Below are 55,289 nucleotides of genomic sequence, written 5' to 3'. Positions count from 1 at the left end.
TCATCAGGCGGGGAAACAGAGATCTTACTATCAGAATCTCAAGCTGCTTTTGCAACATCATCTTTCCGGTTTTGCTCTTCACTTTTAACAGGCAGATTCCCTTCCTCAGAGAGGCTTCAGCCTGAAGGATGTAAAACCGAATTTGTCATCAGCAAAAAGCATCTGCTCAAAGGAGCAGAGCGGGCAGCAATATTTGCTGGCGGGAAAAACAGCCCTCTTGTATCCATTTTTGTACAAGATGAGAGCTCTATTATTCTGTCTTCCCCAATGACCGAAACAGGCAGGATAGAAGAAGTGCAGAAACTGCAAAGCTTCAGCGGAGAAATACAGACTTTGGCCGTCTTAAACGGAAGCTATCTGGCGGATGCCCTGAAAGGCACCGAATCAGAATTTATTAAAATAAGGCTGTACGGCCCGATGAAGCCAATTCTTATTTCTCCGGCCGGGGAGGGAAACTATCTTCATTTCATTTCTCCTGTACGGACTCCTCCCGGCATGTTCATTGCTCCAAAGGGAACAGCAAACCTGTGACAGAAGGAAAAGAGCAGTGCGAATTAAAGTTATGAAAAGGTTCTTTATTGGGCTATCAATAGATGGGTGTATCAGCAGGGGTATTTCCAAGGCCGGATGCCGGAGTTATCTGGAAAGCTGCCTTGAGAACGGCAAAGCGGGGAGGGGGAAGCAGGAGGTCGTTTTTTTCCTCCCATCCAGGCTGTTAGCTGAAAGGAGGCATGCCCCGGCCGATTTCCTTTATGATGCTGGTAATGGATTCTATATCCTGTGCTTCAAGCCCAAACGCATTTTTAATCTTTTTTTCAACATTGTCGGAAACATTTCGTTTTCCTATTTCAATCAGAGCAATCAGCGAAAAGCTGCAGTTGATCATTTTGGCAAATTCGCGCTGTGAAAGATTATAATTCTTTCTGATAAATTTAATAATTTCTTTATCCACAGATAGATCTCCTTTTTTCTTTTATTTTCATATTATAAAAGAAAGTGAAGAACTTCACTAGTGAAATATCAAAATAAAAGAAGGAAGGAGAAGAAAAAAACGGCTTTTTAGCCAACCTGCTGTTTGCCGGATTAATTTTTGAGGGGGATGCGGGTATAAACAAACCATCTGTTCAGAAACTCGACTTTCAGCTTCTCGCCGGGCTTTAATTTTTCACTGTCATTGACTACAACCAGCTTTTGCCCTTCCAATTCTACTGTTTTTTCATCCACCGCATTTGCGATATAAACTTTAAAAATGACTTTATTGAACCAATATGGATTCAGCCTGCCTTTGATATCCAGAATATGCTTCATTTTTCATTCCTCCTTTCTCTCATCATGGATACTTAGAATATATTTTTGAAAATTTAAATATTTATTGCTGAGAAACATCTTATTATATAAATACCCTGATCGAGAACATAAAAACCACAAAACGCTGATCTATTGAATGGAACGCATGTTCTGGAATATACTTATAACTAAGCAGGAAGGAAAGAAATGCGCCTGCCAAAGTAAAATAATGCATAAAGGAAGGGTAAAATGAGAAAATGCCTTTACTGCCAGGCCGCTGGGAATCTTATCCCCCTGAAGGAATGGAACAGAGACCGGACTGCCTACTATTGCAGAAAGCATTATGACCAGGTGCTTATATTCCAGGAAAGGGAACAAAGGGATTTTTTCGACTATTTCAGCCGCCATCCAAAGCTGCTGGAGTATCTTAGCAACAAAAGCCTCCAGCTTTTCGAAAGTCTCGAAAAAAAATACAGTAAGGGGGAACCGCAGTCATAAACATTCTGATTTTATTAAAAATTGCTCTTCACCTCGCAGGATGAATGAGATATAATGCAATATAGTACTAATTACATAACGTAAACCACAAGGGGAGCGAAATGCTGAGAGTGAACTTTTGTTCTGACCCTTTGAACCTGTTAGATAATTCTAGCGCAGGGATGTGGATGGATGGGCCTATGCCCGAATCCTGAACAGTTCTCCCTTGAGGTATGCGTTAATACAGACAAAAGGGGAGAATTTTTTTATGAAAAAGCTAGGGCTTATTGGCTTGATTGAAGCATCCTTTTTTGCGGCATTTGCCGTTATCCTTGATCTGCTTCCTTCTATTAAATTGACGCCGGCCATATCCATTTCCATTGCTATGGTGCCGATCTTCATTCTTTCAATGCGGTGGGGCTGGAAAGCCGGTTTTATCTCTGGTTTTGCATGGGGTATCCTTCAGATCGTCATGGGGGATGCATGGATGGTTAATCCGCTGCAGACATTCATAGAGTATTTCATTGCTTTTGCTTTTATCGGCTGTGCCGGCTTCCTGGCGCTCAGCGTCCAAAAAAACCTGGCGGAAGGAAAGAAGGGAAAAGCTCTGGGCTGGGCAGCAGCCGCGATTTTCCTTGGCAGTGCGGGAAGATATTTCTGGCACTTTCTTGCCGGCATGATCTTCTTCGGCAGCTATGCACCCGATGGCATGTCTCCTTTTGTATATTCCCTGATGGTCAATGGAATTACAATGCTTGGTTCCGCTTTCTTATGTACAGCCGTTTTATGGCTCCTGCTATCTGCTGCCCCGCGACTGGTACAGAGGGAACAGAGCTATTCTGCTTCAGAGTCTCAGAAACTGGCCAACTAGTATCCATGTTGTAAAGCACTCCCTTCCGGCGAATGAGCCTGAAGGGAGTGCTTTTGTTATTGCTGTGCTGAAATGCGAGTGAAACAAAGTTTGAATTGCATGAGTCCAAATCAGCAAGGAACACTAACAGAACGTTGTTTTTTTTAACGGGAAATTGAAGAGAATTGCGGAAAAAAGCTTTCATTCGACAAATTATGGTATATAATAAGTTACGCTATTATACTAAAGTGATAAACTGGCCAATGAGGCATAACAAACTAGACGGTACGTCGACGATAAATATAGTAAAGGAGATTATAATGACAGATAAGTTTATTATCCGCTTTGATAATGTTACAAAACAATATGACAATGACAGTCCGGTACTTGACGGTGTCAGCTTTGACATAGAGAGGGGAAAGTTCTACACGCTTCTCGGCCCTTCAGGCTGCGGAAAAACGACGATCCTGCGTCTTATCGCAGGATTTATTGAGCCATCAGAAGGCACCATTTTCTTCAATGGGCAAAAAATCAATAAAGTGCCTGCCAACAGGAGGCAGGTTAATACCGTATTCCAGGATTATGCGCTATTCCCCCATTTGAACGTATTTGAAAATGTGGCATTCGGATTGCGTATTAAAAAGATGAAAAATCAGGAAATTAATGAGCAAGTGAAAGAAGCGCTCAAATTCGTCAACCTCGAAGGCTATGAGCAGAGGGAAATCAAAGAGATGTCAGGCGGACAGAGGCAGCGTGTAGCAATTGCAAGGGCGATAGTCAACAAGCCTGAGGTCATCCTCCTTGATGAGCCTCTTTCTGCACTAGACCTGAAGCTGCGGACAGAAATGCAGTACGAGCTGCGTGAGCTGCAGAGAAGGCTTGGCATTACCTTTATCTTTGTAACGCACGACCAGGAGGAGGCTCTTGCCCTTTCTGATGAGATTTTCGTCCTGAATAAAGGCAGGATTGAACAGAGCGGAACGCCTACTGATATTTATGATGAGCCTGTCAACCGGTTTGTTGCGGACTTCATCGGTGAATCCAATATTGTCGGGGGAATCATGCTTACCGATTACCAGGTTGAATTTACAGGCAGAAAGTTCGAGTGTGTCGATGCCGGATTTGATCTGAATGAAAAGGTTGAGGTGGTTATCAGGCCGGAAGATATGGAAATCACACCGAGCGAGCAGGGCAAACTGCAGGTCCGGGTTGATTCGCAGCTTTTCAGAGGCGTCCATTACGAAATTTCATGCTTTGATAAGGATGGGAACGAATGGCTCGTCCATTCTACACGCAAGGCGAGGGTAGGGGATGAAATCGGCCTTCACTTTGATCCCGAAGCCATCCATGTCATGAGGCCGGGAGAATCTGAGGAAGAATTTGACCGCAGGCTGGAGGCTTATCAAGAGGAAAGCTATGAGAAATAATCAGACACGCAACCTGTACCTGATCCCATATTTGCTATGGATCGTTTTATTTGTCGTTACCCCTTTGTTTTTGGTGCTGTATTATTCGTTTTTTGATATAGAAGGGCAGTTCACATTCGGGAACTACCAGAAATTCTTCACACCCGTTTACATGAAAATGACTTTGAGCTCTTTCTGGTATGCGTTCCTGATCACCGCCTTTTCTTTATTGATTGCCTATCCGACTGCCTATCTGCTGACAAAGACCAGGCATAAGCAGCTCTGGCTTCTGATGATCATCATTCCTTCCTGGATCAATCTGCTGCTCAAGGCTTATGCTTTTCTCGGCATCTTTGGGACTTACGGGGCAGCCAACAGCTTTCTTGAAGTAATCGGAATAGGTTCAAGGCAAATTCTGTTTACCGACTTCAGCTTTGTTTTTGTATCGGTATACATCTTCCTGCCTTTCATGATATTGCCGATTTTCAATTCGCTTAATGAACTGAATTCGTCACTCATCGATGCTTCCAATGATCTGGGGGCATCTTCTTGGACAACCTTTACCCGGGTCATTTTCCCGTTGACGCTTGATGGCGTTAAATCCGGCTGCCAGGTGGTTTTCATCCCTGCGCTTTCCTTGTTCATGCTTACCCGCCTGATTGCAGGGAACAGGGTCATCACCCTGGGCACAGCCATTGAACAGCATTTCCTCGTCACACAGGATTGGGGGATGGGCTCAACCATCGCTGTATTCCTGATCCTTACGATGGTGATCATCATGCTGCTGACCGGAAATCGCAGGAGGGGGGCTTAGCATGGGTAAATTATCTAAATGGTCATCACTTTATTTGATCCTTGTTTTTTTAGTTCTTTATGCGCCAATATTTTATCTAATGTTTTATTCTTTTAACAGCGGCGGGACGATGTCACATTTTGAAGGCTTTACGCTTGACTGGTATAAAGAGCTTTTTGCTGATGCAAGGCTATTGATCATTGTGCTGAATACCATCATTATCGCTCTCCTGTCGGCTGCCATATCAACGGTCATCGGAGTGGCCGGAGCACTGGCCATTTTTTATGTCAGAAAGCGGCAGGTTAAGAGCACACTTTTGTCTTTGAACAATATTTTGATTGTCAGTCCTGATGTCATCATTGGCGCTTCCTTCCTGATTTTGTTTACGATGATAGGGATTAAGCTGGGATTTACATCGGTCCTGCTTTCGCATATCGCTTTCTGCGTTCCGATCGTCGTTATCATGGTACTGCCGAAAATCCAGGAAATGAGCCCTACGCTGGTGGATGCTGCAAGGGATCTTGGGGCGAGCCGCTACGATGTGCTGTCTAAGGTCGTTCTGCCATATATCACGCCAGGCATTTTTGCCGGCTTTTTCATGGCGCTGACTTATTCACTCGATGATTTTGCAGTCACTTTCTTTGTAACAGGGAATGGCTTCACCACTTTGTCGGTTGAAATCTACTCACTTGCCCGGCGAGGGGTGTCATTGAACATCAATGCACTTTCCACGCTTCTGTTCCTGTTCACACTTATACTTGTGATCGGCTATTATTTCATCACCCAGAAAAATGCGAAGCCGAATGGAATGGGGGTCAAAAAATGAAACAGCTTGGAAAAGCCCTGCTGGTCATTGCTGTCATTTCTGCGCTGCTGCTGTATGCAGTCTCTAAACTTAATTCCTCACAAGGCTATTCGAGCGGAAATACGCTGACGGTCTTTAATTGGGGAGACTATATCGATGCAGAACTTGTGGACCGTTTTGAAAAAGAAACTGGCATCAAGGTGATATATGAAACCTTTGACAGCAATGAAGCCATGATGACCAAAATTGAACAGGGCGGAACAGCTTACGATATAGCAGTCCCGTCAGAATATGCAATTGAAAAAATGAAAGAAGAAGACCTGCTTTTGCCTGTCGATCATTCCAAAATCCCAAACCTGAAATATATCGATCCGAGATTCATGGATTTGGCATTCGATCCGAACAATGAATACTCTATCCCTTATTTCTGGGGTACGGTCGGCATAGCCTATAACATAGATCTGCTCGGCGACAAGGAAATTACGAGCTGGAATGATCTGTGGGATGAAGATCTGCGAAATGAGATACTTCTTATTGATGGTGCAAGGGAAGTAATGGGAATGGGCTTGAATTCCCTCAATTATTCCCTTAATGATCAAAATGAGAAGCACTTGAGGGAAGCAAAGGAAAAGCTTGATACCCTTACACCGAATATCAAAGCCATAGTCGGGGATGAAATCCGGATGCTGCTTGAAAATGATGAAGCAGCCGTCGGTGTTGTCTGGTCAGGGACTGCTTCAGAGCTGATGTGGAAAAAGGACAATATTGAGTATGTACTTCCAGAGGAAGGGACGAACCTCTGGTTTGATAATATGGTCATCCCCAAAACGGCGAAAAATTTGGATGCCGCCCACCAGTTCATGAACTTTATGCTTGATCCTGAGGTTGCAGCACAGAATACCGAATATGTAGGCTATTCGACGCCGAATAAAGAGGCGCTGAAATACCTGCCTGAGGAAATAGTCAGCGACAAGCGCTTCTATCCGGACCCGGACATGACCGGAAAGCTGGAAGTTTACGAAAACCTTGGAAAAAAAATGCTCGCACATTATAATGAATTGTTTCTGGAATTTAAAATGCACAGTAAATAATAGCAGCGGCTGGAGGAATCTCCAGCCGTTTTTCTGCAACTTAGAATCAACTATGCATATATGGGGGAATCTACCTGTAAAAACAGGAGGCGGCAGTGATGTATTATATCAGCGGCAGCATTGTTTCTGGTGAATATGATGACCAGACAGAACAGTTTTCCATCAGCATGATCAAGCATTTCAAAACCCAATCCATTCTGACCAAAAATCAGGCTATCGGGCTCCTTGACTACCTCTACAGGCATAAGGATGAAGAGGGAGGGCAGGTAATCACATTAAATGACCAGATGCCGCTGCGCATTTCCTCCGAAGAAATCAATGCTCTGATACTTGACCTCGAGAGGATTGAATCCCATTTTTAAGGTTCAGCCGAAATATATATCCGTATTTGATAGAATATGATAAAATTTCAGTAATTGAATAAATGCTTTATGGTGCTTTGCAGCATGCTGCAAGCTTAAAAGGGAAGCCGGTTGAATTCCGGCGCGGTCCCGCCACTGTAATGCTGAGGCTCCTCCCTCGATGCCACTGTTCCTTAACGGACGGGAAGGCGGAAGGAGTCTATGATGCTAAGCCAGGAGACCTGCCATAGAGAAGTACACAACCGTCCTACGGGTGATAGGAGAGTGATGCGCTTTAAAAATGGCAAAGTTTTTAATTTGTTATATTTGTAATGTGCAGGCATCCTCTATAAAGGATGCCTTTTATTTTTTGCAGACAAGAAGTCCGAGGAGTGAAAACTATGGAAAAAGCTTACCCTGCAAATCGTTCCCGAACCATTCAGACCAGATTAGTGCTTCCGCCTGATACTAACCACCTGCAGACAATTTTCGGCGGAAAAGTGCTATCCTATATTGACGAAATTGCTGCCATTGCTGCAATGAAGCATTCCAGCAGCATGGTAGTTACAGCTTCGATCGACTCTGTAGATTTTCTGTCTTCAGCATCTATCGGTGATGCACTCACCCTTGAAGCCTTTGTAGCTTCAACAGGAAGAACTTCCATGGAAGTTTATGTGAAAGTGCATGCAGCCAATCTTTTAACAGGGAAAAGGACGTTGACGACCGAATCCTTTTTAACCATGGTTGCCGTAAATGAAAACGGCAAGCCCACCCCTGTAGCAGGGGTGCTGCCTCATTCTGACGAAGAAATCAGGCTTTTTGCTTCAGCAGGAGCACGAAAGGAGAATAGAAGAAACAGAATGTTGATCCGATAAGAGATGAATTTCAGCCACTTCTATATTCATAAGGTAATCCCTTCCGCAGCTATTTCTTACAGGCTGCTTCCAGCCTTTCCAGCTCCTCTGCAATTCTCCCTTCCTCAATGCGCCGGAACAGGGGAGCAACCGTTCCTAGCTTTTTTTCTGTGATCCCAGCCTCTTTCCATTCCAGCGGATCCGCATTCAGCATAGCGTTTACCTTCATGCTGGAAAAAGGGAGGAAGGGGTTCAGGAGCCGGGCCAGATTTTTGATGATATACACACAAGTCAGCAAGGTATCTGCACATCTATGCGGGTCTGTATCAAGCGTTTTCCAGGGCTGTTCACTGTCAAAGTATTTATTGGCAGAGCGTACAAATGTGAAGATCTCCTCAAGCGATTCTTTAAGCTTAGCATCTTCAATCATGTCCCCGGTTTTTTTATAAAGCTGCTTAATATCACCCTGAACTGCTTCACTTATTTTTCCTTCCGGTATGAGGCCGCCATGATATTTTTCAATAAACTTAAAAGTCCGGTTAACCAGATTGCCATATGCCCCGAGAAGCTCACTGTTATGGCTGTAGATGAATTCCCGCCAGGAAAAGTCAGCATCCCTGTTTTCAGGGCCATTGACAGCAAGGAAATACCTGATAGAATCCGGTTCATATCTTTCAAGTATGTCAGGCACCCAGACTGCATAGTTCCTGCTTGTGGAAAGCTTCTTTTTCTCCAAGGTAAGATATTCGCTTGAAACCATGCGTGCAGGTTTGCCGGGCAGTCCCATTCCTAGTTGTATGGCTGGCCAAATGATGGTATGGAAAGGGATATTGTCTTTTCCATGGACATAATGCGAAATAGCATCGGCACCCCAGAACTTGCTGTCATCTTTGTTCTGCTGGCGGGCCCATTCCCTGCTGGCAGAAAGATAGCCGATCACCGCTTCAATCCACACATATATTTTTTTCTTCTCCATTCCTTCAACAGGGACTGGCACCCCGACATCCAAATCCCTTGTTGCAGCCCTGTCCTGAAGTCCCTCAGTTAAATATCTTCTTGTCAGGCTGCTGCTGTTTTCCCTCCATAAATGGCGGGAGCTGGCCTCCTCAGTCAGCTCCTCAAGCTGCTTCTGAAAATGTCTCAGCCTGAAGTAATAATGTTCGGTTTCCTTCATTTCCGGCGGTGTCCCGCAGATTTTACAAGCTTTATCAAGAAGGTCAGCCGGCTCAAGAATGGCCGAGCAGGCATCGCATTGATCTCCGCGTGCATGGCTGCCGCAGGAAGGGCAAGTTCCCTCGACATACCGGTCAGGCAGAAACTGAACACATGTCCGGCAATAAGTCTGTTCAATTGTTCTTGAATCAAGATGGCCATTTTCCAAGAGTGAAAGAAATACCTCCTGAACAGTCTGATGGTGATGGGGGGCATCTGTCCTAGTATAAAGATCGTAAGTAAAACCCATTTTTTCAAAGCACTCTGTAAACTCCTTGTGATACCGGTCAGCAATCTCTTTCGCAGATTTGCATTCATGCTTTGCCCTGATCGCTATGGGAGTGCCATTGCAGTCACTCCCTGATACATACAGTACATCTCTGCCCTTCATCCTGTAATACCTTGCCAGAATATCGCCCGGCAGCAGGCTTGCAATATGCCCTAGATGAAGGGACCCGTTTGCATAGGGCCATGCTCCGCCAATGAATATAGCCATGATCAATCGCCTCCTGATATTTTAGACACCGGCAGAATACTTCAAACAAAGAGCCGCGCTGAAAAGAGTGTGAAACAAGGTTGTAAACGAATGAGCTAGAAATGAACAACGAGGCACTATCAGGGCCAAATAAAAAAGCCCCGTCCTTTCCTATAGAAATATAGAAAAGGACGGGGCTTGCCCGCGGTACCACCTTTGTTCGCCTTTCGGCCTCTGCAAGTACGGGGCATAAATCTTTGCCCTTATACTGTGGGTTTGATAACAAGTACCACTACTTGCCGCAGCCTACTGACGAAAAACGCGTTCAGGACGGGGCTCGGAGACCATTGTTCAAACAGCCGCTTTTGCTTCTTTTCACCTGCCGAAGCTCTCTGGAAAAAAACGGATCTGTTCTACTTTCTCTCTTCATTGCCTTTATATTTTGATAGTTAAAGTCTGCCAGTGAGTTAAGGGTTATTATATGCACTTGCAGCATAAATGTACAGCAGTATTTTCAAAGGGAAGGGGAGAGCCAGGCTATTACAGCAAATGGCAACTGCAAATATTTGACTGTTTAAAAGCAAACCTTTATCATACAAAAGGCAGATATTTATAATGTTCTTACAGAATAGTCCAGATAAAGGGAAGGCTGATTATGCAGAAAAACCAGATGTTATTTGAATATCTTAGTGATAATTCTAAAAGAATTACTGACAAATGGCTGAGCACCAGAGCAAAAGAAAAAGGATCGATTTATTCTGCGGAGGCGGATAAAAAAATTGAAAGAATGCTCCGTGAGCAAAATGCCTTCACTAATAAGACCGTTTCGACCATCCTTTTGAATGACCGGACTATTTTTGAAAAGCTGGTCACAGAGTGGGCGAGCACAGTAGCTGAAAGCAGGGCAGATACCGATACTCCGATCTATGAGGTGATTTCAGCATTAAGCAAAGTGAGAGATACATATTGGAGCTTTGTTGAAGAATTCGCGAGAGAGAAAGATGAAATTGCCAAGGATGATATCCTCCAGTGGAGTCTGATCATTCATTCAGCTTTTGACATTCTCGCGCAGAAGTTTGCCGAACAGTATTATAAAATTACAAGAAACAGGCTGAGAGCACAACAGGATCTCATCCATCAGCTGGGCGCCCCGATCATCCCCATCATCGGGTCCATCGGTGTTCTTCCTTTAATAGGGGATATTGATACAGAAAGAGCAAAAGCAATCCTTGAGAGCGTGCCCCTTCAGTGCACAGAAGCAAAGCTTTCTTATTTGTTTATCGACCTGTCCGGGGTACCGATTGTTGATACAATGGTAGCACAGCAAATCTATCATATTGTGCAGACCCTTGACCTGCTTGGCATCAAGACAACCATCTCAGGCATCCGGCCTGAAGTTGCCATGACATCTATCCAGCTTGGAATAGACTTCAGTAAAATCAGTACACACAGCACACTGAAAAACGCCTTAGCGAAAATGGGGCTAAGCATGAAAACTGAATTATAACAAAAAAATGCATTCCTTGCTTGTAAGCCGGGAATGCATTTTTTTCGATGCAGTGGATATCACGGCTTCTCAGGCGGGCAAGCCGTACCGCGAAACTGAGCCGCTGCAGCATGGGAGTTCACTTTTTCAAGCTGGAGGAATGATGCCTGCAATTAGAAGGACGAAAAAAACCAAGCCAATGATGGCAAGGATGAGAGATGCAAAAAAAACTGGGCCCTTTCTGAAGAAAAATGGTTCATCTTTCTGGATGATCCCCGTTTGGGCGCTCACCATGCTGTTGATATGCCTCTGGGGTGAACCTCCGCTAGTTGAAAAAATAAAAGTGACTGCAGCAAATGCGGCACCAATAAAGAAAAGGACTTCAATAAACCTTACAGAAAAATATGCTGCCACGGCCCATGTGGCTAAAGCTTCAGCCGCCAGGGCAGCTATAAAGACAATAGTATTCTTGCTCATTATTATCACCTCAGCTTCTATACGATGGACGTGGAGAAAATGTTTCATAAAATATCAAAATATTGAAAATTATCCAAAGAATTTTCTGATCATTATGGTAAGATATAAAAAACAATTATGTTTGTAAAAAGGAGATTATCATGATTACACAAGGAGCAGGGAAACTGTCCATAAATGGAGTTGGATCTTCGGACGGCGGGAGCTTTGATCTAATAAGTGTGAACGGAAAAGGCACCGTAAATGGAAACCTTGAATGCCGCATATTTGATTGCAATGGCTCAGGGCAATTCAACGGAGACGTCCTTTCTTCTGAAAAAGCTAAAATCAACGGACATGCTGCTGTCGCCGGAAACTTCACAGGGGTTACGCTGTCAATCGACGGAAACGCCGGCTTTTCAGGTGATGTAGCTGTTTCAGACGAAATTAAGGTAAACGGTAAAGGAAAAATCGGAGGAAGCCTCTTATCCCGAAAAATTTTAATCAATGGAAGGCTTACTGCAGGCGGCGGGGTGGAGACAGATGAGTTCAAATCAGAAGGCCAATTTACAATCGGCAGCCATTTGGCGGCAGTCACCATAGAGGCTTTCATCACCGGGGAATGCAAGGTGCAAGAGATGAGGGGCAGAAACATTCTAATTAAGCAAAAGAAAGACAGTCCGCTTAGAGGGCTTCTTCATTCGATTTTTCCTTCCCGGCTTGAAGCCGATTTGATAGAAGGTGAAAAGATACATATCGAAAATACGAACGTGAAGAAGGCAATCGGAAATCATATTGTCATAGGTGAAAATGCATCTGCTGATTTTGTGGATTATACTGGATCTCTTAAGTTTGAAGGGAATGGTACGGCTGTGGAGAGCAGGCAAATATAAATAATTTCCTTTTATAAAAGCTGACTGGACGCCTGCAGGTAAGGGCGTCTTTTTTGTGCACTCCTTTTTAGTCGCTTTTTGAACCAGAGGATAAAATTGTTTAAATGCAGAAAAAAGCAGGGAAAATAAATAAAAGCATCAGAAAATATTTGAACATCCTTCTTACTTATAGCATAATATATGTACACATACTCATATAAGGAGGGAATGCAATGGGACATCACCATAATCATGGCCACGGTCATTCACACTCTCATACAAGCAACAAAAAAGCGCTTTTTCTTTCATTTATATTAATCGCTTCATTTATGATCGTTGAAGTTATCGGGGGCATCTTAACAAACAGCCTTGCCCTTTTATCTGATGCCGGCCATATGCTCAGCGACGCTGCCGCCCTGGGACTGAGCTTTTTTGCGGTAAAGCTTGGAGAAAAGCAGGCAACCGCCGCAAAATCGTATGGCTTTAAACGATTTGAAATCATTGCAGCTGCACTGAATGGGCTGACATTGATCGCAATCTCCATCTACATCTTTTACGAGGCCGTCCAAAGGATTATGGACCCGCCGGAAGTCCAAAGCATGGGCATGCTGACTATCGCGGTTCTGGGCCTGATTGTCAACATTATTGCCGCCTGGATACTGATGAAGGGCGACAAAGATGAGAACCTGAATGTAAGAAGCGCCTTTTTACATGTACTTGGTGATATGCTTGGATCTGCAGGTGCCATAGCCGCAGCTTTGCTGATCTATTTCTTTGATTGGGGGATCGCTGACCCGATTGCAAGTGTAATTGTTGCCATCCTGATCATTATAAGCGGATGGAGGGTTACAAAGGAATCTTTCCATATATTGATGGAAGGGGCTCCTGAGCAGATTGACGCCTCCAGCATCCGCAGCTCTCTGGAAGGCATCGCTTCTGTAAAAGAAATCCATGATCTCCATATCTGGTCAATCACTTCAGGTGTGCCGATGCTCAGCTGCCATATCGCCATCACAGAGGAAGGACGCCATGATGAAATCCTGAGGGAAGCGCAGGCTGCCCTTCATGACCAGTTCGGAATCGACCACAGCACCATCCAGGTGGAAAGATATGAAAAAGGCTGTCCAAGCGCACATGGCACATGCAATTAATGGTGGCTGGCATGCTCAATGGTTTGTCTGAGGATTCCCATTACATGTTCGTCATCATGTGAGTAAAATAAGGTAGTGCCTTCACGCCTGAACTTAACCAGCCTCAGATTCTTCAGAAACCTCAGCTGATGGGAAACCGTCGATTGCAGCAAAGATAGCTTTTCAGCAATTTCGTTCACTGAATGCTCCCCCTGAAACAGCAGATTCAGGATTCTGAGCCTGGTCGGATCAGATAAAGCTTTAAATGTCTGTGATACGATGAATAAGGTTTCATCGTCCAGTTCCTGCACGATGTGCGGCTGTATTTTTTCATCTTCTGCCATTGATTCAGCCTCCTTTTCTAACTATTATAAAATAAAAATGCACGAAGAAAAATCCCGGAGAACTTTTACCGGAATTTTTTCTTCGTGCTTCTTGCTTTTCAGGCCATATAGGTATAAATTAGTGCTTATCAGCATTTTTCCTTAAACTTATCTCGGCGTCTCCTGATAGGTGATTGCACGGATTTTTTCCGTTTTCTTATCAAACGTAATACGGACAAAAACTCCAAACTCCCGATTGTCCTTGGAAAGCCAAAGCTTGAAGGTTTCTGTACAGTTGGATCCCTGGGTTGTTCTGCCTACATGAAGATAGTCAAGGATTCTTGCTCCAGGATACTTAATTTTCGTATTGGTCATTGCAAGCTTTCCCCATTTAGCATATGCAGGCGTCTGCTGTGCCGCTGCGGCATGCTCGATGTATGCAGCAGAAGGGGAAAACATGGCAGGGAAACTTAACAATAATATGAACAGTATCAACTTTTTCAAAATGCTCACTTCCTTTTTAATTGATTAGCTCGTCACCATATTATGTATTAGTATTGAAAAAACAGGTGCAGTCTATGCCCTGATAAGCTATTTTCTTAATCGTTCCATCAGACATCTAAGTAAAAGGCGGGAGATTGATTGAAACAACCGGAATACGTAAATGTTATGGAAGAAATTGTTGCAGCACTCGTTAAAGTACTTATGCTGAGCCCGGATTATCAAACCTTTTGCCAGTGCATGAAGTGCCGCGCTGATATTATCGCCATCAGCCTCAATAACCTGCCAAATCATTATGTAACAACAGAAGAAGGCAGGAAAATGGTATTTGAACAGCTGAACACCGAGGAAAACCGAAAATGGATCAATAAAAGAATCATCAATGCGATTCATGTGGTTAGTAAATATCCGAAGCATTAGGATCCAGAGAAGCGGAGGAACAATTCGCTTCTCTTCTTAAAATTGAGTTGTGTTTGATTTCTTATCTGGCAGCAGGTCCCAGAACATCTTAATGGAGACATTATCCTCATTTGTCTTTTAAAGATAGTGGTCCCAGTTATTCTGGCTGGAGCCGCTATTTTCTTTTTTCTACAAGATAGTGGTCCCAGCGCTTCTCGCTGGAGCCGCTATTTTCGTTTTTCTACAAGATAGTGGTCCCAGCGCTTCTCGCTGGAGCCGCTATTTTTGTTTTTTTACAAGATAGCGGTCCCAGCTCTCCTGGCTGAAGCCGCTATTTTCTTTTTTCTACAAGATAGTGGTCCCAGCGCTTCTGGCTGGAGCCGCTATTTTCGTTTGTCTTCAAGTTAGCGGTCCCAGCTCTCCTGGCTGGAGCCGCTATTTTCGTTTTTCTACAAGATAGTGGTCCCAGCTCTTCTGGCTGGAGCCGCTATTTTCGTTTTTCTTCAAGATAGTGGTCCCAGGCACATCCTGCTCCCCATTTTAAATCACATTAATTGCACACTAACCTGATCTGAATAATAATAGTAGTAACAAAATGGATGGAAATAGTTAAGGAGGAGTTATATGAGCGATTTTATCAAAGCTGCAGGTGAAGCAGACAGATATGAACTGATGAAAGAGCTGTCCGCAAGCTTCAAAGAGCGGAGCCGACCTAAGGAAAGTAGGGGGAGGTTCCCCCATGATAATATTCAAGAGCTGAAAGCATCCGGTTACACAGCCCTGACTGTTCCGGCAGACCAGGGTGGAAAGGGAATATCATTGCTCGAAATGATCATGCTGCAGGAAAAGCTGGCAGAAGGAGATGGCTCTACTGCTCTGGCGATCGGGTGGCATATGGGGATTACGAAGAATCTGGGAGAGAAAAGGAAGTGGGATGACGAACTTTTTTCTTTTCTTTGCCGCGAAATCCTGGACGGTAAGCTGATAAACAGTGCTGCAACGGAAAGGCAGACGGGCAGCCCGACCCGGGGCGGCCGGCCACAGACTGAAGCAGTGCTAAAGAATGGAAGCTGGGTGATCAACGGCAGAAAGACCTTTACAACGATGGCTCCCGCACTGGACTATTTCATTGTCAGCGCATTTATTCCAAGTGAAGACAAGACAGGGAATTTCCTTGTTCCCAGAAAGTCAGAAGGTTTGTCGATCGAGGAGACATGGGACAGTGTCAGCATGAGAGGGACCGGCAGCCATGATCTTGTGCTTGATGAGGTTTCCATTGATAAGTCCTTTATGGCGGAAACACTGGGACAGGACAAAAAGGCGAATGGCTGGCTTCTTCATATTCCAGCGGTATATCTTGGCATTGCACAGGCGGCCCAGGATTATGCGGCTGGCTTTGCTAAAAGTTATTCGCCAAACAGCATTGAAGGTACCATCAGCGATATTCCTTCTGTCCAGCAGAAAATAGGGGAAATGGAGCTAGAACTGATGCGGGCAAGAGAGTTTCTTTATTCTGCGGCAGGCAGATGGGACAGGGCGGGGGAAAATGAAAGAGAGTCCCTGCAGCCTCTTCTCGGTGCTGTAAAGCTGGCTGTTACCAATGCTGCATTAGCAGTCGCTGACCTTGCAATCAGGGTTGTTGGCGCAAGAAGCCTGTCTGAACAGAATCCTCTGCAGCAATATTATCTGGATATCAGGGCAGGGCTCCATAATCCTCCTATGGATGATATGACCATTTCGCTGCTTGCACGCAATGCCATATCCAGGGTTGACTGAAAAAAAGAATGCAGAAGAGCTTTCCAGGAAAATTTCGCAAAGGATGTCTGATGATGCAAAGGAGATTTTCAGCATTCTTAAAGAAGAAAAAGCAGATCTGCTGGGCCTTGGAACCCGGATATATGGGAAGACGTAAAGGGAAGTGATTATTATGCAAAGGTGGATGTAAAACCGGAAGTCCGCATCCATATTTCCGGTAATGGCATCATCAATTAATGCCTGCCAGCCTTTTATATGAGAGGTTTGGTTTTCGCTCTATCATGGTAAATAAATATTAATACTAAGACTATAAAGATAGAGGGTGATGTCACTGCTTGCATTTTTAAAAAGAGGGAATAAGTCTTCAGGGATTGCCGCTGTAGGGAATACAGCTTTAGCCATCGCCAAAGGAGTGGCAGCAACTATAAGCGGCAGCGGTGCCATGTTTGCTACGACCCTTCATTCGGTTGCGGATGCATTGAACCAGGGATTCGTTTTCTTCGGAAGCGCCATTTCCGAGAAAGAAGCAACAAAAAGATTTCCGAGCGGCTTTGGCCGTGTGGTCAATTTATTCGTCTTGATCGCTGTCATTGTTATATCTATTATGGCATACGAAACCATTCATAAAGGGTGGGACCTTATTGTCCATCCCCATGAGTCTTCAGATTTGTGGCTGAACATCATTATTATGATTCTTGCCATCCTGACAGATGGGGGAGTACTTTTGAAGGCAATGAAAGAGATTGCCCATGAAACAAAAAGCGGGGCAAAGGGATTCAGCGTATTTACGACATCATTTAAGAATGTCCGTCTTGCTGCACCACCTACAAGACTTGTCTTTTATGAAGATATCATTGCGACATTCGGGGCGCTGCTTGCTCTTGCTGCAATCATCCTCGCCCATCTTACAGGTTTCTATTTCCTGGATGGGGTCGGTACGATCCTGATCGGATTCCTGCTGGTTGGAATAGCCATCAAAATCGGCTATGAAAATACGCTTGGACTCATTGGTGTAGCGGCACCCAAGGAAATTGAAGACCGGGTGGCAAATACGATCCTCTCTGATCCGGACGTTGTCGACATTAAAGATATGCGCATCCTCCAGGAAGGAAGGAAGTATCATATTGAAAGCTATATTGAGCTGAAAGCCGGCCTATCACTGGCCATTGCAGATGATATCATCTACAGGGTCCGGGATAATCTTTTCAAAGACCCGGATGTCGGCGATGTCAGGATGGGAATCCTGGAAACCGATAATATCACAACCTGGAAAAGCGAATAAGGAAAACCCAGGCACACTTTTTAATAAAGTGTGCCTTTCTCAATGCAGCGTGCAGGCTGCAAAAGATTGTCTGAACACAGCAAATATTCTGGGCAGAAATGCAAAAAGCCGGTGCTGTCCGGCTTTTATTGCTGTACTGGAAACCGAAGATACCTTGCTGCCAGCTGCTGTTTTGTCATGACGAGATACGCAGGAGCTGATTCCTTTAAATCCTCCCATTTAGCTTTTGGCTGGGACAAAAAATATATAGGCGCCTGCATCAGCTGTTTAAGGAGGATATATCCGCTGTGTGTCAAAGGATGCCGTTCAAAGCCAAGAATCTGGTAGCCTTTATTTATCATGGTGATGCCTATAACGCCCTTGATAGAGTCGCTTTCAGGATGCCGATCCAGATGGTGGGCAAGACAGGGCATGGACTCGCCGACTATCCTGATCAAGGCTCTGCCTCTCGATACAGGGCTTTTAATATGCACCAGCTGTTTGAGCAGCCTTGAATTATGAAGATGGATTTTAATGACGATGTCGTTCTTTTTGAGGGAGGAGCCGTCTGAGAGGATTATTTCGGGCCCTCTATATTTCGTCTTTCTGACGCGGAATATGCTGTACTTGTTTTCCAGCTTCAAGTGTAACAATCTTGTGCAGTGATAATAAACAGGATCAAGGAAATCCCATAAGTAAATCAGCCAGATACGAATGACCATTCCGGACTCCTTTGCCAGTTGAATTTTTAATGTTAGCTTTTTATAAAAAAAGGATTTGTATACTCCTTGTATTTCAACATATGCCACTCACATATGTGAATGTTTACCATCATCATGATCATCATTAAAGAGCACCCTAAGAGAAAACTGACATTCAAGAGGTGCACTTATTATGAAACGAATGACCGCAGCCCTCATCAGTGCTGCAGCACTGTTTGTAACTGTTATGATGTTATTCCAGCTGCCGGGGCACAACCAGAAAAGTACAGATGGAGGGGAGGCCTCCGGGCGTACGCAGCCTCTTCAGCACAGCACAAGCCGGCTGCTGAACATTAATTCGATTGAACAGGGAGAGGAAATTAAAACATTCCTGAACGGGGATGAAGATGTAAAGATCATTCATCATAACCCGAAGGATAAGAGTCATTACAAAGAGCACGAAGCCACTGTTAAATTCTCCAGCCCTCCTGGCGAAGATGAGCTTGACAGTCTTGCAGCAGTGCTGGATGCAGAATTTTTCAGGCATATGGATTCCATATTTGTTTTTCAGTCTGACAGCATGACGACTGCGGATCTTCTGCAATTTTTCAGAGAACGACCTGATGTGGCATATGCAGAGCCTAACTTCATCCTGATGCAGAATGAAGCGGAGCGTCCGAATGACTTGCTATACAGGGAAAATTATCAATGGAACCTGCCTGCTGTCGATATTGAAAGAGCCTGGGACATCTCAAAGGGCGACAAAGATATCATCATTGCGGTTGTCGATACAGGGGTGGACATGGATCATCCCGATCTCAGGAGACGCCTGATGAAAGGCTATAATGTCATGCAGAACAGCAGCGATTTTGACGACGATAATGGCCATGGCACTCACGTTGCTGGCATCATTGCTTCTGAAACGAACAATGCGGAGGGTATTGCAGGAATCACCTGGAACAACCGGATCATGCCTGTAAAGGCGATGGGCAGCAAGGGATACGGCTATACATTCGATATTGCCAAGGGCATCATCTGGGCAGCGGATCATGGCGCGGATGTCATCAATCTCAGCCTTGGCAACTACCAGCCGTCAGCTTTTCTCGAGGAGGCAATCCGCTATGCTTATGATAAAGGAGCAGTCCTCATATCAGCTGCCGGTAATGATAACTCGGAACAGCCTTCATTTCCGGCAGCCTTTCCGGAAGTTCTCAGTGTGTCTGCTGTAAGCTACACAGGGGAAAAAGCAGATTTTTCTAATTATGGTTATTATATTGATGTGACGGCACCTGGTGTGTATATTCCGAGCACCTATTTTAAAAATCAGTATGCCGCCCTTTCAGGCACATCCATGGCAAGCCCCCATGTTGCGGGCCTGGCAGGGCTCATTCTTTCAGTCAATCCAGATCTGTCAAACAGGCAGGTCATGAACATAATAAAAGAAACCGCCAGGGATATCGGAGAAAAGGGCAGGGACGCCTACTTTGGGAATGGTTTGATTGATATAGGAACCGCACTTGCAGCGGCAGCTGATATTTAGAAAAAAGGACCGGGCCGCTGTATGAGCGGGCCAGTCCTTTTCCCTTCGAGGAGAACATTAATCAGGTAAATGCTATATAGTCTTTGCATCTCCTTGATGGTCTCATAAAAAATCCTTGATTCCCTGTGTAAGGTAGTCAGACTAACCATAAATCAGCTTGGTCCAGTAGCCTGCACTCAGCTTTTTACGCCATACAAAATGCAGCCGACCCCGGCAAACACCCACAGCATCTTGGCAAACGATACCTTGTCGGCGAGCCCGATGAGCCCGATGGTGGTTGTTGCAATCAAAATGAGCGGTCCCACCAGGGCGAGCGAACTGTTTAATACGAGCGCTTTTTCAACATCATTATATTTAATGATCAGAAATGCCGCTAAAATTTCAAGGCTTCCAGAAAAAATTCTTAATGAAGCCATCATGATTATGGTCTTTTCCAACAGCTGAAACATAAGTACCTCCCAAAAGCAGTTTGCTACATTATATGCAGCACACCTGCTGATAAGGACAAACATTCTCAAGGCCATGGACAGCAAAAAGATTCCGGCCAACTGGACAGAATCTTCTTGTCTGGTATTTATGCTGACTGCTTCAGCTTGTTGAAGCGGCTGCCCGCCAAGGCATTTCTGTTGAGCCTTAAGGCAAGAAGACCCGCAAGGACGGCAAGGATGATGTCCTTAGGAAGCGGAACAAGCATCCAGGCCCAGGCCAATGCATAGCTGAAGCCTTCCGGGGCAGCAAACCACAGCTTATAGGCAAAATACATATAATTTGTCCCTAATATATAATTGATGGCCAGTCCCACAAGCGCCGCTGTAATATAAGAAGCTTTGCTTGAATTCCATTCAATTATCTTTCCTGTAGCATAAGCTGCCAAAATATATGTAAGGATGAAGCCGAAGGTAGGGCTTATGACAGTTGAAAAGCCGGAGCCAAATTTAGCAAAAACCGGGACACCTGCAATTCCAACCAGGGCATATACAGTCATTGCAATGGCTGAGAGCCTGCTGCCAAGGATGGCGCCGGACAGGATGGCGATAAATGTCTGCAGGGTGATGGGAACACCGCCGATCACCATAAAGGGGACAAAAGATGTGATATTTGCCCCGATTGCCATTAGTGCAGTGAACATTCCGGCCAGAGAAAGATGAAGCGGCGTCAATTTCTTTTTCATGAGATATGCCTCCTAGCAATGTTTTATACTAAAATAAGAATAAGATGGAAAAAGGAGTTATGTCAACTTATTTTTATTTTAGTTTACAAAGGAAGTGTAAATAGACATGGAAAGACCCAGAGCAAATACATTGGGCATTGTCCATAGAGACGGCCGAATTTTGGTGGAAGAACTTTGCGGTAAGCATTCAAAGGGAGAAGGAGTCTTTTATCGCCCGCTCGGCGGTACGATAGAACTCGGGGAAACATCCAAGGATGCGTTAAAACGGGAGTTTATGGAAGAGTTAGGAGCACACATCAGCATAGCGGATTATATCGCATGCCTCGAAAATATCTACACTATTAACGGCAGTATAAAACATGAACTATCACAGCTTTATGAGGTAAAGCTCTTGAAAGAGTCACTGTATGAAGAAGAGTCTATCCCGGTCAACGAAAATGGCAGGAAATCGCTGGCAAAATGGATGCCGGTCAAGTCCTTTGTGGAAAAGCGGGAAATACTTTTTCCGGCCGGCCTTGAACAATATCTTGTACGTTTCTTGTCGTGCAAATAAGTGTAATGATCTGTCTGCACGGGTATATAACCTGTAAAAGAAAGGGTGAGAAATGTGCAGACATATGGTGAATGGTATACCCGCAGACGGCCGGAGTATAAAGAGTGGGAGAACCAGGAAACGAATGAGATCATCCTCAAAAACGCACTCTATTACGGTCTCCCTTCTGTTATAATGGTTGCGCTTTTAATACTTGCCTGATAAGCGAAAGCACCTGCCTTGCCGGCAGGTGCTTTGCTGCGATCTTTTTGAATAATAGTAAAACATCAGGAAATATAGTAAAATAGGGAAAATAAACTGGAAGGAAGAAGGTGTACGCATGTTCGAGCTTTTGCTGACAATGCTTGAGAGACTTGGACTGATTGTAACCATTGCCTTCATTTTGACCAGATTCCGTTTTTTCCGAGAAATGATATACCAGGAGTCATTGACGGCAAAACAGCGGTGGGTCGCTGTTCTTTTTTTTGGATTCTTCGGGATATTCGGCACCTATACAGGCGTCAGCTTCGATACGGACAGCCTGCAGTTCAGCCGCTGGGCCGCAGAGCTTTCTTCAGATGAAGCCATCGCCAATTCAAGGGTGATCGGCGTTGTGCTTGCCGGATTATTTGGCGGCTATCGGGTAGGAATCGGCGCAGGGCTGCTTGCCGGAGTCCACCGTTTTACTATGGGCGGTTTTACAGCGTTTTCCTGCGGCCTGGCTTCCATCATCGCCGGAATCATTGCAAGCTTCTTCCATAAGAAAAACAGGCATGTAAAGCTATCGACAGCGTTTATTATCGGAGCCCTTGCTGAAAGTGTGCAGATGCTTATCATCCTTCTTCTATCGAGGCCCTATAGCAAAGCTTCTGCTCTTGTTGAAACGATCGGACTTCCCATGATTCTTGCAAATGGGGTAGGCTGTGCCATTTTCCTGCTGATCATTAAAAGTGTTGTCAATGAAGAGGAAAAGGCTGCCGCCATCCAGGCGCAGAAATCTTTGCGTCTGGCACGCCAGACATTAAAGCATTTGCGAAAAGGGATGACATCTGAATCGGCAGAAGAAGTATGCCGTATCTTATACCATGAAGTGAATGCAAGTGCCGTATCGATTACAGATGATGAACATATTCTGTCTCATATCGGCCTCGCGGATGACCACCATAAGTCTGGTCACAGAATTCAAACAGATATTACAAAAAAGGTGCTTTCCCAGGGGACGCTGATCATTGCAGGCCGGAATGATATCAGCTGCAGCAGTCCTTCATGCCCGCTTGGCGCTGCTGCAATAGCTCCGTTGAAGGAAAGGGGACAGACAATCGGCACTTTGAAATTTTATTTTAAGTCGGAAAAAGAAATTACTAACGTTGTGATAGAACTGATTTCCGGGCTGAGCATGCTCCTAAGCAATCAATTGGAAGCTGCAAGGGGTGAAAAAGCATTCCAGCTTGCGAAAGAAGCAGAAATCAAAGCACTGCAGGCCCAAATCAGTCCGCACTTCCTGTTTAATACCTTGAATGTAATCGTTTCTCTGATCCGCATTGACCCGAAAAAGGCCCGTAAGCTTCTTTTGTCGCTTTCCCATTTTCTCAGGCAGAATCTCGCCGGGACAACCTTGGAACGGACTAGTCTGAGAGAAGAATTAAAGCATGTACAAGCTTATTTGGAAATAGAGGAGGCAAGGTTTTCTGACAGGCTGAAAACAGAATTCCGGATTGAAGAAGAAGCGCAGGCAGCGGAAATACCGCCGCTGACACTGCAGCCGCTGGTAGAAAATGCGGTCAAACACGGCATAAAAGACAAAGAAGCAGACTGCAGGATCATTATTACCGCAGCTGTAAAAGAAGAAGGGATAACTGTTTCCGTTTTTGACAACGGGGCAGGCATTGAATCAGAACGCCTTCAAGAGCTGGGAAATGGCCATGTTCGATCCAGGACCGGTACAGGACTTGGAATTTACAATGTAAACAGGAGACTGGCAATGCTTTTCGGGGAAAAAGCCGGCTTGAATTTTGACAGCAGGCTGAATGAAGGGACAGCTGTATCGTTTACGCTTCCGGAAAAAGGAGAAGGATAGCATGGAAAGAAAAATCAGTTTATTGATTGCGGACGACGAGCCGTACAGCAGACAGGAACTTGTTCACCTGCTGAGTGAATATGAAGACCTGCAGGTAATAGGGGAAGCAGAATCCGGTGAACAGGCTGTCATCCAGTGCCTGCAGCTGCAGCCCGATGCTGTATTCTTGGATATTGAGATGCCAAAAATGAACGGCATGGAGACCGCCAGATCACTGAACGACCTAAAAAAGGTGCCAAAAATCATCTTCGCGACTGCTTATCCCCAGTTTGCTGCAGAAGCTTTCCGTTATGAAGCGGTAGATTATTTATTGAAGCCTTTTGACGAAGAGCTGCTTAAGGAAACAGTATCAAGGCTCAGGAAGTTTTTTTCAGAAGAAGGTGAATCACAGTCATCCTCCATGAAGCCGGTGAAGCTTGCAGTAGAGGAAGACGGCAATATTTCTTATATCAACCCTTCTTCCATTCTGTATATATCCCGGGAAGACAAGGTTTCAAGAATTGTCTCCAAAAATGGAAGTTACTGTGTGAAAACACCTCTAAAGGAGCTTGAAAGCAGGCTGCAGCATTTCCCTTTTTTCCGTATACATAAAAGCACAATTGTCCATCTGCCATATGTAGCACGGCTGACACCCTGGTTTAACGGAGCCTATCAGCTGGAGGTGGAGGGATCTGAAGAGATACTATCGGTCAGCCGGAATTACGCAAAAGCATTAAGAAATCGTCTGGAAATCTGAAGTGCTGGCAGCTGCTCTTTTCGTGCATTTCAAATTTCAATTTCTGCATCTTAAGACAGGTTATTGACATGTTGGCCACAATTCCGCCACATTTTCCTGCTCATGCCTTATACTTTCTGTAAGCGATTACAAAAAGGAGGCATTTCACTTGTATTCTTTTATAGCAGGCATCATTTTACTTATAGTTGGCTATTTCACTTATGGGAAATTTGTAGAAAAGGTATTCGGCGTTAAAAAGGAAAGGAAGACTCCGGCTTATACGCACAAAGATGGCGTGGATTATGTGCCGATGAACACGAAGAAAAATTCCCTTATCCAGCTGCTGAATATAGCAGGGGTAGGGCCGATCTTCGGACCAATCATGGGTGCATTATATGGCCCGGTCGCTTTTCTGTGGATTGTGCTCGGCTGTATTTTTGCCGGCGCCGTCCATGATTATCTGACAGGGATGATTTCCATCCGCAACAGGGGCGCACACTTGCCGGAACTGGCCGGGAAATTTCTCGGCAGCTTTATGAAGCATGTTGTAAATGCGTTTGCCATCCTGCTGCTGCTTCTCGTGGGAACTGTGTTTGTCACTTCCCCGGCAGAGCTTCTTCACAATTTGATGAACGGGTGGATGAGCATGGGCCTGATTCTTGGTGCCATCTTTATCTACTATATACTGGCGACACTATTGCCGATTGACAAAATCATTGGACGCTTTTATCCCATCTTCGGGGCATTGCTTTTGATCAGTGCGCTTGGAGTAGGGGCTTCGCTCATCATCAGCGGTGCGCCTATCCCTGAAATCAATCTGACAAACATGCATCCTGACAATGCACCGATCTTCCCGCTTCTGTTCCTGACAATTTCCTGCGGGGCTTTATCCGGATTCCATGCGACCCAGACCCCAATCATTTCGAGGACAACAGAAAATGAGGACCAAGGCAGAAAGATTTTCTATGGCATGATGATTGCAGAAGGCGTTATTGCCATGATTTGGGCTGCAGCTGCAATGAGCCTTTTCAATGGCTCTGCAGGCTTGAATGAACTGCTTGCAGCAGGCGGGCCTGCCGCAGTAGTAAGTGAAGCTTCTGCACTGACGCTTGGGGCTATCGGCGGAACACTGGCTGTGCTCGGAGTAATTGTCCTGCCGATCACATCCGGAGATACGGCTTTCCGAAGTGCAAGGATGATCATTGCCGACTATATCCGCTTCGGCCAGCAGAAGCTGGGCAACCGCCTGGTTATCGCCCTGCCGCTGTTTGTAATATCATTTGCACTGACAAAGATTGACTTTGAGATTCTTTGGAGATATTTCTCCTGGGCAAACCAGTCTACTGCTGTCATCGCCCTTTGGGTAGCCAGCATGTACCTTTTCATTGCCAGAAAAAATTATTGGATTGCCATGATACCGGGCATCTTCATGACAATGGCCACAGTCACTTATATTCTGAATGCGAAAATCGGGTTTGGACTGTCAATGAATATATCCTATCTGGGTGCAGCGATTGCTACTGTCATTGTCACCGTACTCTTTTACAACGCAGCAGGAAAAGCGAGAAAGAAGAATATTGCTCTTGAAGAAGATATAACTGGAAGAGTGGCATAAGAAATGCAGCAAAAGAGCCTGGGTGAGCCATTCCAGGCTCTTCTGTTTAGATGCTGTGCTAGAATGAATGATAGATTGATTGGGGATTTACGGTTAATGCTTAATGATATTTTGCAGCCGTTTTCCTGAAGAAAGGAAGGTAATGCTATGCGGATATTGATTGCAGGTGCAGGAGCTGTAGGAGGCTATTTCGGCGGAAGGCTTCTTGAGAAAGGGGAAGACGTTGCCTTTCTCGTCAGGGACAAGAAATACGATCAGCTTCAGCAAAACGGGCTTTTCATCAAAAGCGTGCATGGAGATGTGCATCTCCAGCCAAAACTTGTGAAGGCAGGACAGCCTGCAGAAGAGGAATTTGATGTGATCCTGATTTCTGTGAAAGCTTATCACCTTGAAGAAGCGATAAGAAATATCAAGCCTTTTGCAGGGGCGGGGACATGCATCCTTCCGCTGCTGAATGGCATTTCACATATGGACATGCTTGAGAAGGCTTTCGGAAAAGAAAGACTGCTCGGAGGTTTATGCTTTATTGAATCGACTTTGAATGATAGAGGGGAGATCGTTCAGAAAAGCGATATGCAGGAGGTGGTTTTTGGAGAAATGAACGGGAAGGAGACTGAAAGGATTTCCCGGATACGCGAATCGTTTTCCGGAACTAAGGCATCTTTCCGGTACAGCAGTGAAATTCTAAGTGAAATGTGGAGCAAGTATCTTTTCATCAGTATGATGTCCGGACTCACGACACTGACCCGCTCTCCAGTCGGCCCCATACGGGAAACAGCTGAGGGGAGAAGCATCATAGAAGGGCTCGCACTTGAAATCCTTCCTGTTATGCAAGGTCTGGGGGCGGATCTTCCTGATGATGCTAAAGGAAATATCATTAATAAAATCAATGCAGTCGGATACCATATGAAGTCTTCCATGCAGCGGGATATGGAAAAAGGCCTGCAGACCGAGTCGGCACATTTTTTCAAATATCTCCTGGACGCAGCGAGTGAACAGGGTATGAAGGCGCCAATTCTGAATACCATTTACATGAATCTGCAGGTGTATGAAAAAGGGAGAGAAAAGCAAGAGGTTTCAGGGGAGCGCGGCTGAAGCTCTCTGTTTAAGATGAAAGAGAAAAAGGGGGTCTCAGTGAGCGCGGCTGGAACCCTCTTTTTGATAAAAAAAGCAGAAGGTTGCAGCGAACGGCATAGAAGACCTCTATTGGACAAAATGAGAAATTGAGGGTTTTGAACACCGCCATAATTCCATTTAAGGCATAAAAAATCCCTGCAGGCAGAATATTAAGAACAAATAATATGCCCTTAAATTTCTTCTGTCTGCCTGAAGGGATTTCTTAGCACCGTGAAAAAATTTGAAGGTACCATGCAGATTTTCAACTAGAGAATATTATTGAAGAGCATACCCCAGCAGTTTTATATCCTGGAGGATTTTCTGCTGGATATCAGGCTCTTTGCATTTTTCAAAGTCAGTGATCAACCTGCCAATTTCCCTAATAAAAAGCAAATATTCGCTGTCTTTCAGCATAAATAGTCACCCCTACTATCGAAATAGGTCTAATTTCATACAGTTTAGTATAAATTAGCAGAGATTGGAAGTAAAGCAATATAACTTTCATTACATATTAATTATGTTTTTTTAATTTTCTATGGATTTGTTCAGCGAGCTGTTCTGCTCTCTGATCGTTTTCAATCCCGCTTGAAAGGCCTGGTACATTTGGAAGAAAGACAGGGCGGACTTCAGGCTCAGCAGAAACCACTTTCCACTTTCCTTCGTTCTGTGACAGAGTCAGGTCAATAATCCCTAAATGGCTTCCCCATGAGCCTGCCTGTACAGCCGGGATTCCGTTTATTGTACCTGCTTTCATATCAACCAGACTGCTGCTGCCCGCAGACTTTAGGGACGGAAAGGACTGGTGGGTATGGCCGTACAGGATGGCATCAATTCCAGGAACCTTGCTCAGGCCCACTACAGAGTTCCTGCTTTTATCCTTAACCTGTTCATCAGCTTCGAGACCTGCATGTGCCAGTGCAATTATGACATCTGCACCTTTTTCCCTCATAATCGGAATATAATGCTCGGCTGACTCGACAATTGATTTGGTGCTGAGCTTGCCTTTCAGATGCTCTTCATCCCATTTCACAACAACAGGTGTAATAAAACCGATGACGCCAACCTTGACAGGGTATTTTCTGCCATTATCAGCCGTAAACATCCGGTGAAGGATGACATATGGGGAAAAATAGGGAAGTTCCTCCTGGAACGATTCTGTACCTTGGATATAGAGATTGCTGTTTACGTAGGGGAAGGCAGCTTCTTTCAATTTCTTATCCAGGTAGTTCAAGCCGTAATTGAATTCATGATTGCCGGGGGCTGCTGCATCATATTGGAGCTCATTCATGATGCTGAAAATCGGGTGCGGGTGGCCGGGATGCTTGTGGACATAATCCCCTGCACTGCCCTGGATCAGATCGCCATTATCGAAAAGAAGCGTGTTCGCATTTTCCTGTCTTGCTTTCTTTATTAAGCTGACGGTTTTGACAAACCCGAAACTCTTTACTTTTTTATTGCTTTTATACTCGTAATTCATTATGTAAGAGTGAAGGTCCGTGGTTTCCATGATCCTGAGCTTCATGCTTGGCGGCTGCCCGCTGTTTACCGCAGATCCGGAAGGAACAAAGAGGAAGATCGTTATAAGAAAAAACACAGTCATAGATAAAAATTTTTTTCTCAACATGGCTCACCGCCTTCCCGTGATTCTGTTATTGTGCCTAAAACACAGAGAATCATGCCTGAAAGTATGCGGCGGATATTTTGCTTCCTGCGGAAGGAGCAATAAGAGAAACACTTCCGGCACAGCGCCATATAGTTAACTTATCAAAGAGCGCATAAAAAAACCTGAAGGAAAACGGAGCAGCTGTCCCTTCAGGTTTCTTTTTATTTGGAATAAGTTTTCTCTGTACCATCCGTATAAGTCACTTCTACTTCAATATTTTCATAATCTTCATTAAGTTCAAGTCCCTGTATAACCTGTATCAGCACTTCATCTTCTGAAGATTCTTCATCAAAAGTGAATTGCTTGAATGCTTCCAGCAGCTTGTCCAGCGCTTCATCTCCGTTTAATTCTTCATCATTTAAACCATCTTTGATCTCAGCTTCCATCGTATTATTTCGATCATATTCGTAGTCAACTTCATACGATTTCATATCAGGATACTCAGCATCAAGCTCAAAATCTGTAAAATTGATGCGGGAGAAATCCTCAACCGGCTGTTTATGATCTGTATTCAAATCATCTTCCTGGCTAGGTGCGCTAGGCGGCGGATCCTGGACTTCGTCCTCATCATTTCCACAGCCGGCAAGCGGCAGCATGAGAAGGGCGGCTGCTAATGGATTCAATAACTTCGATTTCTTCATGAGAAACCTCCTAATCGTTTTTATAGTATGTATATTTCCTATTTCGCTATATTAAAAACACTTATAAGAGGTTTTGAGCTCGATTTATTCAGCTGCAGGCAGAGTCTTATCACCCGAAAAGCATATTTCATTGAAAAAGCTTTTCAGCAGCAGCCATCTGGCAGGATAGGCAGCAGCAAAATCTTCAGCCGACTGCTCATTAAAGATTACGAGGCAGTCCAGCATCACCTTGCGTTCCTTAAGATCATAAAAAAGGGCATGGAGATTTTCATAATGATCATTCAGCTGCCAGCGATTCAGTTTAACAGAAGATATGCCGCTTGATTTCATATATTCAAGGGCAGCTCTCTTCTGAATTTCCGCACTTCCGCCAGGCACTAATTCTGCAGCTGACAATTTTTCATTTATAAAATATATCCCTCTCTTCATAAACAATCCCCGTTCCTGTGTTTTTTAACACTATTGACAGAAAAAGCCGGGTCCATACAGGAAAGAAATGAAATTTATAGAATTCTATTAATAGAAAGAAAATGACTGTGGAGGCTTATAATGAGTGTATTATTTGAAAATGGCAGCCTGAAAGTAAGAGAACTGGAAGACAGGGATAAATTCCACCTGTTACGCTGGCTGCAGGATCAGTCAGTGCTGGAATATTACGAAGGCAGGGACAACCCTCATACACTGCAAATGGTCGATGATCATTTCTATAAACAGGGAAGGCAAGTGGCCGCCTGTATTTTTGAATGGGAAGAAACAGAGCTGGGGTATATCCAGTACTATCCGCTGGAAGATGAAGAGAGGGAGAAGTATGGATACGATTCTGGTGTTTCTGTCTATGGGACAGACCAGTTCATCGGGGAAACAAAATTCTGGGGAAAAGGGATTGGAAAGCTGCTCGTCCAGTCTATGATCAGCTATTTGATAAAAGAAAAGGGCGCAGACCTGGTAGTCATGGATCCCCAGACATGGAATGAAAGGGCAATCTCCTGCTATGAGAGCTGCGGGATGCAAAAAAGAAAGCTCCTCCCGAAAAACGAATACCATGAAGGCGAATGGAGAGATGCCTGGCTGATGGAATATGATAAGAAGGCGGTAAAAACATGTTGAACACAAAAAAATGAAAGACAAAAAAGGAAGCAATCCCTATGGAGATCGCTTCCTTCATTTATATAGCTGTATCCGTCCCGGAGGCTACACGTTCTCTTCTGGCCCGCAGGAACCGTACAAAGTTCATGACGATTGTTTTCACTACCGCATAAGTTGGAATGGCAAGGATCATTCCCAATATGCCTGCAAGGTTTCCAGCCACAAGGAGCAGGATGATGATAGTGGCCGGATGAGTGTCAAGCCTTTTTCCAAGGATGAGAGGCGAAAGGATATTCCCCTCTACCTGCTGGGCAACGGCTATGACGATGATCGCCAGGATGGCCTTTGCCGGGGAATCGAACAGCGCGATCAATACAGCCGGTGCTCCGCCAAGAAATGGACCAACATAGGGAATGATATTCGTGACAGCCACAATCAATGCCAAAACAAGTGCGTAAGGCAAATCAATGATCATGTAGCCTATGAAGGCCAGAGTCCCGACGAATAAAGCCACGGTTACCTGTCCCTGAATGTATGCTGCCAGGGTTTCTCCTGTTTCCTTCAGCGTCTTTAAACCCTCGCTCCGATATGAAAGAGGGAGGAATTTGGATATGGCAGCCGGAAACTTTCCGCCATCCTTGAACATATAAAACAGCAGGAAGGGAACCGTTACAATCGTAACTGTAATATTGGCGACAAGGCTGAATACATTGGAAATTCCATTTGTCACCCTGTCAGGGATCGTGTTGGCAAACTCCATCAAGGACTTTTCGAGGTTTTCAATCGGGACGTAATCCTGATTCATGACCCATTTGAACTGCTGGGAGCTTGATAGATTTTCTATGTAAATTCTCGTTCTTTGTGCATATGTCGGCAGATCATTGAATAATGCAGTGACCTGCTTCGAAATGATAGGAACAAGGCTGCCGATCACCAGGACGATCAGGCCGATGATGATCAAATATATGATCACGATGGCAAGGGTCCTCGGGAGTTTTCTTGCCTGGAGAAAATTGACGACCGGGTTAAGCAGGAAATAGAGGAAGCCTGAGATGATGATCGGGAAAAACAAGGTAGAAACAAAAATGCCGATAGGTTCAAATAGGAAGGATATTTTGGTTGATACGTAAATGATGGCCACAATCAGAAGGATCTGAAGAGACCAGAATTGGATATTTTTTTTTGTCACTGAATTCACCTTTCACTTTCTTTCTGTAAAAAGTATAACAGAAGTTAGAATAATTTTCCTGTAAAATGCAAGGTTATGTATATTAGTCGGACATCACCATTCAAACGGCAAAATAAAAAGACCCAGATTGGCCCTTATGTTTGGATTTGTATAAAAAATCTTTTTTTGTTTTTGTTCTTCTTTCAGACATATCAAGTAACGCATAAGGGCTCCTTTTGCTTTCCGGATTTCTTTTTCCTTCACGCACCATTTTAGCGCGCAGCTTCTTTGCCTTGGATCGGGCCATTACATCTACACTCCTGTCACTATGGGAATGTATTTATTTTATAATATCCAAGTCATTCGAACAATGGGTTCCTGGTCCGGAGAGCTAATTTTTTTCTGAGAGCTTCTGCTTTGCCTGCTTCAGTCCGGCGGATATTGCTTTCTCAATTTTTCCTGGTCCATTCATATAGCGGCAAATTCCGTATATAAAGCTTTCTTCAATTAAAATGAACACCAATAAAGCGGTGATGGCTGCAGTTAAGATACTCATCACAGATCATGCCTCCCGAACCAGTCATATATAAATATATGAAAGGAAGAGAGGCATGATGATTATTTTTATCCTCTTAGGCCGGGGCTTTCTCTCAATACAGGAAGGGTGCAGCAGCGGAAGGCTCCCCCGGACTTAATAATTTCCGTTATATCCACCTCGATCACCTCGAAGCCTCTTTCTTTAAGCTGGCTGTTGACATTTTCATTTACCGTCAGACTGAAGATCTTCTTGTCGCCGATGCATAATACATTCGTGCCCAGAGAAAATTGTTCCTCTTTGGATACTTCTATCAGGTGATACCTGGATTTAATGGTTTCCAGTGCTTTTGGCTCGATTTCTCCAGGAAATATCAACGCTTCATCCTCAGAAATAACATTGAAGACACAATCCAGATGAAGGAATTTATCTGTAAAAGGGACCGTAATCACTTCATGGTCAGGCAGAAGCGATTTCAGATGGGCAGCGGCTTTCTCATTTGTCCTGTCACTTAAGCCAACATAAACTGTATTGCGGTCAATGACGATATCTCCGCCTTCAATTTCTTCGCCAATCAGGTTGAAATAGGAAATTCTCTCCTTTTCCAGCCATTCCTTGAACACATCCTCTTCACCCTGCCGGATCCTGCTTGCCATTTCGGCCACAAACACGGTCTGGCCGAGCGTAAAACCGATATCCCTTGTGAATACCTGTTCAGGATATTTACCCCTGGCAGGGAGGAGGGACACTTCCACACCGAACTGCTCTAGTGTTTTGACAAAATTGCGGTGCTGCTCCATAGCCTTTTCAATATCAATGCCTTCTTTCAGAAAATGGCGCTGGGTCTCGTTGATCACATCTTTGATTGTCATATGCTCCGGTTCACATAGAACCACTTTTTTCAGCCGGTCATATTCGCTTCCAACATATGCCGGCATACCTGGCGTTTGCTTTACCATAATATCCTCCTAATATTGTGTTACTTTCCTTACTATTCACCTAAACCAGGCCAGTTATGAAAAAAGCTCATACTATCCCTGGGACTGGCTTCATATACTATAGGACATGCAGCAGCCAGGAGTGTTCAATGATGATTTTAAAAAAAACGGCTATCGTCCTTACTGGATGCCTTCTTCTTTCTTTGGGAATAAACGGTTTTCTGATACCTAACAAGGTTCTTGACGGCGGGGTCATCGGCCTGGGTTTGATCTGCAATTACTTATGGGGATTTGAAGCAGGATTGTCCATCCTGCTGATGAGCATTCCGATATTTGCTCTTGCCTGGTTCAAGGATAGGAGTTATTTTTTCAACAGCCTGCACGGTTTGCTGCTGTCCTCTATCTTAATCGATATCATGAATCCAGTCAGCGGGTCTCTTCCATATATCGACCCTGCTATCGGCTCTATAGCCGGCGGGGCGCTTGTGGGCCTCGGCATAGGCTTGATGCTCCGCTATGGCACCAGCACCGGGGGAACAGACCTGCTGGCACAGTTTATCGCAGACCTTTCAGGAATGAATGTGGGGATAGTGATTTTATTGATTGATTGCCTTGTCATATCAATCGGAGGACTGCTTGTTTCAGGCGATACCTTTATGCTTTCCCTTATCACGGTCCTGACAGTAGGGCTGGTCACAAGCCTATGCACCTATCGGAGCGCGAAAGAGTAGGGGAGGGTTCCTATGGTGCAAAAAAAAAAGCCCTTACTCAGGGCTTTCTTCTTCAGCCAGTCTCCTGACCTCTATAAAAACAATATGATGGCCTTCCAGTTCTTTGACTGTAAAAGAATAGCCTTCTTCAATGATTTCTTCCCCCTGGACTACATCATACCGCTGGGAAAGGAACCAGCCGCCAAATGTGTCAACATCCTCTTCGGGAAGGTTCGTGCCAAGGAGGTCATTGACATCATCGATAAGGACCTTTCCGCTGATGATATAATGGCCTTCAGCCAATTTGCGGATATCTGAAATTTCATCTGCATCAAATTCATCACGGATTTCCCCGACGATTTCTTCAATGATATCTTCTACTGTCACAAGTCCCGCTGTCCCGCCGTATTCATCCAGAAGCAAAGCCATATGGGTGCGCTCCTTCTGCATTTTAAGAAGAAGATCATGGATCGGTATCGTCTCAATGACCCTGATGGCAGGCTTCACAAAAGCTGTGATGGGAGCACCTGTCAGCGTTTCCCTTTTTACGGTGGCAGTCAGGATGTCCTTGATGTTCACGATTCCTTCAATATTGTCTTTATCGCCATTTATGACCGGATAGCGTGTGTACTTCTCCTCGCGGATGATGCCGAGGATATCCTCCACGCTGTCATCGATGGAAAGGCTGACGATTTCCGTCCGGGGGACCATGATTTCCTTCGCGAGCCTGTTATCAAATTCAAAGATGTTATTAACATATGTCAGCTCTGATTTATTGATTTCACCGCTCTCATAGCTTTCGGAAAGAATGATCCGGAGCTCTTCTTCAGAATGGGCCAGTTCATTTTCGGAAGCGGGCTTGAGCCCGAACAGGCCGGTAAGGATCCTTGCTGAACCATTAAGCGCCCAAATGAAAGGAAACATCAGCTTATAAAACAAAATCAGCGGCTTTGCAAACAACAGGGTTATTCTTTCTGATAGCTGTATGGCCATGGTCTTGGGAGCCAATTCGCCGACCACCACATGCAGAAAAGTAATGGAAGCAAAGGCAATCCCGAAAGATAAAAGATGGGTTAGCGATGGATTAAGCTCCAGCCTTTCAAAAAGGGGATGAAGCAGCTTCTCGACAGTCGGTTCCCCAAGCCAGCCAAGACCCAGCGCTGTGATGGTGATACCCAGCTGGCAGGCAGAAAGGTATTCATCCATATGGGTAATGACATGCCTGGCCGCCTGGGCTCCAGGTTTATTTTCTTCAATCAGCTGGTCGATCCTCGAACTTCTGACTTTGACGATTGCAAATTCTGCTGATACAAAAAAAGCGGTTAAAGCAATTAAAAGTGCAACTAATACCAAATTGATAAATATGTCCAACGAATCGCCTTACAAAGTAAGGCTTACACCTCCTGGATGAGTAAAAAAAGTCTACTGTAAGTTCCGGCAGGTGGGCTACATCAATAACAGGAGAATGGTCTGCATGAGGGATATGCTTTCAGCAGAAAGATGCTTTTTAAGAGCTTCCTTCTTCAGTCCTTTATCCTCCAGATTTTGGAGCAGCTCGGAAAGCTCCTTATCCAAACCGGATATCTTTACTTTAAGTGTTTCATAATCGATAAGATCTGATTCTTTTTCCTTCAGCCTGTTCTTTATTTCTTCGAGTGAAAAGCTGTTCCTTTTGCACTGTTCGATATATTTGAGGGTGTCAAGAGCTTCTGCATCATAGTAGCGGTAATTGGAAGCAGAACGCCTTGCTTTAATAAGGCCGATTTGTGTGTAATAATCTACCGTCCGCTTCGTTACATTCGCCCTTTTTGCAATTTCTCCGATTTTCAGTTTCTCTGCCCCAAACTCATCGCCTCCCCAGCAGAACGTTTTATTTATAGCGAAAATGATAATCCTATTTATTTAAAATCACAATCATAAAGTTTTGGCGGGAATGGAATTTTCTTATCAGGATAGGGTAAAACCTAAAAAAAGGACAGGGAGGAATTTCATATGGACTCTACACATCCGTTTTGGCAGACTTTGCTTTCTTTTTTGCCGCTTATTATTATTGCGGCCATTGTGGTCGCCTTTCTGGTCTACCGTAAAAGCAAGAGCAGGCGTTAGCATGGCATGGCCCGGCATGAGCCGGGCTCCATATTAGTTGAAATAGCGGGGCAGCTTCATTTACCATGATACATAACCGGGATCCAGGCATTCCTGTCTCTACATATAATGAAGGGGGAAATTGACCGATTTGGCACACCGCTGTTCGCATCCTTATCGAATATACAGCAGAAAAGTGGAGTGGAATGAACAGAAAGTGATTGAAACAGAATACCACCTCCACCTATATGACGACCGGGTCGTTGCAGATGACCGCGAGTTCAGGCTGGCTGATATCTATGATGTCTCCTACCGGGAACAGTCTTCCTTCGGTTTTTTGTATCTGCACACAAACCACGGCCTTTATCCTTATAAAGTATATATCAGCCCTGAGAATTTCATCAGGCAGTACCGTATCGCAGCAGGCAAGGTTTTTTAGATTGGCTGTCAAAGGCATCCCGGATAGAGGGGTGCCTTTTTCATGCCCCGGAATCTGGTCACTTGCGACTAATTCTGCGGCAGGCGGGTAAAGATAGGCAGACTAGAAGAGGAGCTGATTGTATGGAAGGAAGTTCATCATCCAACCGATTTCTCCCGGTTGCTTCAGCAGCAAGCGGAGATATGAAAGATATCAACACTGATGTCCATTGCCTGGCGATTCAAATTGTCAATGTCTTTTTTGCTGAGCTGAGTGATGGCTCAAATGAATGGGTGCTGATTGATGCAGGCATGCCAAAGTCGGCCGAAAAAATTATTGAAGCAGCAGAAGATCTCTATGGTGAAGGAGCTGCACCAAAAGCAATCATCTTGACTCATGGGCATTTTGACCATATTGGAGGAATCATCGGGCTGCTTAGCACCTGGAAAGTGCCAGTTTATGCTCATGAGCTCGAGCTTCCATATTTAACAGGGGAGAAAGATTATCCTAAGCCTGATGCCAGTGTCGAGGGCGGGATGATTGCCAAGATGTCTCCAGTGTTCCCGCATGAAGGCATCGATATAAGTGAATTTGTTCATCCGCTTCCTTCAGACGGGTCTGTTCCTGCATTGCCGGAATGGAGATGGATCCACACCCCCGGACATTCCCCTGGCCATGTTTCCCTGTTCAGGGAAGCGGACAGCCTCCTCCTTGCAGGTGATGCATTTGTGACCGTGAGGCAGGATTCCCTCTACAAAGTCCTTGTCCAGGAAGAAGAGGTAAGCGGCCCGCCACGCTATTTGACTACGGACTGGAAAGCCGCGGAAGCCTCTGTTTTAAAGCTTGCAGCACTGAACCCTTCAGCTGCCGGAACAGGGCACGGCCGTCCGATGTCAGGTCCGGAATTGGCAGAAGGCTTGCAGAGGCTTGCAGATCATTTTGGCGAGCTGGCTGTTCCTGACCATGGCAAATTTGTCGACGGGAACAGCTGACAAGATCTTTTTGTGCATAAAATTACCTGCCCGGCCCAAACTAGAGACTAAAAAGGGGCTGGACAGCATGATTTTCTATGCATGCGTGAAGTATGAAGAACATGATCCCGATTCATATAAAGGGATCTTAGTCACAACACTGGGTTCCAATGATAAAGTGGCCGAATTTGAGTCTTATGATCCGCTTGAGGACTACCGGAATTTTGCCAGCTGGGCTGAAAGCGTAGGAGAAAACAATGTAGGATTCTGCGATACATTTAAGGCCTTCGCACATGATTACAGGCAGATATCAGAAGAAAATTCAGAAAAAATGATTTCAATGCTGTATGGGGACCATGGCAGCTGCGGATACGAATATTACTGACAGGCTTTTGAAGCTGGCAACAGCAAAAAGCCCTGGGATTCCAGGGCTTTTCATATTACTGTTCTTCATCAAAATAACTCTCAAAGGCGATTCGGTCTGTCAGTTTTTCACTTTTGTAATAGGGATTTTCTACTGTTGAATTCTCAGGATCCAAATTGGTTTTGATCACAAGGAAAGGTTCTGAAGAATGCTGTGCGATGAGCCTGTCATCCAGCTCCCTGAAATCCGGCATTTTTTCACTTCCCGGCTTAATGGGGTCCATGCTTCCACCTCCTGATTTTAGGTTGCTGCCGGCTGGAATGCGCTATACAGGAAAGCATTGGAAAATTAGAAAAGCATCTCGCTTCGGGCAAAGCTGCTGCTTGTGCTGCCGGGAAAATGATTATAGTCCCGTAAATTGTTTTTTCGGGAGAAAAGGGAAGCTAACCTGTCTTGTCCGGCATAATCTGCAAAATGAATTGCTTGGCCTGTTCATCAATGAAAAGGCAATATTCCTCCTGATCCTTCAAATCCAGCAGATTTCTCAGCTCCATTGGAATATGGATGGATCCGTTATCAGAGACAAGCCTTTTATTTTCGGTGCTCTTGGGATCTGCTTTTCTGATTAAAATCTTCTTGTCTTCATCTTCGAACTCCAGGTCGGCAAGCCTGCCGGGAAGAAGGTCGAACTTTCTCCTCCAGGGACTTGGAAGCAGGACTTTTCCGGTTTTAGTAAAGTTTTTGCATTTATAGACGCTTTGCATCATAACACTTCCCTAAATTATTTTACTGACTCTTTGCCGGATAACGTTTTCGAGCTTACTTACTACATAGCACATGAAGGAGCGAAGGAAACCTCTTATTGCATAGGAGGAGAAAAAGGAACACTTTTTATTTCCAGAGTACACTTCTCAGGAAGAATAAGAAGAGGAAAAGTTCATGCATAAGTTTAATTAGGTAAGAATCAGGAGAAAGTACAAAAGAGCTGCAGCCTTTCATACGCCTATCTAAAAGGAGCATTCCTGTTAGAAGGATTTTCGGGGACTTGAACAAAAAAGAGCCCTCTTGGTATGATACGGGGTGTCAAATCGTGCGCCGATATGACCCCTAACTTAGTTAACCAAGGAGGACTCCTTAATGGATTTTAAACAAAATCAGAAAATTAATCAAGTCACCGAAAATACACTTGTGATTGGAATCGACATTGCCAAGCGGACTCACTATGCTTGCTTTGTAGATGACCGAGGAAGAGTGCTTCAGAAATCCTTCTCAGTTTCCCAGTTAGAAAATGGTTTTGAGCTTTTCTATCAACGTATTTTGGCCGCCATGAAAGAGAACGCCAAAACAGAAGTGATTGTAGGGATTGAACCTACGGGACACTATTGGCTCAACCTTGCCTATTTTCTAGAGGAACGGGGAATCCCCCTAGCCATGGTTAATCCTATGCATGTTAAGCGATCAAAAGAGTTGGATGATAATCTGCCAACTAAAAACGACCGTAAGGATGCATTGGTCATTGCTCGCCTAGTAAAAGATGGGCGCTTCAGCTATCCGCGCATCCTGAAAGGCATGGAGGCTGAACTCCGCGTCGGATCATCGTTCAGAGGTAAATTGACAGAGGAATTGGGCGCTGTCAAAAACATGATGATTCGCTGGCTGGATCGTTATTTCCCTGAGTTTGTCCAAGTATTTCCGTCATTCGGAAAAATGGCATTGGCTGCACTTCAATGCACTCCTTTTCCGAGTGATCTACACCAGAAACAACCCGATGAAGTGTTATCTCTTTATCGAAAGGCCGAGGGGCTCAAATCCCCCCAGAAACCAAAAGCAGTGCGTCTTATTGAAGTCGCTGCCAGTTCAATTGGGGTAACAGAAGGACACCAGATGGCCCGAATTGAAATTGCCACACTTGTCCGTCATTATCATCAACTTGAACAGGATATTGAAAACATTACCCTTCATTTAGATAAGCTTGTAAAAACATCTGTAGAATATGAATGGCTATCAACGGTGCCTGGGCTTGGAGATGCCACCATTGTTGACCTACTAGCTGAGATCGGAAGCTTTTCACACTACGAAGATCCACGCCAAATCATTAAACTTGCGGGATTAACGCTGCGTGAGAACTCATCCGGAGAGCATAAAGGGAAAAAACGCATCTCTAAACGGGGAAGGAGAAAGCTGCGAGCCCTCCTATTCCGAGTCATGATGCCAATGATTCGCCACAACGAAGCCTTTAGAAAGCTTCATGAGTACTATACAAACCGTAAGGTTAATCCATTGCGTAAGAAACAATCCATCGTGGTTCTATGCGGGAAGCTATTAAAAGTTTTGCATGGTATAAGCACGAAGCACAGAGTATTTGATGCACAGCGAATGATGAGGGATATTCCAAGTCTCGAAGAGGCTGCATAAGACCCTACATCCCTTAATGAGACCTAGACAACTGGATGACACGGAGAAGCTGGCACTATTTTTTCCATTCGACCCAGAGTCCCTAAAGGAGCTTCGCTAGCCTCTGCCTTATGACTAGACCGAACGAAGGAATGTAGGCACACTGATGCCCAGAGACATGGGAGGGTACGTCATCATAAGCTACGCAGAGATCCATTGTGCATCGCATATAACCTAATCACCATTTACCATATTTATACACTGGTGACCGCGTAGCGCACCCATATGTTGGAATAGTTTCACATAAAAGAAAAATACTGTTAGAGTTCGTGTCAAAAAATATTTTTTTGACACCCCATTAACGGCTCAAACCGTTGATAAATCAATATTTATAGAGGGAGGAAGAAATATGAAGGAAGAAAAGAAGCTGATGAGCGAAGAAGAGCTTGATGCCCTCCATCATGTAATGGAAGAGCAGATCGCTTATATTCTTGTAGATGAAGAAGAAGAAAGATCCAGGGAAGAGCAGAAGGACTGAAGGGTGAAAAAGGGGGATACCCCCCCTTTTTTTATCTGAAAGAAGCAACCTCAATGCCTCTGTCCTTTAAGGCGGCATGAAGCGACGCCGCAAATTCGAGCGCATGTAGACCATCGCCGTGGAGGCATATGGTGTCTGCTTTGATACCAATCTCATTTCCGTTCCGGCTGACGGTTTTGTTTTCAAGGACCATTGTCAGCACCTGCCCGACTGCTTCTTCCGCAGTAGAGATCAGCGCATCGCTGCTTGCTCTTGAAACAAGCGTCCCGTCATCTTCATACCTCCTGTCCGCAAATACCTCATGGGCCGTTCTGATCCCGATCCTTTCTGCTGCCTTTGTGCTTTCACTGTTATGTAAGCCAAAAAGGACGAGTTCATCGTCCACACTCTGGACAGCCCTTGCCACCGCCTCAGCAAGCCGTTTATCGCCCGCACACATATTATAGAGCGCTCCATGAGGCTTTACGTGGCTGAGCCTGCCGCCTTCCGCTTCAACAAAAGCTGAGAGTGCACCGATCTGATACAGCACCAGATCGAAGGCTTCTTCCGGATCAATATCCATCTTCCTGCGGCCAAACCCCTGGAGGTCAGGCAAACCCGGGTGCGCACCAATGGCAGTACCGTGCTGAAGGGCAAGCTTCACAGTCCTGCGCATTGTTCCCGGATCTCCTGCATGGAAGCCGCAGGCAATATTCGCGGATGTGATATAAGCCATTATTTCCTCATCAGATCCGATCTTGAAGCTTCCAAAGCTTTCACCGAGATCACAGTTCAAGTCAATTTTCTTCATTCATATGCACCTCTTTCTGCCATTTTTCCCGTACGAATTTTGTAATGTATCTTATAGTTTTTACATGATCCATATAAGCTGTTTGTGCTTCATCCAGGGAGGCAGCCGTAAACCTGATCTTATCTCCCGGTTTTTTCTGTGCCAGGATTGGAAGGTCTGCCGACAGGACTTGAGCGATTTTCGGGTACCCGCCCGTTGTCTGCCTTTCGGCCATCAGGATGATCGGATTGCCGTCAGCAGGCACCTGTACCGTCCCGAATGAAACTGGTTCTGTAATCATTTCAGTTTCCCGGTCTTTAGTGAGTTCAGGGCCCTTCAGCCTGTATCCCATCCTGTCGGAGTCTGCTGAAATAGTAAACTCCTGCTCTGAGAACTTCTTCATAACATCAGGAGAAAACCAGTCAGACTGCCTTCCGGGCATCACCCTGACATGATTCTCATGATGATAAGAAGATAGGGAGGGGGAGAAGCTCCAGCTTCTGCTGAATCGGCCGGAGGATTGTCTGATAGGAATCACATCATTTTTCTCTAATGTTCTGCCCTCCAGGCCCCCAAATCCTGCTTTTAGATACGTGCTCCTGCTGTTCATTATAGGAGGCACCATGATGCCGCCATGGACGGCCATATATAAACGGCATCCCGCCTTCATCCTCCCAAAAGAAAGTACATTCCCTTTTTTGGCAGAAATCGGCCTTCCGCCCTGGATATGGATGCCGTTCAGCTTTGCTTCTGTCTCAGCCCCGAAAATGCTGAAGATGGCGTCCTTTTCGAAAAGCAGCTCGGGTCCAATCAAGGTAATTTCAAGAGCCGCTTCATCAGAAAAATTGCCCGCTGCCAGATTAGCAAAGGTATAAGAGAAAAGGTCCATCGCACCTGAGGGCGATACTCCGAGGTTTTGGAATCCTTTCCTTCCTGCATCCTGGACAGTTGTCATCAGTCCCGGCTTCAGAACTTTTATTCCCATAGGATGCCGCCCCCTGACTGAAACTCTGCTTCTTCAATCGGAAAGAAACGTAAGCGGTCCCCGGGCTTAAGATAGCTGGGTTCTTGTCTTTTGGGATCGAATAACGTTATCGGTGTTCTTCCAATAATCTGCCAGCCTCCTGGCGTCTCGGAAGGGTATATCCCTGTCTGCCTCCCAGCAATGCCCACCGAGCCAGAGGGAATTCTCAATCTTGGGGAATTTTTGCGCGGTGCCGCTATGCGCGGATCCATTCCGCCCAAGAAGGGGAAGCCTGGAGAGAAGCCGAGAAAGAAAATCTCATAATCTCTTTCACTATGCATCTCTATAACTTCTTTTTCGGACAATCCATTTGAGCGGGCTACAAAAGCCAGGTCAGGGGCGCAGGCCCCTTCATAGCAGACGGGGATTTCCAGCAGACGAGAGGCGCCATCCAGTTCGATTTCTTCTTCAAGCTTTTCATCTATCAAAGAAGAGGCTGCCTCAAAGGGAGATAAAGTGCCGACGTCATAAGGGTCATAATGAACAGCCAATGTATGAAAGGCAGGAACGCATTCAATCATGCCCCTGAAGGGTTTTCTGGATAAAAGGGAAGCGGCTTTCCGGACCTGCTGATTGCTTTCCGGGGTGATTTTATTGCCAAACTCAAGGATGATGCAGCTGTCGCCTGCAGCATATGTACGATAATGCATGTTTGCACCAGCTTTCTCTAAGTAGTCAGAAATGAACCATTATACAGACTATTGTACAAGATAGGTCCAATATTTAAAAGGCAAGCTGCACCGGCACTTTGAATAGCCAGACCAGCAAAGCGATGATTAAAGCAGACAGCACGTAGGAGATCAGCGGCTGCTTGTAATGCAGCCTGATCATGATATACATCAGCGGGTAAAAGAGCAGCTCCATCCAATATTGATAGCCATTCTCAAAAACAATCATTCCTGTTGCAACGAAGGGGAACTCTCCGGCAAATGAAAGTAAGCTCCAAAGAACAATGTAACGGAGGCGGCGCCCTTTTTCCGGATAGTATGCCAGATAAAGCAGCGCAATGGCCGGAAGGATGGCAAATGCATGGAACAGCTCTCCTGCAAAATGTGTTTTTAATGGAATGCTCTGATGCTTCCACAATAAATGATCTTTGCAGATGAAATTATACAAAAGAACTAAAACAGAGGTATAAAGCATGGTGGGATGAAATTCCCGCCAATTCTTCCAAGCTTTAGAATAGCCAGCGCAAACAGCAAGGATAAGGGATAATGTAATATTCATCTTCTGCACCTCAATAGGAGAAATCATTTTATAATTTACTTTTTTTGTAAAAATTACACCCTATTACATTGAATTTACAAAAAAATACAGCAGGCGCACCTGTTGAACGTCAATTAAGTATTGTTAATTCCCCATGAACCTTACAAGGTTTTCTAAACGGCGAAAAAGCCTGCCGTCATTGGCAGGCCACCGCATCAGTTTTTCAAAACATTAAAATATCGCGCTTCCGGGTGAGCAAAAACCATGGCTGAAACTGAAGCTTCCGGCTCCATCATGAACCCTTCCGTCAATTCTATGCCAATGTCTTCCGGTTTGATCAGATCAAAAAGCTTCCGCTGATCTTCAAGCTCCGGGCAGGCGGGATAGCCGAATGAAAAGCGCTGACCCTGATATTTAGCCGAAAACCTTTCTTTCATGGTAAAGCCGACAGGATCCGGGAAGCCCCAGCGGTCTCTTATCTGCCTGTGGATTAATTCTGCAAAGCCTTCCGCCGTTTCAAGAGCTAAAGCCTGCAGGGCGTGGTTTTCAAGGAAACGGCCGGCCTTTTTAAGTTTCCCGGCAATCTCCCTGATTCCATTGCCGGCGGTAACAGAGAAAAAGGCCACATAGTCCATTTCCCCGCCGGAAGCAGGTTTCAAATAATCGGCAAGGCATAAATAAGGTTCACTCTGCTGTCTCGGGAATTCAAATGTTTCTATTATCCTGCTATGGTTGTTTTTGTCGTAAATGATGACCTTATTTCCGTCTGATTGTGCAGGGAAAAATTGGTAGATGGCCCCGGGTATTATCCAGCCCTCAGTTTTTGCCTGAATGATAAGAGAATCTACAGTATCATGCAATTTCAGTGCCTTTTCATTGCCAGAATCAATGAGGCTCTTGATATTGCCCTTCAGCCCCAAATGGTGCCCCAAAAGCATCTGCCTGTTGATATAAGGTTCTATATGCCCGAGGGTATAGGATTTAAGGACATGCCGCTCTAAATCCTGCGGAACATAAACTGGTACATCGGTCCTGACAGCTGGCCTTTCCTTTACTGCAGCAGGAGCTCCGCCTTTTCTTTCTCCAGAAGAAGAAGGAAGGGGGAGGGAACGCTTTTCCTCTTGCTGGGCAAGGAGCCTGCTGTACTCAGGTTCATCCCGGAGCTGATCGGCTATCGATAATCCATTCATAGCATCTTTTGCATACATAACAAGGCCATTATATTCCCTTGAAATCTTTGTATCCGTGAATTTCCTTGATAGAGCCGCACCGCCGACAAGAATCGGGATATTAATGCCTGCCTGCTTCATATCTGAAGCAGTTACGACCATCTGCTGGGCGGATTTTACAAGCAGGCCGGAAAGTCCGACCATATCTGGCTTCTCTTTTTTTACTGCTTCAATAAGCGCAGAAGGCGACACTTTGATGCCGAGGTCGACCACTTGGTAGCCGTTATTGCTGAGGATGATTTCAACAAGGTTTTTGCCAATATCATGAACGTCTCCTTTTACAGTTGCCAGGATGATTTTCCCTTTTCCTGACGAAGTTCCTTTTTCCATAAATGGTTCAAGAAAGGAAACGGATGCCTTCATTACTTCTGCACTCTGCAGCACCTCGGCAACGATCAGCTGGTTGTCGTTGAAAAGGCGTCCCACTTCTTTCATGCCTTCCATCAGGGGACCGTTGATGATTTCCAGAGGCGAAGGGTACTCAGTCATTGCCGCTTCAAGATCAGCCAGCAGGCCTTCTTTCGTTCCCTCGACAACATAATAAGCAAGCCGTTCTGCCAGGCTCATATCAGGGAGCAGGCTTTTTTCTTCCTTTTTCTTGCCGCGGTAAAATTCAGTGAATACTGCCAGTGCTTCATCTGTGGTAAGGAATAACAGTTTTTCCGCCAGCGCGATTTCTTCTTGTGAAATACTGGCAAAACGCTCGAGCTTTTCGGTATTCACTATCGCATAGTCCAGTCCGGCCTGTGTACAGTGGTAAAGAAAGACGGAATTAAGGATTTCTCTGCCTACAGGGGGCAGGCCAAAAGAAACATTGCTGATGCCAAGGATTGTCTGGGTCCTGGGAAAACGTTCCTTTATCAGGCGGATTCCTTCAACAGTCGCTTTCGCTGAACCGATGTATTGTTCATCGCCGGTCCCGACCGGGAAGACAAGCGGGTCGAAAATGATGTCCTCTGGGGGAATCCCATACTTTTCAACAAGAAGAAGGTAGGAGCGCTCTGCGATTTCCAGCTTCCTATCTGCACTTACTCCCATGCCCGATTCGTCTATGGTACCGACGACAACTGCTGCCCCATACAGGCGTATGAGCGGGGCGATTGCCTCGAATCTTTCCTCGCCATCTTCCAGATTGATAGAGTTGATCACCGATTTTCCCTGTAAGTAGATGAGGGCTTTTTCGATGACTTTCTCATCGGTAGAATCGATGACGATCGGAGCTTTTATTTTTTTTGTAACTTCTTTTATGAAGTTTTCCATATCTTCCAATTCATCGCGATCAGGGTCAGCCAGGCAGATATCAATAACATGGGCGCCATTTTTGACCTGTGCCCGGGCGACCTCCGAGGCTTCTTCATATCTGCCCTCGGCAATCAGCCTTTTGAATTTCCTTGATCCGATAACATTGGTCCGTTCACCGACCATGATAGGGCGGAGGGAAGGGTCATCATAGATGAGCGGCTCGATGCCTGAAACTTTGTGGGCAGTCCCGGCAGCGATTTTCCGCGGCTTAAATTGGTGCATCTTATCAGCAATTGCCTTAATATGCTCCGGAGTAGTCCCGCAGCAGCCGCCCACGATGTTCAGCCAGCCTTGCGATGCGAACCCTGCAAGCTTTTCTGCAAGGGATTCCGGAGTCTCATGGTAGCGGCCTTCTTCATCAGGGAGTCCTGCATTCGGATAGCAGCTGACCGCTGCATTTGCCAGGGAAGATAAAGACCTGATATGCTCCTGCATAAACTCCGGGCCTGTTGCGCAATTCAGCCCCACAGCCAGCGGTTTCATATGTTCGAGCGAAATATAGAAAGCTTCTATAGACTGGCCGGCAAGAGTAGTCCCCATTGGCTCGATCGTGCCTGAAACAATCAGGGGGAGAGTGATGCCGGTCTTTTTAAAAGCGTTTTGGATCCCTATGTATCCAGCTTTGACGTTAAGCATATCCTGGCTGGTCTCGAGAAGGAGGAGATCTGCCTTCCCATCGATCAGCCCGCAGGCTTGTTCCTCATAAGAAAGGGCGAGTGCTTCAAATGTAGTTCCTCCTGTCACACTGAGTGTTTTCGTTGTAGGGCCCATTGCACCTGCAACAAATCGGGGCCATGAAGAGGTGCTCATCCGATCAGCCGCAATCCTTGCAATTAATGATGCTGTTTTATTGATTTCATAGGCTTTTTCTCCAAGGCTGTACTCATCAAGCACAAGGCTTGCAGCCCCGAAAGTATTGGTTTCTATAATGTCGGCGCCTGCTTTTAGGTAGGCCATGTGGATTTCTTCAATCACATTTGGAGCTGTAAGGTTCAAGTGCTCATTGCAGCCCTCGAACTCTTCGCCGCCGAAATCCGCTGCAGAAAGGTCCGTTCTCTGCAGCATGGTTCCCATGGCGCCATCCATGATCAGGATTTTATTATTCATTCTCTCAGACAGAGATATCTTTGGCATTTTTGCTCCTCCTGGCTGCTTTCAGCTTCTCGCTGCGCGCATATACTGCAAGCTCGGCTGTAAGCTCATACTTCATGAATGGGGTGATTAAATAGATGCCATTGAAAAGCGCTGCTGCTGCATCAATCAATTCTTTGCTTATGCTGATTCCTTCACGGGCCGACCGGAGGGGGTCATCTTTAAGACTATTCATGCGTTCCCTGATTTTGTCTGATATCTTGATGCCTGGCACCTCATTATGAAGGAAATCGGCATTCCTGCTGCTTGTCAGCGGCATCAGGCCGATATAAATCGGCTGTTCCAGGTGCCTGGTGGCTTCATAGACCTCAAGAAGCTTTTCTTCAGAAAATATTGGCTGGGTGATAAAATAATCCGCACCGCAAGCTGCCTTTTTTTCAAGCCTTTGAACTGCCTTCTCAAGAGAGCGGACATTCGGATTGAAGGCGGCGGCAACGGAGAATGCTGCCTTTTGGCCAAGGTCCTTGCCAGAAACCGAGCGGCCCTCATTCAGCTGCTTGATCATCTGGATCAGCTCAAAGGAGGACATGTCATAGACAGAGGAAGCGCCGGGGAAATCACCGACCCTCGCCGGATCTCCGGTTATGGCTAGAATATCATGGAGCCCGAGTGTATGGAGGCCCATTAAGTGTGACTGCAGTCCTATGATATTCCGGTCCCGGCATGTCAGATGGATGAGCGGGCGGAGCCCAAGCCGGGTCTTCGCCAGATAGCCTAGTGCTTCATTCGAGATACGGGGGGATGCCAGCGAATTATCAGCCAGCGTAATGGCGTCGGCCCCTGCGTCCTGCAGTGCCTTGGCTCCCGCAAAAAATCTGTCAGTATCCAGTTTCCTTGGCGGGTCCAGCTCAACGATGACCGACTGCTTTTCCTTTACCAGATCCTGCAGGGGAGGCTGATCCCTTTTTGCTTCTTTTGGCAATACCTGAATTCTCACTTTTGGCTCCTTAATTTCTTTTTCCTCTAAAGGAACTGCACCCTTCAATTCCTCTGAAAATGCACGGATGTGGGAGGGCGTGGTGCCGCAGCAGCCTCCAAGCAGCCGGACTCCCTGATTTCTGAAAGCTTTGGCCGACTGCCTGAAATAGTCTGCGTCACCTTCATAATGGAATTTTCCATCTGTGTATGCCGGCAGGCTTGCGTTCGGATATGCCGATAAATAGGCCTTCCGGGGGAGGGGAATCTCTTCGAGCGTCAGCAGCATATGATGGGGGCCTAGCCTGCAATTCAGCCCGACGATATCCGCTCCTAGAGCTTCCAATTTAAACAGTGCTTCCCTTATAGGGGTATGATCCTGCATGATCCCGGTTTCCTGGAGTGATACCTGTGCGATGATGGGGAGTCCTGTTTCTTTCCTGGCGATCGAGAGGACCGTTTCCAGTTCATTGAGATCATAATAGGTTTCAAGCTGAATCGCATCGACCCCCTCCATCAGGAGGCAATAAAGCTGCTCCCTGAAGCTCCTCTTTATTTCATCTAAAGATATGGAGTTGGGCTTGATCCCGCGGTTGCCGCCTATTGTGCCGGCAACAAAGGCTTTATTGCCGGCAGCCTTCCTTGCAAGCGCGACAGCAGCACTGTTTATTTCCTTTACATGATCCTCAAGGCCGTAGCGCTGAAGCTTCAAGTAATTGGCTGCATATGTGTTTGTCTGGATCAGAGTTGCGCCTGCATCTATATAAGCTTGATGGATATTTCGAATCTGGTCTGGCTGGGACACATTCAGTTCTTCAGAGCAGAAATCGGTCCCATATGAATAGAGGAGGGTGCCCATCGCTCCATCCGCAATGACAATCTGCTTTTCCATTATTTCTAATAAATCCATTATTTCAACCTCGCTGCATGATAGGTTCTCTCTGCAGCAGCAAGCGCCCTGCTGAAATCATCTATCAGATCATCAGGATTTTCGAGCCCTGCGGAGAGGCGGAGAAGGGAATCTGAAATACCGCGTCTGCTTCTTTCCGGAGCAGGCATGGATGCATGGGACATCCTGGCAGGCCAGGAGAGGATTGATTCGACTGCCCCAAGACTGACTGCAAAAACAGGGATTTCAAGAGCGGCAGCAAATCTCCTCAGCACATCCTCGCCCTCAAGCTCAAAGGACAGCACAGCTCCCGGCCCGGCTGCCTGTTCTTTCTGCAGCTCATACTGCGGATGCTTTTCAAGCCCCGGATAATGCACTTTCTTGACAAGATGGTGATTCTGAAGAAAATAAGCAATTTTCTGCGCGGCTTTCATTGACTGCTGCAGCCTTACATGAAGGGTTTTCAGCCCTCTCAGCACAAGCCAGCAGTCCTGCACGCCAAGGACAGCCCCAAAGGAATTCTGCAAAAAGGCCACTTTTTCAGCAAGTCCTGGATCTTTTACTGCACAAAGGCCTGCAACGACGTCACTGTGTCCCGAGATGAATTTCGTCGCGCTGTGAAGGACGATATCTGCCCCTAGGTCCAGCGGCTTTTGAAGCTGCGGAGTCATGAAGGTGTTATCAACAAAGGTTAATGCACCATTTTGCCTGGCAATGCTGGCAATGCTTCTAATATCCGAAACCTTCAGGAGAGGATTGGAAGGTGTTTCAACATAAAACAGTTTTGTGTGTGGAAGCGCAGCTTCTTTTACTTCTTCTATATTAGTCATATCTGCAAAGGTGTAATCGATCCCGTAGCGTGAGAGGACCTCGGTGACCATCCTGTACGTCCCGCCGTATACATCCTCCGAAATGACGACATGGTCACCTTTTGATAGAAGGAGGAAGCAAGTGGAGATGGCCGCCATACCTGAGGAAAAGGCAAATCCTCTGGAACCGCCCTCAAGGCCGGAAATTACATCTTCGAGCGCCTCCCTTGTCGGATTAAGGCTCCGTGCATAGTCGTATTTCCCAAAAGAATCGAGATTCTTTTGATGGAAAGTGGAGGCATGATGAATCGGTATGCTTACAGCCCCCGTATATGGGTCTGTTTTCTGTTTATTATGCAATAGCTTTGTCTCGAATCGATAACAGTCTTCCTTCATCCTGCATTCACTCCCTCGATACAGGCGCTGAAAGCCTGTTCCAAATCGTCCCTCAAATCACCGGGATCCTCTATGCCTACAGAAAACCTGAGGAGCTTCCTGCAGATTCCATTGGCTAACCGGGTTTCTTCCGGTATATCGGCATGCGTCTGTGTGGCAGGGTAGGTAATGAAGCTTTCAGTACCGCCAAGACTTTCGGCAAAAGTGATGAGATTCAGCTTTTGAAGAAATAAGTCTACCCATTTTTCTTCATGGACCCTGAAGGAGAGCATTCCGCCCTTTCCGGGATACAGCACTTCTTCAACACATCCATGGCTGCTGAGGTATTCTGCCATTTTACCTGCATTGCTTTCATGCTTTTCCATCCTGAGGGCAAGGGTCTTCATCCCCCTCATCAGAAGCCAGGAATCAAACGGGCTTAATACTGCCCCGGAAGCATTATGGTGAAGGGCAAGTGAGGCGCACAGATCTGCTCCGCGTGCAGCAATCAGGCCGGCAAGCACATCATTATGGCCCCCAAGATATTTTGTGGCGCTGTGAATGACTATATCGGCTCCCAGCTGGATCGGCTGCTGAATGAAAGGAGTATAAAAAGTATTATCAACAATCAATAGAAGCCCATGCTGGCGGGCAAGTCTGGATACAGCTGCAATGTCAGCCTGCTGCATGAGCGGGTTAGTCGGCGTTTCCAGGAAGATTGCTTTTGTATGAGGTGAAATTTCTCTCCTTACCGCATCGATATCAGAGGTGTCTGCGTATTTCGAGATCAGCCCCCATTTGGCAAAACCCTGTTCTAACAGTCTGTAGGTGCCTCCATAAAGATCCTTTGACACCACCAGCTCATCACCTGAACGGAATAGTGATAAAACGGTGGAGATTGCGCTCATGCCAGAGCTGCATGCATAACCTTGATCTGCCTTCTCAAGGCTGCTAATCGCCTGCTCAAGGATTTCCCTTGTCGGATTCCCCGTCCTTACATAATCATAGCCGTTGGATTTGCCGATCCCTTCATGGCGGTAAGCTGTTGAAAAATAAACCGGGGGGTTGACGGTTCCCGTATGCAGATCGCTTCGATTTCCAAGCTGCGCCAATAATGTTTCTGTCTTCACCAATGCTTTCACTCCTTTTTTGCTGCATAGTGCATCTGCCCAAGCTATCATGCTTCTTGCAAAATAAAAAAAAGTCTTCTATAAGAAGAAGACTTTTTGGATGCAGCACTTGTCATTCTTCTTATCTTTCAAGCCCATTAAGGACTTGCAGGAATTAGCACCTTTTCAATGGGTTTTCCATTGAAGGTTGCTGAGGCTTCACAGGGCCGTACCCTCTGCCTCTCTTGATAAGAAATATTGTTATTGAATTTTCTATACTTTACAACATGACTCAACTATAAGTCAATGAACTTTCAAAATATTTTAAAAATACATTCAGAAATGGAAATTTTTAAAATATGAAAATTCAGAATTTTTGTCATAAAATAGATCTAAGAAGAATGGAAAGTGAAGGTGAGTCCATGCAAAAGCATATGAAAAACTGTCAGTTATTTTATGATGACATTGAAAACGGCGAGCTGCCTGAAGAGAGAGGCAATACACCTTTTCTGCAGGCGGACATCCCGGTCAAAGGGCCTTATGTCTTTCCGCCTTACAGCAGACAGGAAAGCCTGTTCACTATGAGGCAAAAAAAAGCAAAGCAGCTGGGTATTTATATAGAAAGAATTTGAAGAAGAGCGGGTAAGGAAAGAGGTTATCAGCGGAGGTTATGGAAAACGGCTTGGCCTTCAGCGGAAAATATTGCATTCTATCGAAGTTTGCCGTCACAAATGACCGGGGTATTTTACCGGTTTTTTTTGATTATTAGAATAATATTGGGCTTCCAGTTTCAAAAAAATCATTAGCCCTTTACAGCCTTAAAGTTAGATATCTACCTATTATACCACTACTATATTCAATATGGAGTGAAAAAAATAGAATAATCATTTTTTTAATATAGATTTTGAAGCAATGAAAAAAAATTTCATTTTTCTTCTAATTTTCAGTTTAAATCCTTTGTACGATAGGGATTTGCGTGGTAAAATGTCATTGAAAACGTTTTATCCTCTGAATAAAATTATTATTCATACAATTTTGCGTTACTATTTCATATATTAGGGTAAAAATTTACGGGATAAAATGCCGGAAACTAAATGTTTTCTTAAAAAAACACTCGGAGGTAATTTTCATGAAAACGCCATCCAACGGCGAGGGACCTTTACAGGGGTTTCATGGACCAAACCTTGGCTATGTTATTGAACTATATGAAAGATTCCTGGAGGACCCTCAATCAGTTGACGCTGATATGAGAGACTATTTCGAAAAATGGGGATCTCCTGAACAAGCACAGATCAACACCATTGAAAATGATAAACCAGTCCAGGCTGCTGCTCCCGGACAGCTGGAAAAAACATTGGCAGCTATCCGCCTTGCGGATAATATCAGGGCATACGGCCATATTTCGGCTGATATCTACCCATTGAAGAACAACAAGCCGGAGAAGGATATCCTGTCCCTGGAACAATACGGATTATCCAGAAAAGACCTGGAACAGGTGCCGGCATCGATCATCTGTTCAGATGCACCTGCCCATGTCCGCAATGGATATGAAGCCATTGAGCATCTTAAGAACGTATATACCCAAACAATAGCTTTTGAGTTTCATCATGTATATGATGTGAACGAAAAAAACTGGCTGCGCCATAAGGTAGAAACCGGAACGCTTCTTGCAGAGCCTACAAAGGAAAAGAAAGTGGGCGTCCTCAAAAGGCTGATGGAGGTTGAAGAGTTTGAAAAATTCCTCCACCGCACCTTTGTAGGGCAAAAGCGCTTTTCAATCGAGGGACTTGATACACTTGTACCGCTATTGGACGAGCTTGTTGCAGAATCTGTTGTCGACGGCGCGAAGACAATCAATATCGGGATGGCTCACCGCGGACGCCTTAATGTCCTTGCACATGTCCTTGGGAAGCCGTACGAAATGATTTTCGCTGAATTCCAGCATGCACCAAATAAAGAGCTTGTTCCTTCAGAAGGCTCTATCGGGATCAACTACGGCTGGACAGGAGATGTGAAATACCATCTTGGACTGGACAGGCAGATCAAGAAAGAAAATACTACCAAAGCCAGGCTTACTCTCGCTAATAATCCAAGCCACCTTGAGTTCGTGGGCGCTGTAGTCGAAGGTTTCACCAGGGCAGCACAGGATGACAGAAGCGAATCCGGCTATCCGAAGGAAGACCCAAGCTCCGCAATGGCCATTCTGATTCATGGCGATGCAGCATTTCCCGGACAGGGAACTGTGGCGGAAACATTGAATCTCAGCCAGCTTACCGGATACCGGACTGGCGGAACGGTCCATATCATTGCCAATAATACAATCGGCTTTACAACAGAATCCCAGGATTCCAGATCAACACGATATGCGAGCGACCTTGCAAAAGGCTACGAAATTCCGATTCTCCACGTGAACGCGGATGATCCCGAAGCTGTTGTAGCTGCAGCCCAATTGGCATGTGAATACAGGGCGAAGTTCAACAAGGATTTCCTGATTGACCTGATAGGGTACCGCCGTTTCGGACATAACGAAATGGATGAGCCTATGACGACTAATCCGCTTATGTACAATATCATACATAAGCGCCCAACCATTAAAACTCTATACAGCGAACAGCTTGTAGGAAACGGCACTCTTTCCAGTGATGCTCTGGAAAGCTTGGGCGCTGAAGTTCTTGAAACGCTCAAAGAGGCCTATAACAAGGTTCCTGACAAGAAAAAGGAAATCGAGGAAACCAATCCGCCTGAAACGGTTGAAAAAGGCATTCCTGAACTGGCGACTGCCGTGGATCTGAGTTCATTAAAACAAATTAATGAAGAGCTGCTCACTTGGCCTGAAGATTTCAAAGTCTTCAACAAACTGGATAAGATTTTGAAGCGCAGGACAGAGGCACTCGAAGGCAACGGAAAGATTGACTGGGGCCTTGCAGAAACTCTCGCATTCGCCTCCATCCTGAAGGACGGCACGCCGATCCGCCTGTCTGGACAGGATTCAGAGCGCGGCACGTTTGCACAGAGAAACGTAGTCCTGCACGACAGCAGTTCAGGAAAAGCTTATTCACCATTGCATATGCTTTCTTCTTCCAAAGCATCATTTGCAGTCCACAACAGCCCGCTGTCAGAAATGGCGGTAGTCGGCTTTGAGTATGGATACAATGTATTCGCTCCTGAAACACTAGTGCTTTGGGAAGCGCAATACGGAGATTTCTCAAATGCTGCACAGGTCATGTTCGACCAATTCATTTCAGCAGGAAGAGCGAAATGGGGGCAGAAGTCCGGACTTGTCATGCTTCTTCCTCATGGTTACGAAGGACAGGGGCCTGAGCACTCCAGCGGCAGGGTTGAAAGATTCCTGACCTTGGCTGCGGAAAACAACTGGACAGTGGCCAACCTGACTTCTTCTGCCCAGTACTTCCATATTCTGAGAAGACAGGCTGCCATCCTGAACAGGGAAGAAGTAAGGCCTCTTGTCCTCATGTCGCCTAAAAGCCTGCTCCGCAACCCGAATGTTGCTTCCAACGGGCTGGAGCTCAGCGAAGGGGCCTTCCAGCCGATCATTGAACAGCCTGGATTGGGACAGGCAAAAGATCAGGTGAAAAGGATTGTGTTTGGTACAGGAAAGATCATGATCGACCTTCATGAAAATATTGAAGATGCAGCTAAGCTTGACTGGCTTCATATTTTAAGGGTCGAAGAAATTTACCCGTTCCCGATGAAGAAAATCAGAAGCATCCTTGAACAGTATCCAAACGTTGAGGAAATCG

61 protein-coding genes, 1 pseudogene, 3 riboswitches and 1 other annotated feature (2 of these 66 only partly in view) are annotated in these 55,289 nt (G+C 45.4%); of the genes and pseudogenes, 33 read left to right on the top strand and 29 right to left on the bottom strand.

What is annotated here, in order from left to right; all coding sequences use genetic code 11:
- A protein-coding gene (gene dnaN / locus AC4E8B_RS12580; protein WP_490213733.1) for a DNA polymerase III subunit beta crosses the window boundary here: on the top strand, nucleotides 1-531 show its final stretch. Its footprint begins 648 nt before the window's first position; only the last 531 of its 1,179 coding nucleotides appear in the window; its start codon lies off the left edge, out of view; the stop codon is at nucleotides 529-531.
- Nucleotides 532-715: 184 nt separating this feature from the next.
- On the opposite strand, the gene AC4E8B_RS12575 is transcribed toward dnaN, so the two are convergent.
- The gene (locus AC4E8B_RS12575; RefSeq protein ID WP_490213732.1) at nucleotides 716-952 is read right to left on the bottom strand and encodes a helix-turn-helix transcriptional regulator; all 237 of its coding nucleotides are present in this window, start codon (nucleotides 950-952) and stop codon (nucleotides 716-718) included.
- Nucleotides 953-1,083: 131 nt separating this feature from the next.
- The gene (locus AC4E8B_RS12570) at nucleotides 1,084-1,308 is read right to left on the bottom strand and encodes a hypothetical protein (protein ID WP_490213731.1); all 225 of its coding nucleotides are present in this window, start codon (nucleotides 1,306-1,308) and stop codon (nucleotides 1,084-1,086) included.
- Between the two features lie 228 nt (nucleotides 1,309-1,536).
- On the opposite strand from AC4E8B_RS12570, the gene AC4E8B_RS12565 reads away from it, so the two are divergent.
- The 8 genes from AC4E8B_RS12565 (at nucleotide 1,537) to AC4E8B_RS12530 (ending at nucleotide 7,925) form a co-directional block, all read left to right on the top strand.
- Nucleotides 1,537-1,785: a hypothetical protein gene (locus AC4E8B_RS12565; protein WP_490213730.1), complete on the top strand. Its 249-nt coding sequence runs from the start codon at nucleotides 1,537-1,539 to the stop codon at nucleotides 1,783-1,785.
- An 80-nt stretch (nucleotides 1,786-1,865) separates the two neighbouring features.
- Nucleotides 1,866-1,964: riboswitch (TPP riboswitch) on the top strand.
- A gap of 68 nt (nucleotides 1,965-2,032) precedes the next feature.
- Nucleotides 2,033-2,635: an energy-coupled thiamine transporter ThiT gene (gene thiT / locus AC4E8B_RS12560; protein ID WP_490213729.1), complete on the top strand. Its 603-nt coding sequence runs from the start codon at nucleotides 2,033-2,035 to the stop codon at nucleotides 2,633-2,635.
- A 299-nt stretch (nucleotides 2,636-2,934) separates the two neighbouring features.
- Entirely contained in the window at nucleotides 2,935-4,041 is a 1,107-nt protein-coding gene (locus AC4E8B_RS12555; protein WP_490213728.1) for an ABC transporter ATP-binding protein, read from the top strand.
- Complete coding sequence (locus AC4E8B_RS12550; protein ID WP_490213727.1) at nucleotides 4,031-4,834, top strand: ABC transporter permease; 804 nt, start codon at nucleotides 4,031-4,033, stop codon at nucleotides 4,832-4,834. Before AC4E8B_RS12555 ends, AC4E8B_RS12550 begins: the two co-directional genes overlap by 11 nt.
- 1 nt (nucleotide 4,835) lies before the next feature.
- Nucleotides 4,836-5,639, top strand: coding sequence for an ABC transporter permease (locus tag AC4E8B_RS12545; protein ID WP_490213726.1), 804 nt, complete (start codon nucleotides 4,836-4,838; stop codon nucleotides 5,637-5,639).
- Entirely contained in the window at nucleotides 5,636-6,709 is a 1,074-nt protein-coding gene (locus AC4E8B_RS12540) for an ABC transporter substrate-binding protein (RefSeq protein WP_490213725.1), read from the top strand. The genes AC4E8B_RS12545 and AC4E8B_RS12540 overlap by 4 nt, the downstream gene beginning before the upstream one ends.
- A 98-nt stretch (nucleotides 6,710-6,807) precedes the next feature.
- Nucleotides 6,808-7,071 carry a hypothetical protein gene (locus AC4E8B_RS12535; RefSeq protein WP_490213724.1) on the top strand — a complete coding sequence of 88 codons (264 nt, stop codon included), beginning with the start codon at nucleotides 6,808-6,810 and terminating at the stop codon, nucleotides 7,069-7,071.
- Between the two features lie 53 nt (nucleotides 7,072-7,124).
- Nucleotides 7,125-7,314, top strand: a riboswitch (cobalamin riboswitch).
- Between the two features lie 137 nt (nucleotides 7,315-7,451).
- Nucleotides 7,452-7,925: an acyl-CoA thioesterase gene (locus AC4E8B_RS12530; protein WP_490213723.1), complete on the top strand. Its 474-nt coding sequence runs from the start codon at nucleotides 7,452-7,454 to the stop codon at nucleotides 7,923-7,925.
- A 49-nt stretch (nucleotides 7,926-7,974) separates the two neighbouring features.
- Here the strand turns inward: AC4E8B_RS12530 and metG are convergent, their stop codons facing one another.
- On the bottom strand, nucleotides 7,975-9,612 hold the full coding sequence (gene metG / locus AC4E8B_RS12525) for a methionine--tRNA ligase (RefSeq protein ID WP_490213722.1): 1,638 nt from the start codon (nucleotides 9,610-9,612) through the stop codon (nucleotides 7,975-7,977).
- Between the two features lie 163 nt (nucleotides 9,613-9,775).
- Nucleotides 9,776-10,030 (bottom strand) — a binding site (T-box leader).
- A gap of 216 nt (nucleotides 10,031-10,246) precedes the next feature.
- Between metG and AC4E8B_RS12520 the strand changes: the two genes are divergently transcribed.
- The 4 genes from AC4E8B_RS12520 (at nucleotide 10,247) to AC4E8B_RS12505 (ending at nucleotide 13,553) form a co-directional block, all read left to right on the top strand.
- On the top strand, nucleotides 10,247-11,098 hold the full coding sequence (locus AC4E8B_RS12520) for an STAS domain-containing protein (protein ID WP_490213721.1): 852 nt from the start codon (nucleotides 10,247-10,249) through the stop codon (nucleotides 11,096-11,098).
- A gap of 139 nt (nucleotides 11,099-11,237) precedes the next feature.
- On the top strand, nucleotides 11,238-11,681 hold the full coding sequence (locus AC4E8B_RS12515; RefSeq protein ID WP_490213720.1) for a hypothetical protein: 444 nt from the start codon (nucleotides 11,238-11,240) through the stop codon (nucleotides 11,679-11,681).
- Nucleotides 11,682-11,694: 13 nt separating this feature from the next.
- Complete coding sequence (locus tag AC4E8B_RS12510) at nucleotides 11,695-12,423, top strand: polymer-forming cytoskeletal protein (RefSeq protein WP_490213719.1); 729 nt, start codon at nucleotides 11,695-11,697, stop codon at nucleotides 12,421-12,423.
- A 212-nt stretch (nucleotides 12,424-12,635) separates the two neighbouring features.
- Complete coding sequence (locus AC4E8B_RS12505) at nucleotides 12,636-13,553, top strand: cation diffusion facilitator family transporter (RefSeq protein WP_490213718.1); 918 nt, start codon at nucleotides 12,636-12,638, stop codon at nucleotides 13,551-13,553.
- On the opposite strand, the gene AC4E8B_RS12500 is transcribed toward AC4E8B_RS12505, so the two are convergent.
- Together AC4E8B_RS12500 and AC4E8B_RS12495 are read right to left on the bottom strand one after the other, a co-directional pair.
- Complete coding sequence (locus AC4E8B_RS12500) at nucleotides 13,550-13,876, bottom strand: ArsR/SmtB family transcription factor (RefSeq protein WP_490213717.1); 327 nt, start codon at nucleotides 13,874-13,876, stop codon at nucleotides 13,550-13,552. The genes AC4E8B_RS12505 and AC4E8B_RS12500 overlap by 4 nt on opposite strands.
- Nucleotides 13,877-14,023: 147 nt before the next feature.
- Nucleotides 14,024-14,359, bottom strand: a complete 336-nt coding sequence (locus AC4E8B_RS12495; RefSeq protein ID WP_490213716.1) for a YqzG/YhdC family protein — start codon at nucleotides 14,357-14,359, stop codon at nucleotides 14,024-14,026.
- 165 nt (nucleotides 14,360-14,524) lie between these two features.
- Here AC4E8B_RS12495 and AC4E8B_RS12490 point away from each other — a divergent pair, with 165 nt between their 5' ends.
- From AC4E8B_RS12490 to AC4E8B_RS12475, 4 genes are all read left to right on the top strand, one after another.
- On the top strand, nucleotides 14,525-14,776 hold the full coding sequence (locus AC4E8B_RS12490) for a late competence development ComFB family protein (protein WP_148975360.1): 252 nt from the start codon (nucleotides 14,525-14,527) through the stop codon (nucleotides 14,774-14,776).
- Between the two features lie 603 nt (nucleotides 14,777-15,379).
- Nucleotides 15,380-16,531: an acyl-CoA dehydrogenase family protein gene (locus tag AC4E8B_RS12485; protein ID WP_490213715.1), complete on the top strand. Its 1,152-nt coding sequence runs from the start codon at nucleotides 15,380-15,382 to the stop codon at nucleotides 16,529-16,531.
- Nucleotides 16,509-16,667 carry a Ger(x)C family spore germination C-terminal domain-containing protein gene (locus tag AC4E8B_RS12480; RefSeq protein ID WP_490213714.1) on the top strand — a complete coding sequence of 53 codons (159 nt, stop codon included), beginning with the start codon at nucleotides 16,509-16,511 and terminating at the stop codon, nucleotides 16,665-16,667. The genes AC4E8B_RS12485 and AC4E8B_RS12480 overlap by 23 nt, the downstream gene beginning before the upstream one ends.
- Nucleotides 16,668-16,835: 168 nt before the next feature.
- Complete coding sequence (locus AC4E8B_RS12475; protein WP_490213713.1) at nucleotides 16,836-17,792, top strand: cation diffusion facilitator family transporter; 957 nt, start codon at nucleotides 16,836-16,838, stop codon at nucleotides 17,790-17,792.
- A 125-nt stretch (nucleotides 17,793-17,917) separates the two neighbouring features.
- Here AC4E8B_RS12475 and AC4E8B_RS12470 read toward each other — a convergent pair whose 3' ends face one another.
- The gene (locus AC4E8B_RS12470; protein WP_490213712.1) at nucleotides 17,918-18,493 is read right to left on the bottom strand and encodes a YkoP family protein; all 576 of its coding nucleotides are present in this window, start codon (nucleotides 18,491-18,493) and stop codon (nucleotides 17,918-17,920) included.
- Nucleotides 18,494-18,665: 172 nt separating this feature from the next.
- Here AC4E8B_RS12470 and AC4E8B_RS12465 point away from each other — a divergent pair, with 172 nt between their 5' ends.
- Nucleotides 18,666-20,012, top strand: coding sequence for a S8 family peptidase (locus AC4E8B_RS12465; protein ID WP_490213711.1), 1,347 nt, complete (start codon nucleotides 18,666-18,668; stop codon nucleotides 20,010-20,012).
- A 176-nt stretch (nucleotides 20,013-20,188) separates the two neighbouring features.
- Here the strand turns inward: AC4E8B_RS12465 and AC4E8B_RS12460 are convergent, their stop codons facing one another.
- Both AC4E8B_RS12460 and AC4E8B_RS12455 read right to left on the bottom strand, forming a co-directional pair.
- Complete coding sequence (locus tag AC4E8B_RS12460) at nucleotides 20,189-20,461, bottom strand: YqhV family protein (protein ID WP_490213710.1); 273 nt, start codon at nucleotides 20,459-20,461, stop codon at nucleotides 20,189-20,191.
- 125 nt (nucleotides 20,462-20,586) lie between these two features.
- The gene (locus tag AC4E8B_RS12455) at nucleotides 20,587-21,183 is read right to left on the bottom strand and encodes a biotin transporter BioY (protein ID WP_490213709.1); all 597 of its coding nucleotides are present in this window, start codon (nucleotides 21,181-21,183) and stop codon (nucleotides 20,587-20,589) included.
- A 106-nt stretch (nucleotides 21,184-21,289) separates the two neighbouring features.
- Between AC4E8B_RS12455 and AC4E8B_RS12450 the strand changes: the two genes are divergently transcribed.
- The 6 genes from AC4E8B_RS12450 (at nucleotide 21,290) to AC4E8B_RS12425 (ending at nucleotide 27,217) form a co-directional block, all read left to right on the top strand.
- Nucleotides 21,290-21,736: an NUDIX hydrolase gene (locus tag AC4E8B_RS12450; RefSeq protein ID WP_490213708.1), complete on the top strand. Its 447-nt coding sequence runs from the start codon at nucleotides 21,290-21,292 to the stop codon at nucleotides 21,734-21,736.
- 45 nt (nucleotides 21,737-21,781) lie between these two features.
- A complete protein-coding gene (locus AC4E8B_RS12445; RefSeq protein WP_490213707.1) occupies nucleotides 21,782-21,937 on the top strand; it encodes a hypothetical protein in 156 nt (51 codons plus the stop codon).
- Nucleotides 21,938-22,055: 118 nt separating this feature from the next.
- Nucleotides 22,056-23,792 (top strand): LytS/YhcK type 5TM receptor domain-containing protein, encoded by a 1,737-nt coding sequence (locus AC4E8B_RS12440; protein WP_490219410.1) that lies wholly within the window; start codon nucleotides 22,056-22,058, stop codon nucleotides 23,790-23,792.
- 1 nt (nucleotide 23,793) lies between these two features.
- A complete protein-coding gene (locus AC4E8B_RS12435) occupies nucleotides 23,794-24,528 on the top strand; it encodes a LytR/AlgR family response regulator transcription factor (RefSeq protein ID WP_490219408.1) in 735 nt (244 codons plus the stop codon).
- 148 nt (nucleotides 24,529-24,676) lie between these two features.
- Nucleotides 24,677-26,122, top strand: coding sequence for a carbon starvation CstA family protein (locus AC4E8B_RS12430; protein ID WP_490219407.1), 1,446 nt, complete (start codon nucleotides 24,677-24,679; stop codon nucleotides 26,120-26,122).
- A 147-nt stretch (nucleotides 26,123-26,269) separates the two neighbouring features.
- Nucleotides 26,270-27,217 (top strand): ketopantoate reductase family protein, encoded by a 948-nt coding sequence (locus tag AC4E8B_RS12425; RefSeq protein ID WP_490219405.1) that lies wholly within the window; start codon nucleotides 26,270-26,272, stop codon nucleotides 27,215-27,217.
- Nucleotides 27,218-27,514: 297 nt separating this feature from the next.
- Here AC4E8B_RS12425 and AC4E8B_RS12420 read toward each other — a convergent pair whose 3' ends face one another.
- The 4 genes from AC4E8B_RS12420 to AC4E8B_RS12405 form a co-directional block, all read right to left on the bottom strand.
- On the bottom strand, nucleotides 27,515-27,652 hold the full coding sequence (locus AC4E8B_RS12420; protein ID WP_490219404.1) for a hypothetical protein: 138 nt from the start codon (nucleotides 27,650-27,652) through the stop codon (nucleotides 27,515-27,517).
- A 97-nt stretch (nucleotides 27,653-27,749) separates the two neighbouring features.
- Entirely contained in the window at nucleotides 27,750-28,862 is a 1,113-nt protein-coding gene (locus AC4E8B_RS12415; protein ID WP_490219402.1) for a metallophosphoesterase, read from the bottom strand.
- Between the two features lie 200 nt (nucleotides 28,863-29,062).
- A complete protein-coding gene (locus tag AC4E8B_RS12410; protein WP_490219400.1) occupies nucleotides 29,063-29,542 on the bottom strand; it encodes a YusW family protein in 480 nt (159 codons plus the stop codon).
- An 84-nt stretch (nucleotides 29,543-29,626) separates the two neighbouring features.
- Nucleotides 29,627-29,971 carry a hypothetical protein gene (locus tag AC4E8B_RS12405; protein WP_490219398.1) on the bottom strand — a complete coding sequence of 115 codons (345 nt, stop codon included), beginning with the start codon at nucleotides 29,969-29,971 and terminating at the stop codon, nucleotides 29,627-29,629.
- Between the two features lie 120 nt (nucleotides 29,972-30,091).
- Between AC4E8B_RS12405 and AC4E8B_RS12400 the strand changes: the two genes are divergently transcribed.
- Complete coding sequence (locus AC4E8B_RS12400; RefSeq protein ID WP_490219397.1) at nucleotides 30,092-30,649, top strand: GNAT family N-acetyltransferase; 558 nt, start codon at nucleotides 30,092-30,094, stop codon at nucleotides 30,647-30,649.
- A gap of 58 nt (nucleotides 30,650-30,707) precedes the next feature.
- On the opposite strand, the gene AC4E8B_RS12395 is transcribed toward AC4E8B_RS12400, so the two are convergent.
- The 4 genes from AC4E8B_RS12395 to AC4E8B_RS12380 form a co-directional block, all read right to left on the bottom strand.
- Nucleotides 30,708-31,817, bottom strand: a complete 1,110-nt coding sequence (locus tag AC4E8B_RS12395) for an AI-2E family transporter (RefSeq protein WP_490219395.1) — start codon at nucleotides 31,815-31,817, stop codon at nucleotides 30,708-30,710.
- A gap of 100 nt (nucleotides 31,818-31,917) precedes the next feature.
- The gene (locus tag AC4E8B_RS12390) at nucleotides 31,918-32,103 is read right to left on the bottom strand and encodes a hypothetical protein (RefSeq protein ID WP_490219393.1); all 186 of its coding nucleotides are present in this window, start codon (nucleotides 32,101-32,103) and stop codon (nucleotides 31,918-31,920) included.
- Nucleotides 32,104-32,187: 84 nt separating this feature from the next.
- Nucleotides 32,188-32,352, bottom strand: coding sequence for a hypothetical protein (locus AC4E8B_RS12385; protein ID WP_490219392.1), 165 nt, complete (start codon nucleotides 32,350-32,352; stop codon nucleotides 32,188-32,190).
- Between the two features lie 68 nt (nucleotides 32,353-32,420).
- Nucleotides 32,421-33,290, bottom strand: coding sequence for a dimethylarginine dimethylaminohydrolase family protein (locus AC4E8B_RS12380; protein WP_490219390.1), 870 nt, complete (start codon nucleotides 33,288-33,290; stop codon nucleotides 32,421-32,423).
- Nucleotides 33,291-33,418: 128 nt separating this feature from the next.
- Here AC4E8B_RS12380 and AC4E8B_RS12375 point away from each other — a divergent pair, with 128 nt between their 5' ends.
- Nucleotides 33,419-34,000 (top strand): YitT family protein, encoded by a 582-nt coding sequence (locus AC4E8B_RS12375; RefSeq protein WP_490219389.1) that lies wholly within the window; start codon nucleotides 33,419-33,421, stop codon nucleotides 33,998-34,000.
- Nucleotides 34,001-34,033: 33 nt separating this feature from the next.
- Here AC4E8B_RS12375 and AC4E8B_RS12370 read toward each other — a convergent pair whose 3' ends face one another.
- The 3 genes and pseudogenes from AC4E8B_RS12370 to AC4E8B_RS12360 all read right to left on the bottom strand — a co-directional run.
- On the bottom strand, nucleotides 34,034-35,350 hold the full coding sequence (locus AC4E8B_RS12370) for a hemolysin family protein (protein WP_490219387.1): 1,317 nt from the start codon (nucleotides 35,348-35,350) through the stop codon (nucleotides 34,034-34,036).
- A 75-nt stretch (nucleotides 35,351-35,425) separates the two neighbouring features.
- Nucleotides 35,426-35,554 carry a hypothetical protein gene (locus AC4E8B_RS12365; protein ID WP_009793758.1) on the bottom strand — a complete coding sequence of 43 codons (129 nt, stop codon included), beginning with the start codon at nucleotides 35,552-35,554 and terminating at the stop codon, nucleotides 35,426-35,428.
- A gap of 63 nt (nucleotides 35,555-35,617) precedes the next feature.
- Nucleotides 35,618-35,794, bottom strand: a pseudogene (locus AC4E8B_RS12360) (MerR family transcriptional regulator); the annotation flags it as partial.
- 412 nt (nucleotides 35,795-36,206) lie between these two features.
- Between AC4E8B_RS12360 and AC4E8B_RS12355 the strand changes: the two are divergent.
- The 3 genes from AC4E8B_RS12355 (at nucleotide 36,207) to AC4E8B_RS12345 (ending at nucleotide 37,838) form a co-directional block, all read left to right on the top strand.
- On the top strand, nucleotides 36,207-36,503 hold the full coding sequence (locus AC4E8B_RS12355) for a hypothetical protein (protein ID WP_490219385.1): 297 nt from the start codon (nucleotides 36,207-36,209) through the stop codon (nucleotides 36,501-36,503).
- Between the two features lie 122 nt (nucleotides 36,504-36,625).
- The gene (locus AC4E8B_RS12350) at nucleotides 36,626-37,474 is read left to right on the top strand and encodes an MBL fold metallo-hydrolase (RefSeq protein ID WP_490219383.1); all 849 of its coding nucleotides are present in this window, start codon (nucleotides 36,626-36,628) and stop codon (nucleotides 37,472-37,474) included.
- A 67-nt stretch (nucleotides 37,475-37,541) separates the two neighbouring features.
- Complete coding sequence (locus AC4E8B_RS12345; RefSeq protein ID WP_490219381.1) at nucleotides 37,542-37,838, top strand: hypothetical protein; 297 nt, start codon at nucleotides 37,542-37,544, stop codon at nucleotides 37,836-37,838.
- 55 nt (nucleotides 37,839-37,893) lie between these two features.
- On the opposite strand, the gene AC4E8B_RS12340 is transcribed toward AC4E8B_RS12345, so the two are convergent.
- Nucleotides 37,894-38,100, bottom strand: a complete 207-nt coding sequence (locus AC4E8B_RS12340) for a hypothetical protein (RefSeq protein ID WP_490219380.1) — start codon at nucleotides 38,098-38,100, stop codon at nucleotides 37,894-37,896.
- 160 nt (nucleotides 38,101-38,260) lie between these two features.
- The gene (locus AC4E8B_RS12335; protein WP_490219378.1) at nucleotides 38,261-38,584 is read right to left on the bottom strand and encodes a hypothetical protein; all 324 of its coding nucleotides are present in this window, start codon (nucleotides 38,582-38,584) and stop codon (nucleotides 38,261-38,263) included.
- Nucleotides 38,585-38,954: 370 nt separating this feature from the next.
- Between AC4E8B_RS12335 and AC4E8B_RS12330 the strand changes: the two genes are divergently transcribed.
- Nucleotides 38,955-40,232, top strand: a complete 1,278-nt coding sequence (locus AC4E8B_RS12330; RefSeq protein WP_490216957.1) for an IS110 family RNA-guided transposase — start codon at nucleotides 38,955-38,957, stop codon at nucleotides 40,230-40,232.
- A gap of 388 nt (nucleotides 40,233-40,620) precedes the next feature.
- Nucleotides 40,621-40,749, top strand: a complete 129-nt coding sequence (locus tag AC4E8B_RS12325; RefSeq protein WP_490219376.1) for a hypothetical protein — start codon at nucleotides 40,621-40,623, stop codon at nucleotides 40,747-40,749.
- 31 nt (nucleotides 40,750-40,780) lie between these two features.
- Here AC4E8B_RS12325 and AC4E8B_RS12320 read toward each other — a convergent pair whose 3' ends face one another.
- The 8 genes from AC4E8B_RS12320 to AC4E8B_RS12285 form a co-directional block, all read right to left on the bottom strand.
- Nucleotides 40,781-41,539 carry a LamB/YcsF family protein gene (locus tag AC4E8B_RS12320; protein WP_490219374.1) on the bottom strand — a complete coding sequence of 253 codons (759 nt, stop codon included), beginning with the start codon at nucleotides 41,537-41,539 and terminating at the stop codon, nucleotides 40,781-40,783.
- On the bottom strand, nucleotides 41,526-42,503 hold the full coding sequence (locus tag AC4E8B_RS12315) for a 5-oxoprolinase subunit C family protein (protein ID WP_490219372.1): 978 nt from the start codon (nucleotides 42,501-42,503) through the stop codon (nucleotides 41,526-41,528). The genes AC4E8B_RS12320 and AC4E8B_RS12315 overlap by 14 nt, the downstream gene beginning before the upstream one ends.
- On the bottom strand, nucleotides 42,494-43,192 hold the full coding sequence (pxpB, locus tag AC4E8B_RS12310; RefSeq protein WP_490219371.1) for a 5-oxoprolinase subunit PxpB: 699 nt from the start codon (nucleotides 43,190-43,192) through the stop codon (nucleotides 42,494-42,496). The genes AC4E8B_RS12315 and pxpB overlap by 10 nt, the downstream gene beginning before the upstream one ends.
- Before the next feature lie 73 nt (nucleotides 43,193-43,265).
- Entirely contained in the window at nucleotides 43,266-43,769 is a 504-nt protein-coding gene (locus tag AC4E8B_RS12305) for a CBO0543 family protein (protein WP_490219369.1), read from the bottom strand.
- 194 nt (nucleotides 43,770-43,963) lie between these two features.
- Complete coding sequence (gene metH, locus AC4E8B_RS12300) at nucleotides 43,964-47,413, bottom strand: methionine synthase (protein ID WP_490219367.1); 3,450 nt, start codon at nucleotides 47,411-47,413, stop codon at nucleotides 43,964-43,966.
- Nucleotides 47,391-49,256: a bifunctional homocysteine S-methyltransferase/methylenetetrahydrofolate reductase gene (locus AC4E8B_RS12295; protein WP_490219365.1), complete on the bottom strand. Its 1,866-nt coding sequence runs from the start codon at nucleotides 49,254-49,256 to the stop codon at nucleotides 47,391-47,393. The genes metH and AC4E8B_RS12295 overlap by 23 nt, the downstream gene beginning before the upstream one ends.
- Nucleotides 49,256-50,440 carry a cystathionine beta-lyase gene (metC, locus tag AC4E8B_RS12290; RefSeq protein ID WP_490219363.1) on the bottom strand — a complete coding sequence of 395 codons (1,185 nt, stop codon included), beginning with the start codon at nucleotides 50,438-50,440 and terminating at the stop codon, nucleotides 49,256-49,258. Before metC ends, AC4E8B_RS12295 begins: the two co-directional genes overlap by 1 nt.
- A complete protein-coding gene (locus AC4E8B_RS12285) occupies nucleotides 50,437-51,600 on the bottom strand; it encodes a methionine biosynthesis PLP-dependent protein (RefSeq protein ID WP_490219362.1) in 1,164 nt (387 codons plus the stop codon). The genes metC and AC4E8B_RS12285 overlap by 4 nt, the downstream gene beginning before the upstream one ends.
- Nucleotides 51,601-51,667: 67 nt before the next feature.
- Nucleotides 51,668-51,783, bottom strand: a riboswitch (SAM riboswitch).
- Between the two features lie 179 nt (nucleotides 51,784-51,962).
- Here AC4E8B_RS12285 and AC4E8B_RS12280 point away from each other — a divergent pair.
- On the top strand, nucleotides 51,963-52,160 hold the full coding sequence (locus AC4E8B_RS12280; protein WP_490219360.1) for a hypothetical protein: 198 nt from the start codon (nucleotides 51,963-51,965) through the stop codon (nucleotides 52,158-52,160).
- 497 nt (nucleotides 52,161-52,657) lie between these two features.
- On the top strand, nucleotides 52,658-55,289 hold the 5' portion of the coding sequence (gene sucA / locus AC4E8B_RS12275) for a 2-oxoglutarate dehydrogenase E1 component (RefSeq protein WP_490219358.1). It continues 209 nt past the right edge of the window; 2,632 of the gene's 2,841 nt are visible here — the first part of the coding sequence; the start codon lies at nucleotides 52,658-52,660; the stop codon falls past the right edge of the window.

Source organism: Bacillus sp. SRL543 (genome assembly GCF_984799205.1).
This window is presented reverse-complemented; position numbering and strand designations above follow the sequence as displayed.

Bases quoted from the DNA above. Each gene is read 5' to 3' on its own strand.
- AC4E8B_RS12555 (WP_490213728.1), top strand. From the start codon at position 2,935: ATGACAGATAAGTTTATTATCCGCTTTGATAATGTTACAAAACAATAT.
- AC4E8B_RS12330 (WP_490216957.1), top strand. From the start codon at position 38,955: ATGGATTTTAAACAAAATCAGAAAATTAATCAAGTCACCGAAAATACA.
- AC4E8B_RS12410 (WP_490219400.1), bottom strand. From the start codon at position 29,542: ATGAAGAAATCGAAGTTATTGAATCCATTAGCAGCCGCCCTTCTCATG.
- AC4E8B_RS12405 (WP_490219398.1), bottom strand. From the start codon at position 29,971: ATGAAGAGAGGGATATATTTTATAAATGAAAAATTGTCAGCTGCAGAA.
- metG (WP_490213722.1), bottom strand. From the start codon at position 9,612: ATGGCTATATTCATTGGCGGAGCATGGCCCTATGCAAACGGGTCCCTT.
- AC4E8B_RS12295 (WP_490219365.1), bottom strand. From the start codon at position 49,256: ATGGATTTATTAGAAATAATGGAAAAGCAGATTGTCATTGCGGATGGA.
- AC4E8B_RS12565 (WP_490213730.1), top strand. From the start codon at position 1,537: ATGAGAAAATGCCTTTACTGCCAGGCCGCTGGGAATCTTATCCCCCTG.
- AC4E8B_RS12570 (WP_490213731.1), bottom strand. From the start codon at position 1,308: ATGAAGCATATTCTGGATATCAAAGGCAGGCTGAATCCATATTGGTTC.
- AC4E8B_RS12390 (WP_490219393.1), bottom strand. From the start codon at position 32,103: ATGGCCCGATCCAAGGCAAAGAAGCTGCGCGCTAAAATGGTGCGTGAA.
- AC4E8B_RS12505 (WP_490213718.1), top strand. From the start codon at position 12,636: ATGGGACATCACCATAATCATGGCCACGGTCATTCACACTCTCATACA.
- AC4E8B_RS12375 (WP_490219389.1), top strand. From the start codon at position 33,419: ATGATGATTTTAAAAAAAACGGCTATCGTCCTTACTGGATGCCTTCTT.
- AC4E8B_RS12285 (WP_490219362.1), bottom strand. From the start codon at position 51,600: ATGATAGCTTGGGCAGATGCACTATGCAGCAAAAAAGGAGTGAAAGCA.
- AC4E8B_RS12535 (WP_490213724.1), top strand. From the start codon at position 6,808: ATGTATTATATCAGCGGCAGCATTGTTTCTGGTGAATATGATGACCAG.
- AC4E8B_RS12470 (WP_490213712.1), bottom strand. From the start codon at position 18,493: ATGGTCATTCGTATCTGGCTGATTTACTTATGGGATTTCCTTGATCCT.
- AC4E8B_RS12340 (WP_490219380.1), bottom strand. From the start codon at position 38,100: ATGGACCCCATTAAGCCGGGAAGTGAAAAAATGCCGGATTTCAGGGAG.
- metH (WP_490219367.1), bottom strand. From the start codon at position 47,413: ATGCCAAAGATATCTCTGTCTGAGAGAATGAATAATAAAATCCTGATC.
- AC4E8B_RS12325 (WP_490219376.1), top strand. From the start codon at position 40,621: ATGAAGGAAGAAAAGAAGCTGATGAGCGAAGAAGAGCTTGATGCCCTC.
- AC4E8B_RS12465 (WP_490213711.1), top strand. From the start codon at position 18,666: ATGAAACGAATGACCGCAGCCCTCATCAGTGCTGCAGCACTGTTTGTA.
- AC4E8B_RS12380 (WP_490219390.1), bottom strand. From the start codon at position 33,290: ATGGTAAAGCAAACGCCAGGTATGCCGGCATATGTTGGAAGCGAATAT.
- AC4E8B_RS12545 (WP_490213726.1), top strand. From the start codon at position 4,836: ATGGGTAAATTATCTAAATGGTCATCACTTTATTTGATCCTTGTTTTT.
- AC4E8B_RS12530 (WP_490213723.1), top strand. From the start codon at position 7,452: ATGGAAAAAGCTTACCCTGCAAATCGTTCCCGAACCATTCAGACCAGA.
- AC4E8B_RS12400 (WP_490219397.1), top strand. From the start codon at position 30,092: ATGAGTGTATTATTTGAAAATGGCAGCCTGAAAGTAAGAGAACTGGAA.
- AC4E8B_RS12490 (WP_148975360.1), top strand. From the start codon at position 14,525: ATGGAAGAAATTGTTGCAGCACTCGTTAAAGTACTTATGCTGAGCCCG.
- AC4E8B_RS12320 (WP_490219374.1), bottom strand. From the start codon at position 41,539: ATGAAGAAAATTGACTTGAACTGTGATCTCGGTGAAAGCTTTGGAAGC.
- AC4E8B_RS12480 (WP_490213714.1), top strand. From the start codon at position 16,509: ATGCCATATCCAGGGTTGACTGAAAAAAAGAATGCAGAAGAGCTTTCC.
- AC4E8B_RS12455 (WP_490213709.1), bottom strand. From the start codon at position 21,183: ATGAAAAAGAAATTGACGCCGCTTCATCTTTCTCTGGCCGGAATGTTC.
- AC4E8B_RS12475 (WP_490213713.1), top strand. From the start codon at position 16,836: ATGTCACTGCTTGCATTTTTAAAAAGAGGGAATAAGTCTTCAGGGATT.
- AC4E8B_RS12540 (WP_490213725.1), top strand. From the start codon at position 5,636: ATGAAACAGCTTGGAAAAGCCCTGCTGGTCATTGCTGTCATTTCTGCG.
- AC4E8B_RS12305 (WP_490219369.1), bottom strand. From the start codon at position 43,769: ATGAATATTACATTATCCCTTATCCTTGCTGTTTGCGCTGGCTATTCT.
- AC4E8B_RS12415 (WP_490219402.1), bottom strand. From the start codon at position 28,862: ATGTTGAGAAAAAAATTTTTATCTATGACTGTGTTTTTTCTTATAACG.
- AC4E8B_RS12280 (WP_490219360.1), top strand. From the start codon at position 51,963: ATGAAAAACTGTCAGTTATTTTATGATGACATTGAAAACGGCGAGCTG.
- AC4E8B_RS12460 (WP_490213710.1), bottom strand. From the start codon at position 20,461: ATGTTTCAGCTGTTGGAAAAGACCATAATCATGATGGCTTCATTAAGA.
- AC4E8B_RS12350 (WP_490219383.1), top strand. From the start codon at position 36,626: ATGGAAGGAAGTTCATCATCCAACCGATTTCTCCCGGTTGCTTCAGCA.
- thiT (WP_490213729.1), top strand. From the start codon at position 2,033: ATGAAAAAGCTAGGGCTTATTGGCTTGATTGAAGCATCCTTTTTTGCG.
- AC4E8B_RS12420 (WP_490219404.1), bottom strand. From the start codon at position 27,652: ATGCTGAAAGACAGCGAATATTTGCTTTTTATTAGGGAAATTGGCAGG.
- AC4E8B_RS12440 (WP_490219410.1), top strand. From the start codon at position 22,056: ATGTTCGAGCTTTTGCTGACAATGCTTGAGAGACTTGGACTGATTGTA.
- AC4E8B_RS12435 (WP_490219408.1), top strand. From the start codon at position 23,794: ATGGAAAGAAAAATCAGTTTATTGATTGCGGACGACGAGCCGTACAGC.
- pxpB (WP_490219371.1), bottom strand. From the start codon at position 43,192: ATGCATTATCGTACATATGCTGCAGGCGACAGCTGCATCATCCTTGAG.
- AC4E8B_RS12485 (WP_490213715.1), top strand. From the start codon at position 15,380: ATGAGCGATTTTATCAAAGCTGCAGGTGAAGCAGACAGATATGAACTG.
- AC4E8B_RS12500 (WP_490213717.1), bottom strand. From the start codon at position 13,876: ATGGCAGAAGATGAAAAAATACAGCCGCACATCGTGCAGGAACTGGAC.
- AC4E8B_RS12520 (WP_490213721.1), top strand. From the start codon at position 10,247: ATGCAGAAAAACCAGATGTTATTTGAATATCTTAGTGATAATTCTAAA.
- AC4E8B_RS12550 (WP_490213727.1), top strand. From the start codon at position 4,031: ATGAGAAATAATCAGACACGCAACCTGTACCTGATCCCATATTTGCTA.
- AC4E8B_RS12345 (WP_490219381.1), top strand. From the start codon at position 37,542: ATGATTTTCTATGCATGCGTGAAGTATGAAGAACATGATCCCGATTCA.
- AC4E8B_RS12385 (WP_490219392.1), bottom strand. From the start codon at position 32,352: ATGAGTATCTTAACTGCAGCCATCACCGCTTTATTGGTGTTCATTTTA.
- AC4E8B_RS12515 (WP_490213720.1), top strand. From the start codon at position 11,238: ATGATGCCTGCAATTAGAAGGACGAAAAAAACCAAGCCAATGATGGCA.
- AC4E8B_RS12335 (WP_490219378.1), bottom strand. From the start codon at position 38,584: ATGATGCAAAGCGTCTATAAATGCAAAAACTTTACTAAAACCGGAAAA.
- AC4E8B_RS12315 (WP_490219372.1), bottom strand. From the start codon at position 42,503: ATGGGAATAAAAGTTCTGAAGCCGGGACTGATGACAACTGTCCAGGAT.
- AC4E8B_RS12510 (WP_490213719.1), top strand. From the start codon at position 11,695: ATGATTACACAAGGAGCAGGGAAACTGTCCATAAATGGAGTTGGATCT.
- metC (WP_490219363.1), bottom strand. From the start codon at position 50,440: ATGAAGGAAGACTGTTATCGATTCGAGACAAAGCTATTGCATAATAAA.
- AC4E8B_RS12425 (WP_490219405.1), top strand. From the start codon at position 26,270: ATGCGGATATTGATTGCAGGTGCAGGAGCTGTAGGAGGCTATTTCGGC.
- AC4E8B_RS12450 (WP_490213708.1), top strand. From the start codon at position 21,290: ATGGAAAGACCCAGAGCAAATACATTGGGCATTGTCCATAGAGACGGC.